We start from the raw sequence: 53,848 nt of genomic DNA on the forward strand, positions 1-53,848 counted from the left end.
CGCGCTGCTCGCGGCCGTCGCGACCTGGACGTACGTCCGCACCCGCAAGGCGGCCCGCGACGCGGCGGTCCCCAGCGCTCCCGGTGCGGCCGGGCTGGCGCGGGCGCTGCCGCTGCTGTCGTTCGGCACGCTCGTCACCGCCGCCGTGGTGCCGCTGGCCGCCGCGCTCTACCTCGCGACCAGCACCACCTGGACCGCGGTGGAGCGGGCCCTGCTGCTCCGCGGACGGTGAGCGGGGCAGACGGGAAGGTGAGCCTTCGGTCCAGTCCGTGAACGGGCTCTTGCGGGCTGGATGAGGCTCGTGGAGGATCAAGCGGCCAGAGGCCATGGAGTCGCCCCTGGCCACCGTCCTGAGACCAGGGAGTTGTGAGGATGAAGCTGCTGCGCGTCGGACCGGTCGGGGCGGAACGCCCGGCCCTCCTCGACCAGAACGGCACCCTCCGCGACCTGTCCGGCCTGGTCCCGGACATCGACGGCACCCTGCTCGCCGACGAGGCGGCACTCGCCCGGATCCGCGAGGCGGCCGCGGCCGAGGGCGCCGACGCGCTGCCGGTGATCAGGGACGGCGGCGTACGGGTCGGCCCGCCGCTGGCCCGCATCGGCAAGATCGTGTGCATCGGGCTGAACTACCACGATCACGCGGCCGAGACCGGCGCCGCCCTTCCGGAGGAGCCCATCCTCTTCATGAAGGCCCCGGACACGGTCATCGGCCCCGATGACACCGTGCTGGTGCCGCGCGGCAGCCTGAAGACCGACTGGGAGGTGGAGCTGGCCATCGTCATCGGCCGCACCGCCCGCTACCTCGACTCCGACGAGGCCGCCCTCGCCGCCGTCGCGGGCTACGCGATCGCGCACGACGTCTCCGAGCGGGAGTTCCAGATCGAGCGCGGCGGCCAGTGGGACAAGGGCAAGAACTGCGAGACGTTCAACCCGCTGGGCCCCTGGCTGGTCACCGCCGACGAGGTCCCCGACCCGCAGGCCCTCGGCCTGCGGCTGTGGGTCAACGGTGAGATCAAGCAGAACGGCACGACGGCCGAGCAGATCTTCGGCGTCGCCCATGTGGTCCGCTATCTGAGCCGGTTCATGACCCTCTACCCGGGCGATGTCATCAACACCGGCACCCCGGCGGGCGTCGCCATGGGCCGCCCCGAGCCCAAGCCGTATCTGCGGGCCGGGGACGTGGTGGAGCTGGAGATCGACGGGCTGGGCCGCCAGCGCCAGGAGTTCAAGGACGCGTGATGCCCGGCGCGGCCCCCGGACGCCACCGGCGCCCGGGGGCCGCGGGGCTCACTTGACCGCCCGCTTCGCCTGCTGGGGCGTGGCGCTCGGCGTCGAGCCGTACGCCTTCAGGAAGCGGTCGCGGAAGCTGTTCATCTTCCACACCGGGGTGTCCGCGCGGGGCATCAGGCCGTCCGCCCAGTTCCAGCTCGAGATCCGCTTCAGCACCTTCGGGTCATGGGCGACGATGGAGACCGGCACGTCCCGGCTCGCGTGGTTGCCGCTGACCCGGGCCAGGGGCTGGTGGTCGCCGAGGAAGACGAGCACGGTGTTCTTGTTGCCGTACTTGATCACGTAGTCGATGAGGGTGTTCACCGAGTACTGGACGGACTTGCCGTACTCCTGCTTCACCTTGGTCGAGTCGGTGAAGACGTCCTCGGGCCGCTTGCCCGCCTTCTCGATGTCCTTGTAGACCGAGCCGTCCCCGACCTTGCTCCACGGGATGGTCTTGGGGATCGGCGCCCACGGCTGGTGGCTGGAGGTCAGGATGTTCAGCGCCATCAGCGGCTTGTCGTGCTTCTTGCCGTGCTCCAGCTGCTCGAACGCCTTCAGCGCGTACTGGTCGGGCATGGTCGACCAGCTGAACTTCGGCCCCTTGTAGCCCAGCTCGCGCGAGTCGTAGACGTGGTCGAGGCCGTAGAACGTGCCCTCCGGCCAGCTCTTCTGCACGCCCGGCATGATGCCGACCGTCCGCCAGGCGCCGGTGCGCTTGAACGCGTGGGTGATGGACAGGTGGTTGCCCGCGGTGACGGTGCGGTAGCGGTTCTGGTTGTCGATCCACAGGCCGGTCAGGAAGGTGGAGTGGCCCAGCCAGCTGTTGCCGCCGTACGTCGCAGAGGTGAGCCAGCCGCTCTTGGCGGCGAATCCGGCCTTGTCCAGCCGCTTGGTCGCCTTCGTGAGCGTCGAGTCGACGCCGGGCGCGATCGCCGGGTCCTCGATCGCGCTGCGGCCGTAGCTCTCGATGAAGGTGAAGATCATGTCCTTGCCGCGCAGCCCGGTCAGCAACTGATCGCCCGGGGTGTCCCCGTACGTGTCGAAGGCGGCCACCTTCTTGAACTCCTGCTCGTCCTTGATGGTCTTCTCCACCCGCTCCGCCCGGTCCTGGACGAGCGCGGAGGTGCTCCTGGACGCCACCGGCAGCCCCGCGACCTGCGCGCCGGCCGACGCGCAGACGACCCAGACGGTCCCGGCCACCAGGGTGGCGCGGGTCGCCACGACGCTGTTGCGGGCCATGACGTCACCGATCCGGAGGACCGCCAGCGCCATGAGGGCGACCACGGCGAGGGCGAGCACCACGATCCCGGCCACGGCGGCCATCGCGGCCGTATGGCCGACCGAGTCCTCCAGGTAGGACTGGGCGTCGTCGAACAGGATCCAGTCGAGGACGACGTTGAACCCGCGGCCCAGGAACTCGTTGAAGCCCATGTCGAGCATGTCGAGGATGGCCAGCGCACCGAGGAACAGCCCCGCCGCCACCGCCACCACTCTCCGGGCCAGGGCCGGCAGGAGGAGCAGCAGACCGGCGCCGAAGATCAGTTCCACCGGGATGCGGGCGAAGTGGTCGACCGTGAGGAGTTCGAGCTTCGTCGGCAGCAGCAGGGCGACGAAGACCAGGGCCACGGACAGGCCGGTCACCGTCCACGACAGGGCGCGCGCGGCGACGGGATACCGGCCGCGCCAGCCGCCACGGCCGGGCGCGACGGCCTGGTCGGGGCCGGGTCCGTCGTCCTCGGTTCCGTCGCCGGGGGTGGCGGCGCCCAGCAGCTCGGACTGCCCGTCGGCCTCGTCCCGGCCCTCGGGGGCTTGGCTCTCGGTGTCCTGGCTCCCGACGCCCTGATCCTTGGAGTCGTCATCGCCCTTGGCTTCGGCGGCGGGCTCGGTGTCGGCCTCGGCCTCGGCCTTGGCATCCGGTGTCCGCTCCGGCGGGCGGTCTTCCGGGGTTTCGCCCTCCTCCGGGGCAGCCTTGTCGGCCTCGTCCTTGTCCGGCAGCTGGCGCATCCCGAAAGTCCTTCCGTGCGTGGCCCGGTGTGACACGGCGGACCAGGCTCGGGGGGTCGAGGGCCGCCGTTATCCGTACGGCCCGGCGGCCGCATGTGTTCAAGGACCAGCAGGTCCGCTGTACGCGTGCACCACGGCGAGGCGTCCGTCCGCGGTGTGCCAGTCGGCGGTCATGGCCCTGACGAAGCGCCACCCGGCGCGCTCGTACAGCCCGATGGCCGCGGTGGCGCCCGAGTCGACCTCCAGCACGGGCCGCAGCCCGTCCGCCACCGCCGCCCGGGCCGCGTGCCCGAGCAGCCCGGCGGCCAGCCCGCGGCGGCGCGCCGCGGTGGTGACGAACAGCCGGGCGACCGCCGCGAGCCCTTCGGCCGGTGCGCCGATGGCGTCCGCGAGGGCGGGACCGGTGCGGGTGAGCATCACATGGCCGAGCACGACGGGTTCTTGTACGGCGGGGTCCTGTACGGCGGGGCCTTCGGCCGTGGTCGCGACCCAGGCGCCGAGCATTCCGTCCGGGGTCAGCCAGCCCTCCGGGTCCTCGGGCCAGTCGACCGGGTAGCGGTCGGCCCGCTGTACGGTCGCGAGCGCGCTGACGCAGGCCGCCAGGTCCTGGCCGGTTCGGGGACGTATCGTCGCTGCGGGCACCGCAGGATCATGGCACGGCGCGGTCGACGGTGCGCAGGGTTATCAGGGCCCCCGCCAGGAAGGCCAGCCCCGCGACGGCCAGCGCCGTACGCAGCCCGGCCAGGGTGCCGGCACCGGCCAGGGCGCCCAGGAGGGCGACGCCGATGACGCCACCGGTCTGGCGGGCCGCGTTGATCACTCCGGAGGCGAGCCCGGCCTGCTCCGCGGGCACGCCGTCGGTGACGGCCGTCGTCGCTGCGGGCATGGTGAACGACATCCCGAAACCGGTGGCCACCAGCGGGAGCACCATCAGCGGATACGGAACATGCGCGGCCGCGGCGGTGAGCCCGGTGAGCGCGAGCAGCCCCGCCCCGCCCGTGACCAGGCCGATCAGCAGCGTGGGCCGCGGGCTGCCGACCCGGGCGGTGAAGCGCCCGGACAGCCAGGAACCGGCCACCGCCATGCCCATCTGCGGCAGCAGCGCCAGCCCGGCGAGCAGCGCGGAGTAGTGCAGGGTCTGCTGGAAGTAGAGGTTGATGACGAACAGTTCGCCGTAGAAGCCGAGATTGATGAGCAGGCCGACCGCCGTGCCCCCGGAGAAGGTGGGCGTACGGAACAGCCCGAGCGGCAGCATCGGCGTGCGGACCGTCCGTTCGACGGCCAGGAACCCGGCCACCGCCAGGACGAACACCAGCGCACTTCCCACCACCAGCGCGTCCACCCCGGAGCGGCCGCCCTCGATCATGGCGAGCGCCAGCGCGGTCAGCGCCGCGACGCCGGTGAGCTGCCCGGCCGGGTCCAGCCCCTTGCCGGTCTGCGCGCGCTGCGCCGGTACGTACCGTGCGGTCAGCGCCATCGCGGCCAGCCCGATGGGCACGTTGACGAAGAACACCCACCGCCAGCCGACCGTGCCGACCAGGACCCCGCCGAGGAGCGGCCCGCCCGCCGCGGCCACCCCGGCGATGCCGCCCCACACCCCGACCGCGCGGGCGCGCGTCGTCCGGTCGGCGTACGCGGCCCGCAGCAGCGCCAGCGAGGCCGGTACCGACAGGGCCGCCCCGGCCCCCTGCGCCACCCGCGCGAGCACCAGCACCGGCACATCGGGGGCCAGCCCGCATCCGAGGGACGACGCGACGAACACCCCGAGCCCGGTCTGGAACACCCGCCGGGCGCCGAAGCGGTCCGCGAGCGCCCCGCCGGACAGCAGCCCGGCCGCCAGCACCAGCAGATAGCCGTCGACCACCCACTGCAGCCCGTTCACGCCCGCCCGCAGATCGCTGCGCAGGGCGGGCAGGGCGACGTTCACGATCGTGCTGTCCAGGATGACCATGAAGTAGCCCGTACACACCGCGACCAGCGCGAACGACAGAACGCGCGCTGGTCCGCGGGTGGTGGATATGCCCGGGTGGCCGGTTTTCGTCGCCATGCACTTCACCGTAGGCGCGAAAAGCTTCGGCACCCGGCGAAGTGATCACGCTGCCCGTTTCAGGCGCCCAGGAACCGTTCCAGGGCGGCCGCCACCAGCGCGTGGTCCTCCGCCTGCGGCAGACCGCTTACGGCGACCGTGCCGACGACGCCCGTGCCCGTCACATGGAGCGGGAAGGCGCCGCCGTGCGCGGCGTAGCGGCCGGGGTCGAGCCGGGAGGACTCCTCGAAGGTCGTGCCCTTCGCCCGGAAGCGGGTGCCGACGAGATACGAGGAGGCCGCGTACCGGTCGACGACCCGGCACTTGCGCTCCAGCCACTCGTCGTTGTCGGCGGAGGTGCCGGGCAGGGCGCGGTGGAAGAGGCGCTGGCCGTTGCGGCGTACGCCGATGGTGACGGCCGCGCCGCGCTCCCGCGCCATGTCGGCGATCAGGCAGCCGAGGCGCCAGGCGTCGTCATGGGACAGGCTCGGGAGGCGCAGCCGGCGCTCCTGCTCCTCCAGGCGGGCGATGAGGTCGGTCAGGTCCGGTGCCGGGGTGCTCACGCGGCGCCCCCGATGTGGACCGTACGGCCCTCAGCCGCCGACACCCGGGCCGCCTCCAGCACCCGCAGCGCCGCAGCCGCCTCGGCCGCGGTGACCGGGGGCGGGGTGCCGTCGCGGAGGGCGGCCGCGATGGCGGCGTAGTACGCGGGGTAGTCGCCGGAGGCGGTGGGGACGGGCCGTCCGCCGCCGGTCAGCGGCGACTCGCCCGCGCCCAGCCGCCCCCACGCGGACTCGGGCTCGGCTCCCCACGCCTCGGCCTCGGAGGGGCGCAGGCCCTCGCGGAGCGCCGCCTCCTGCGGGTCGAGGCCGTATTTCACATAGCCCGCCTCGCGGCCCAGCACCCGGAAGCGCGGGCCGAGCTGGGCAGTGACGGCGCTCATCCACAGCTGTGAGCGGACGCCGTTCGCGTGGTGGATGGCGATGAAGGTGTCGTCGTCCGCTTCCGCCCCGGCGCGGCGTACGTCGACCTCGGCGTAGACGGAGTCGGCCGGGCCGAAGAGGGTGAGCGCCTGGTCGACCAGATGGCTGCCCAGGTCGTACAGCAGCCCGCCGATCTCGGCCGGGTCGCCGGACTCCCGCCAGCCGCCCTTGGGCTGCGGCCGCCACCGCTCGAAGCGCGACTCGAAGCGCAGCACCTCGCCGAGCGAGCCGTCGGCGAGCAGCGAGCGCAGGGTGAGGAAGTCGTTGTCCCAGCGGCGGTTCTGGAAGGCGCTCAGCAGCAGCCCACGGGACTCGGCGAGCGCGGCCAGCTCCTCGGCCTCCGCGGCGGTCCCGGCCAGCGGCTTGTCCACGACGACCGGCAGCCCGGCTTCGAGCGCGGCGCGCGCGAGCGGCACATGGGTGCGGTTGGGGGAGGCGATGACGATCAGGTCCAGCTCATCGGCCCGGGCCCACAGCTCGTCGGCGGACGCGGCGATCCGTACTCCGGGGTGCTCGTCCCGGGCCTGCTTCTGCCGCTCGGGGCTGGAGGTGACGACGGTGTCGAGGGCGAGGCCGTCGGTGGCGGCGATCAGGGGGGCGTGGAAGACGGAGCCCGCGAGGCCGTAGCCGATCAGTCCTGCGCGGAGGGTGCTGTTCTCATCGCTGCTCTTCTCATCCATGCCGCCACTTTGACAACAGCGTTGCCAAAGCGCAAGCGATGACCACAATGGGGGTGTGAACAGCACGATGTCGGGGACGACGGCCGGGCCCGGGGCCAATCTTTCCGCCCTGCGCGGCCACAACGCCGCCCTCGTCCTGCGCCTGCTGCGCGACGCGGGCGAGGAGGGCGTCAGCAGGCTGGAGCTGGCCGACCGTACCGGCCTCACCCCCCAGGCCGTCAGCAAGATCACGGCCCGGCTGCGGGCCGAGCGCCTGGCGGCCGAGGCGGGCCGCCGCGCCTCGACCGGCGGCAAGCCGCGCACCGTGCTCCGCCTGGTCCCGGACGCCCGCCACGCGATCGGCCTGCACCTGGACCGCGACGAGCTGACGGCGGTCCTGGTCGACCTCGCGGGCACGCCGGTGGCCCTCCGTACGGCACGCTTCGACTTCGGCGCCGAGGCGGAACGGGCCCTGACGGCGGCGGCGTCTGAGGTGAAGGCGCTGATCGCCGACGCGGGCGGGGGCGGGCCCGCAGCTGCCGGGCTCCTCGGGGTGGGGGTCGCCGCGCCCGGGCCGCTCGACCACGGCTCCGGTGTCCTGCACCGGGTCACCGGCTTCCCGCAGTGGGACGGGCTCCCGCTGCGCGACGCGCTCGCCCGGCTGCTCGGCCTGCCCGTCGTCCTCGACAAGGACACCAACGCCGCCGCCCTCGGCCTCGCCGCCCGGGCCGCCGTCCCCGTCGATTCGTTCGCGTACCTCCACCTCGGCACCGGTCTCGGTGCCGGGCTCGTGATCGACGGCGGCGTGTACCGGGGCGCGCGGACGGACGCGGGGGAGTTCGGCCACCAAGTCGTCCAGCTCGACGGGCCGCGCTGCGGCTGCGGTAACTACGGCTGCCTCGAAGCCCTGTGCCTGGCCGCCGTCGCCCGCGGCGCACAGGAACAGGCGGCCCGGCTGCTCGGCGTCGGCGCGGCCAACCTCGTACGGCTCCTCGACATCGACCGGGTGCTGCTCGGCGGCCGGATCGCCCTGGCCGCCCCCGAGTCGTACGTACGCGGCGTGGCCGCCGTCCTCGCCGAGGACGCCGCCCGCACCAACCGCCCCACCGTCCCGGTCGACGTCGTACGCGGCGGGACGCGGGCGGTGGTCGAAGGGGCCGCGCAGCTCGTGCTCGCCCCGCTCTTCGCATTGGGCTGATCGAGGGTTTGTTGACGGCCGGTCGGGGTCAATCGGCCGCCCCGCCGGTGTGTCGGCGTGCGGATGCGGAATGTGGCGGAGTGCTCGGGGATACGCCGCTGCCAGCAGAGGTCACCCATGCGCCTGCCCACCGCCCTGTCCTTTCGTGCCGCCTTGCGCGCCGCCGTGCCCGCGGCCGCGCTCGCCCTCGCCCCGGCCCTGTACGGGCTGGAAGCGCACGCCGCCGCGGCCCAACCCGCCCCGGTCTGCGGGGACGAGACCACCTCCGACTTCCCCATCGAGACCCGGCTGCGCGGCGGACCCGACCGCTACGCACGAGGTGCCGGATGGCAGCAGTGGCACCTGGAACTGCGCAACACCACGGACACCGGATGCCGGGCGATCCACCCCGTCGCGGTCCTCGTCGACCAGGGCCACGCGCTGCGGCCCCGTCAGATCCAGTTCGAGTTCCTGGACCCGTACGCGGACGGCGGCACCTGGCGGGAGGTCTCGTTCCAGACGACCGACGAGGACGAGAACATCGGGGTGTTCGAGAAGGACTTCAAGGGATTCACCGTGGAGGCGGGCAAGACGGTCGACGTGACGATACGTTCCCGCTTCACCTCCGACGCCCCCTTGGGCCCGGTCACGGCCAACGCCATCGCCGTACAGCGGCGCGCGGACGACGGGGACTGGGTCGGGCAGTCGAACGACTACGCGTTCCGCATCGATACCGGGGCGGCCCCCAGCGCGGACGGCACGGCGGGGGCGGACAGCGCGCCCGTACCGGATACGCAGCCGAGCGCCGTGCCGGAGCTGGACCCCGAGCCGAGCGCCGAGCCCAGGACGGAGCCGAGCGCCGACCCGACCGGCGAGCCCAGCGCCCCGCCGAGCCCGGCGCGCCGACTGGACCGGAGCCCGGTCGCGGTGCCGCCGAGCCCCGACAGCCCCGACAGCGAGACCAAGACGGATCAGGGCACCCAGGACCCGGCGGATTCCGGCACGGACGAGGACCTGGACGTCGCTACGGATCTGGGTACCGACACGGGCGAGGTGGGCACGGACGAGGCGGGCACGGACGAGGCGGATACGGACGAGGCGGATACGGAGACGGACCCGGGCACCGACACGAGCGCCGAGACCGACACCGACGCCGACAGCGGTACCGACACTGGTACCGACACCGGCACCGACGCCGACAGCGGTACCGACTCCGGCACCGACCTGGGCACCGGCACCGAAACCGACCCCGGCACCGAAACAGGAACCGACCCCGGCACCGGAACAGGAACCGACCCCGGCTACGAAACCGAAGACCCCGGAACGGACCCCGGCACCGAGACAGGAACCGGCACCGACCCCGAGGAGACCGCCCCCGACCAGGGCGACGACCAGCACGAGGAAGACGAGGAGGACGGCGCCCGCCGCCCCGAACACCGGCAGCCCGAGCTGGCCGCGACGGGCCGTGATGTCCGGCTCGCGGGGCTCGGAGTCGTCAGTGTCGGACTGGTGGCCGCAGGCGCCGCCCTCGTCGTGAAGTCCCGGCGCGCCAGGCGCTGAGGACGCGGCCGCTAACCGCCCCGGGGCCCCTCGCCCCGGCGGCGGAGCTCGTCGTCGAGCTTGTCCGAACCGCGCTGGATCGGCTCCGAGTGCTTGCCGCCGGTCCTCTTGTCGGCGGTGTCCGCCCCCTTGCGCGCGGCCTGTCGGCTCTTGTCCGGGTTCTTGCCGATCGCGTCCTTCAGCTTGTCCATGATGCCCATGGCGGTCTCCTAACCGTCGGCTCGCGTTCCCCCTCCCCTCAGGATCGGACAGCTGTGCGGGTCTGTCGCGCTGAGGCCGCGAGGCCCCCGGTTAGGCTGTGGACGTCGCCAGACGGTCAAGCCGAGCGGAGAGCAAGCAGTGGCAGAGCGCAAGCCGATCGAGTCATGGCTTACCGACATGGACGGGGTGCTGATGCACGAGGGCATACCGGTGCCCGGGGCAGACGCCTTCATCAAGCGGCTGCGCGAGTCCGGCAGGCCGTTCCTCGTGCTCACCAACAATTCGATCTACACCCCGCGCGATCTGCACGCCCGTCTGTCCCGCATCGGCCTCGACGTCCCCGTCGACAACATCTGGACGTCGGCGCTGGCCACCGGCCAGTTCCTGGACGAGCAGCGCCCCGGCGGCACCGCGTATGTGATCGGCGAGGCGGGTCTGACCACGGCCCTGCACGACATCGGCTACGTCCTGACCGACGTCGAGCCGGACTACGTCGTGCTCGGCGAGACCCGTACGTACAGCTTCGAGGCGCTGACCAAGGCGATCCGCCTGATCAACGACGGCGCCCGGTTCATCGCGACCAACCCCGACGAGACCGGTCCCTCGGCCGAGGGCGCGCTGCCCGCAACGGGCTCGGTCGCGGCGCTGATCACCAAGGCGACGGGCCAGGAGCCGTACTTCGTCGGCAAGCCGAACCCGCTGATGATGCGCGCCGGGCTGAACGCGATCGGCGCGCACTCCGAGAGCAGCGCGATGATCGGCGACCGGATGGACACGGACGTGCGGGCCGGTCTGGAGGCGGGCATGGAGACGTTCCTCGTGCTCACCGGGGTGACCCAGGCCGACCAGGTCGACCGCTTCCCGTACCGCCCGTCCACCGTCGTGAACTCGATCGCGGACCTCGTGGAACGCGTCGTCTGAGCAGCCGCCTGAGCGGCCGCCTGAGCACCCATCTGAGCACCCATATGGAGCAGGGCCGGGTCCGCAGCGGATGCGGGGCCCGGTCGGGCGCGTGAGCCTCGTGATGTCAGGAGGTTCACGATGCGCATCGCCACCCTCACGCTCTGTACGGCCGCTCTCTGTCTCATCGCCGCAGGTCCTGCGCTCGCCGACCGGCGTCATGACGGCACCGCCACGATCCGGGTCAGCCCGCTGGCCATCGCGCCCGGCAGCGAGGTGGAGGTACGGGCGTTCGGCTGTCAGGGCACGGTGGCGACGGCCACGTCGCCGGTGTTCGTCAGCGACGCCGAGCTGACGCCCGACGGCGACGGGCTGTTCAGCGAGGCGACGATCCGTTCGACGGCGACCCAGGGCGCGCATCGGGTCGCCGTGGACTGTGGCGGCGCGGAACCGGGCGCCGGGAGGGTGTCGGTCGCCGTGGAGCGCCCGCCCTCGCCCGTCGCGCCCGTGCACGCGGGCGGCGGCGGTGCGCCGCGGCCCGCGCCCGGCAGCGAGGACCGGGCGCCACGGGACGACGTCGGCGGCGCGGAGGCGTACGGCCTGGTGCTGTCCGGCGGTACGGCGGTGGTCGTCGCGGGGCTCGCGGTACGGCGGCGTCGGCAGCGGGTGGGTGGCGATGTCTGAGACGCGCTTCGCGGGGGCCGGACGGCTGGCCATGGGCCTGGCCTGGGTGGCGCTGCTGCTCGGGCTGTGGATGTGGGGCCGGGACATCACCGACGGTACGGGCGCCCCGGCGCCGATGACGGGGGACGCGGCCGCGGTCGGCCGTCCCCCGGCCCATCCGCTGCCGGAGGCGCACGCCCCGCTCGCGGCCGCCCGGCCGCAACGGGTCGACATCGCGGCGGCCGGGGTCCACGCCCCGGTCCTCGGCGCGGGCCTGGACCGCAAGGGGGCGGTGAAGCCGCCGCCGTTCAGCCGCGCGGACTCCGTCGCCTGGTACCGGGGCGGGCCCGAGCCGGGCACGGTGGGGGCGGCGCTGCTGGTCGGCCATGTCGACACCCGGTCCAAGCCCGCGGTCTTCCACCGGCTGAGCGACCTCCGGCGCGGCGAGACGGTCCGGGTCGCGCGGTCGGACGGTTCGACGGCGGAGTTCACGGTGGAGGACGTGTCGATGGTGACCGCCAAGCGGTTCGACCCGCGCCGGGTGTACGGGGCGCGCAGCGGGGGCCGGGCGGAGCTGCGGCTGATCACGTGCGGCGGGCGGTTCGACCGGAAGACGCGGACGTACTCGGCGAACGTGGTGGTGTCGGCGTATCTGACGGGCACGAGGCGGCCTCCGAGCCACAGCACGCCCGGGAACGCAGGGAACGCGGGGAACGCGGGGAACGCGGGGTGATGCCCGCCCGTTCAGGTGTCGGGGGACGCGACGGGCGGGAGGCGTAGCTGTATGGGCGGTTGGCTGCCGTACCTGATCTTCGTCGGCGTGCTGGCCGCCGTCATGGGCTTCTTCGCGTGGCTGGCGGTCCTGGCCCGCCGCCGGGGCGTCGCGGGCTCGGCGATCCGCGCGGCCGTGGCGGCACATGACCAGGCGTGGCAGGTGTCGGGCTATCAGTCCCACCTGGAGATCAGGGCACAAGCGGAACGTAAAGCGCCGATCGAGTCCCCCGACCGCCCGTGGCGTCCGGCCGGCCGCGGTCTGGGCTCGCCGCGCCCGGCGGCCCGCGCTCCCCGCCGCGGCCGTCTGCGCCGGGGCCTGCGCCGCCGCTTCCGGCGCGGGAGAGCGTAGAACGCCGTGCGAATCGCGCCGGACGGGCGAAAACCCGCCCCCGGTTGACGATGCGGACCCGGGCGGCCGGAGCCCTGTGCAAGGATGGATTCGACCGGCTTGTCCCACCCGGGGGCCCACTCGTCCTCCCCCGGAGCGTGCACCCAAGGGGGAGTGGATGTACGGCAGTTACACCGGCCGTCGGCACACTGTTGCCCGTCACCACGACCGTAAGCGGAATCTCCGGCGCAACGGCGTGGCGGCCGCCGGAGCGCTGCTGTCGCTCGCGACGCTCACCGGCTGCTTCGGCGCCTCCGAGGGCCCCAAGAAGAACGACCACGCGGCCTTGCCGGTCCATCAGAAGCAGCGCCCCAAGGCCACCGTCCCCTACTGGGTCAATCCCGACGGCAGCGCCGCGCGGCAGGTCGCCGCGTACCGCAAGAAGGGCGCGAAGGACGACGCCCAGCTGGTACAGAAGATCGCCGAGCAGCCGGTCGCGGAGTGGCTGGGGGTGGACGACCCGGAGGGGCAGGCGCGCGGCTTCACCGAGGCCGCCAGGCACGCGGACCGTAACGCGTTACTGGTCTTCTACAACATCCCGCACCGCGACTGCGGCCAGTACTCCAAGGGCGGCGCGGCGGACGGCGCCGCCTACCGGGCGTGGCTGGACAAGGCCGTCCGGGGCATCGGGGACCGCCCGGCCACGGTGATCCTGGAGCCGGACGCGCTGCCGCATGTGGCGGACGGCTGCACGCCGAAGAAGTTCCTCGAGGAGCGGTACGACCTGCTCACCGGCGCCGTCGACAAGCTCAAGGGGCTGCCCCGCACCAAGGTCTACCTGGACGCCGGAAACCCGCACTGGATCAAGGACCCGCGGGCGATCGCCGGGCCGCTCAAGCGCGCCGGGATCGCCAAGGCGGACGGCTTCGCGCTCAATATCTCCAACTACCAGACCACCGTGGAGAACAGGGCCTACGGCAGGAGGCTGTCGGCGATGGTCGGCGGCAAGCCCTTCGTGATCGACACCAGCCGCAACGGCAACGGCCCGGCCCCCGGTAAGGACGACCCGGAGGCCTGGTGCAACCCGAAGGGCCGGGCGCTGGGCGAGCCGCCGACGGTCCACACCGGCGACAAGAGCGTCGACGCCTATCTGTGGATCAAGCGTCCGGGCGAGTCGGACGGCCCCTGCAAGGGCGGCCCCAAGGCGGGCCAGTGGTGGCCGCGGTACGCGCTCGATCTCGCCCGGAACGCCGAATAGCCGCTGATCAGCGCCGGGAGGCGGCCTTGGGCGCCGCGGGCACCTTCACCCACACCGCCTTCGACGGCGTGCCCTGGCCGTCGACCGCGTTCAGCATGTAGTAGCCCGGCGGCACCAGCGACGGGTCCTTCGGCAGGGTCACCGTGATGCCGTCCTTCGTCCGCTTGAAGTCGAGCGCGATCGACCGCTGCTCGACATTGGTCACATGGGTGAAGGAGCTGGGCCGGATCAGCCGCATCTTCTTGACCGCCGAGGCGTGCGCGGTCTTGTACGTGGCCGTCGCGCCCAGCTTGACCGTCCTCGGCCCGCCCTCGTCGGCCAGCTTCGGCCGTGCGTCCCGGTACAGATACGGCGGCGTGTAGAGGTCGATCTGCTGCTGGAACTCGCCCGGCTTGGTGTTCGCCTTGTCGCTGAACAGCGAGTCGGAGCCGAAGGTCATGACCCGCCCGTCCGGCAGCAGCAGCGCACCCGAGTGGTAGTTGCGCCCGACCAGCGGATCGGCGACGCCGCGCGTGCGGTTGGTCTTCGGGTCGTACAGCTCGGCCTTCAGCACATTGGTGTCGCCGCGCCCCCGGTAGTCGCCGGAGCCGTTGGTGGTCAGGATCGTGTCGTCGGGCAGGATGACGCTGCTCGGATAGCGCACCTTCTCGTACAGATCCGGTCCGTCCTTGAACCGCGGCTGATCGTCCTTCAGGTCGACGATCCGGGTCCCGGCGGTGGACCGGGTGGACTCGCCGACCCCGCCGCCGCCCAGCACCATGAACCGCTGGTCCTGCGCCGGCGGCAGCATGACCGACATCGACGTCTCCAGCAGCTTCGGGTCGCTGATGCCCGGCACCACCGTGAACTTGTTGCTCTTCAGATTCCAGATCCCCGGGGTGCGGCCCTTGTCGTCCGGACCGTATCCGGCATTCGACCCGGTGTAGAAGATCCGGCCCTTCTCGGTGAGGAAGAGCGCGGGGTAGGTGGGGAAGAAGCGCTGCTTCTTCAGGCGCTTCCACTTCTTCGTCTTCGGGTTGTAGATCTCGTTCTTGCCCGGCACGACCTGGCCGATTTCATCGAGCCCGGACACGGCCAGCACCCGTCCGTCCTTGAGGGTCGTCATGGTCGGATACCAGCGGGCCTCGTTCATGGGGTCCACGGTGATGTACCGCTCCGACTCCGGGTCGAATTCGTAGGCCTGTTTGATGCCCTGGAAGTCCTTCTTGTCGAACGACAGCTTCTGCGCGATGCCGTAGAAGTTCTGCCGGTCCTTGCCCTTCAGCCCGGCGATCCGGTAATTGTCCTCGGTCCCGGTCTGGTACTTCTTCCCCTTACGGCGCGCCTCGACGTAGACCCGCGCCGTGCTGGCGGTGACGGTGACCTTTCCGGTCTTGGCGTTCGTCTTCTTCTTCGCGCGCGGGACGAGGACCGGGTCCTTGGACTCGAAGGTCTTTCCGTTCTCCTTGCCCGTGAAGCGGGTCCCGGGCGGGAAGGTCTTCGGCTTGTCCGGGTCCTCGTTGTGGACGAACATCAGCCCGCCCGCCTTCTCGACGTCGCCCTTGAGCTTCTCGTACCGCTGTGTACCGCCCGCCACCAGCAGCTTTCCGTCCGGGAGCTGGGTGTGCCCGGAGCAGAAGAGGTCCTGGGGCGTGGGGATGTTCCGGTAGGTGTTCTTCTCGGGGTCCCACAGCACGGTGCGGAAGGACTTGGCGTCGAAGTTCTTGGCGTTGTTCCCGGAACCGGCGACCAGCAGCACCTTTCCGGTGTGCAGCAGGGCGGCGTGGATCGTATTGATCCGATATTCCTCCGGGACGTTCACGACGTCCCAGTGGCCGTTCTCGGCCATGTACTCCGGTTGGTTGATCTTGTAATCGTGATACTGCGCGGAGCTGAATCGGTAGAGCGCCGGTCCGTTCATTCCGGCCAGCACGGTCACGGCCGCCGCACCGATTCCGAAGCGGCGGGTGCGGCGACTCGGTCGGTACTTCACGTCTTATCGTCCCCCAAGAGCGGGCTGCGTTGTCCGTTTCTCCTGGCGGACGGTCCACCGCCAGGCGATGATCGGGGCGGCTGTGATAGCCAGGGCGAGTGATGCCCAAACGGTCATCGCTGGATGACTGTGGCCGAAGTAGAAGGAAGAGGCGAGCGACCCGCCGAAGACCATCAGGAAGAAAAGATGGATCCGGAACGTACCGAAGAGGGTGTCGGGGCTCGACGAGTCGCCCTTGGGGGTGACGACGAAGCGGCTCTTGCGGCGCAGTACGGCATCCATCAGGGAGCGCGCGTAAATCGGTGCGGACATCGCGGACATCACCATTCCGGCCACGCCGCCCGACCCTTCCGGCTCATGCGGGGAAACGTTGTGCCGCCGGTTCCAGACGTAGAGCCCGATCTGCAGCGCGGAGGCGTTGCCGTACAGCATCATCCAAATGGCGGGGTCGATCTGGATGCCGGACGCCCCGAACCCGAGGAACAGCGCGCAGCTGATCCCGGCGAGGATCCAGTTCAGCGCCGACATCGGATAGAAGATCACCATCAGGGTGTAGTTGAAGAGCTTCCCCACCGGCAGCGAGAACGGCGCCTTCCAGAACTGCTTGAGGATCGTCTCGTACGTGCCGCGCGACCAGCGCAGCTGCTGGGTGAAGAAGTCCGTCCAGGCGTTCGGCCCCTCGCCCACCGCGAGCACGTCCGGGGTGTAGACCGAGCCCCACTTCCGCCCGGTGGAAGGGTTGCGGTGCCGGTGCAGCTCGAAGCCGGTGGCCATGTCCTCGGTGATCGAGTCGTACAGCCCGCCGATGCTCTTGATGGCGCTGATCCGCACCGCGTTGTTGGTGCCGACGAACATCGGCGCGCGGTACGCGTTCCCGGCCCGCTGGATCAGCGCGTGGAACAGGAACTGCTGGCTCTCGGCGGCCTTGGTGACCGCCGCGTCGTAATTCCCGTACACCTGCGGACCGACCACGAAGGCGATGTCCGGATCGCGGAAGTAGCCGAGCATCCGTTCCAGATAGTTCGGCAGCGGGACGTGATCGGTGTCGACCGAGGCGAAGAAGTCGTACGCGTCGCCGTGGGCGTCCAGCCAGGCGTTGTAGTTGCCGTGCTTGGTCTTCGCCCGGTACGGGCCCGTGGCCTGGTTCCACTTCTCGACGCCCTTCCGGGTGAAGTGGCGCACGCCCAGGCGCGCGCAGATCTCTCGCACCTCAAGGTCGTCCCCCTCGTCCAGCAGCCAGACGTCCAGCTCCCCCCGGTGCCGTACCCTGACCGCCGCCTGAAGCGTCTTCGTCACCATCTCGATCGGCTCCTTGCCGGGCACGAACGTGGTGATGAAGGCGACCTTGGTGCCGGCCTCGGGCACGACCGGGACCGGATCGCGGGCCACGAGCGTCGCGTGCGCGTTGGACGCGACGTTCATCGTGCGGAACAGCTCGATCAGCCCGATCGAGACCAGCATGACGGTGTCCAGCACCGCCATGGCCGGGCTGGTGCGGGTGCGGTCGGTCCAGTGCGCGGGCTGGATCAGCCACACCAGCAGCCCCAGCGACACCAGCGGCGCCGCCCCCAGCAGCAGCGCGGCGCGGATGCGGTGCGGCTCGTCCGCCAGCAGGCTGCGGTACCGCACGCGGTAGGCGGTTGCTGGGTCGGGCTGGGTCAGCGGGCCCGCGAGCCTGCTGTAGTGCTCGTAGTCGTACTTCGGCAGCGGCCGCCGGTGGTTCTTCGGCGCGGTCGGATGCTGTCGCGGGATGCGTAAGCGGGTCGTGGTGGACGAGTCGTACGAGTGCTGCCGGGCGCCTCTCGGCGTCGACGTCATGAGTTATTCCCCCCGCACGCGGGCTGGCTGCGTGTCGTCACGTATCTCTGGCCGGCACGACCCCCCACGGCCGTACGGGCACGATAGTGGAGGCGATCACTCCGTCGAATGGAATCGAATACGGAATGGTCGCCTTCGGATTGCGAGCACAGTGTGCCGGACCTCTTCCGTCCGGTAACCCCCCGGCGCACGCCAACACCCCGTGCTACTAGGCGTGTTGGTGTGTGGTGCACCCAGATCAGGGTCCCGAAGGCGCCCGCGTGATCACAAGGCGAAAGGCGCCCCTATTCGGACAAAGGCGCGCAATGGGGGGTCGTCGCGGTCGGTCGCGAAAACGGCTTATTCGTGATGCGGCGAACGCAGTCTGTTGCGAATGTTGCAGAAGTGGTCGCGAATCGCCTCTTCGGCGCGTAGGGCGTCGCCGGAGCGCACGGATTCCAGAATCCGCCGGTGCTGGGCCAGGGTCACGTGGGGGTCGGTCGGTACGTCGACCAGGTCCGTACGCACCCGGTGGAACGCGTCCCAGAACGCCTCCAGCACCTCGCTGAGCAGCGTATTGTCCAGGCTCCCGTACAGCGCGGCGTGAAAGGCGCGATCCGTCTCCGCGTGCACGGCCCCTTCGGCCGCCTCCGCCTCCATGCGCCGCACGATGGCGTCCAGCGTCGTGAGGTCGTCCGCCGGTATCCGCCCGGCCAGCCGGGCGATCAGCCCCGTCTCCACGGCCTCCCGCAGCTCCAGCAACTGCAGCAGGCTGTCCTCGCCCCGGTAGTGACCGGCGACGGTGCGGAAGATCAGCCCTTCGATCATGGGCGCCATCGACATGGGCCCCACGTACGTCCCGAAGCCGTGCCGGATCTCCACGATCCCCATGGCCTGGAGCGCCTTCAGCGCCTCGCGCACGGAGTTACGGCTGACTCCGAGTAGCTCCATCAGCTCCGTCTCGGTGGGCAACGGGGCCCCGGAGGGGAGCCGCCGGTCGACGATGAGCCGTTTGATGCGCTCCTGGATGTCGCCCGCCATCCCGCCCCGCGCCTGCGCCGCCACCGCCACCTCCGATTTCGGTCAGCTTAGCGGCAGCGGCGCCGGGTGTTCCCTCAGAGCTGCGCGGTGAATGCGGCCCAGGCGGTGTGGGAAACCGTCAGCCGGCCGAGCTGGGTGTCCTTGGAGTCGCGGACGTGGACGGCGTCGGGCTGTACGGCCACCTCGACGCAGTTGTCGCCGGAGCTTCCGCTGTAGCTGCTCTTGAACCATTCGAGTTCAGGGGTCGTCATAGGGCTCCTCGCATCTGCTTCAGCAGGCTCATCGTGGCTTCGTGACCGAGCGCCTGCGAGCGCAGCTTGCCATAGCGTTGGAGCATCGCGCTCACGTCCTTCGGGTTGGTGATGAGCACGCTGGACTGCTGGCCCTCGGAGTATCCCAGCCACTCGTGATGAGCAGTCTCCGCGAGATACATGAGACCGTCGATACCCGCGTGGGTCTCCCGACGTAGCGGCATCACCTGGATCTCCACGTTCCGGCGGTCCATCTGCTCCAGCAGATGTTCCAGGAGGCACCGGGTCACATCGGAACCGCCCATGTTCCTCTCCAATAGGGCCTGTTCGATCACGAAGCTGAACGCCGTGTTCGGCCTCTCGGTCAGGAGACGCTGGCGTTCCAGGCGGGCGGCCACCTGCTTCTCGATCTGCTCTTCGGAGAGCGGCGGCAGTCTCTGCTCGAAGGCGGTCCTGATGTACGGCTCCGGCTGGAGCAGTCCGGGGATCGCCCGGCACTCGTAGGTGTACAGCGACACGGCCTCTTCCTCGATGCCCGCCCACGGGCGGAACCAGGCGGCCAATCCGGCCTTCCGGATCAGGCTGCGGTAAGCCGCCCCGAGGACCCGCGCGGCCAGCGCACCCAACACCTCTTCCGTCCGCGGGACGAGTTCCTTCGGGGGGAAGCGCCTGCCCTGCTCGATCTTGGCGACGTACGTCACCGAGTACCGCACGCGCGGCGCGAACTGCTCCTGCGTCAACCCCCCTTCGTCCCGCAGTGCCTTAAGCACCGCGCCAAAGGTCTTGAGGCTGTCCGAGACTTCGGGTTCGCTGTTGTCTGCTCCCATATGGCTATCGTCACGCGCGGTGACCGCCCCAGTCCAGCGAGTCAACTGGTACAGCGGAAACTGGGTGGGTGTCATACCTGGCCGGAGCCCCGCCCGCGCCGCAACGCTTCCGCCCATGACCGCACCACAGGGCCAAGTCCCCGTCACCGTACGTACGTTCGCACAGCGATTCTCCGCCACCCGACGAGGGGCTCGGCTCGCCCGGCTGCTGGCCGTACATCAGCTCACCGACTGGGGGCTCACCCCCGGTACCGGCGCACACGACGCCACCGTCCTCGTCGTCGCCGAGCTGGCGGCCAACGCCGTCCTCCACGGCCGCGTCCCGGGACGGGACTTCGCCCTGCTGCTGCGGTACGACCACGAGACGGGCCGCCTGGAGATCGAGGTGTCGGACACCCATGACCGTCAGCCCACCCCCAAGACCCCCACCTCCGACGACGAACAGGGCCGTGGCCTGCTCCTGGTCGAGGAACTGGCCGACCGCTGGGGTGTCAAGGAGCGCCGGGGCCCGGGCAAGACCGTCTGGGCGCACGTACTGGCAGCCCCGAGGTGACGGGGCGGGCGCGTCCGCTCGTGCTAGCGGGGATCGGTGGCGCGCTCATAATCCCGTCGCAGGGCGGCTGGGACCAGGCGGAGGCGGTCGTTGGGAAGCGGGTGACCGTTGGCGGCGGCCCAGGCGTGGACGGCGTCGAAGTCGGGGGCCGGGGCGCCTTTGACCGCGTACGCGGGAAGGCGGTCCTCGGTGAAGACGGTCCGCGGCAAGGAGAGGGCGAAGCGTTCCTCGACGACGGCCAGAGCCCGGCGGTCACGGGCGACGTAATCCACGGACTCGTCCTCGTCCTCGTCCGAGTCCGCCGGGTAGGTGTCCCCGTCGGGGTTGAGGATGCCGGCGGCGACGAGGTCGGGCAGCAGCAGGTCGGGCTCCTTGCCCCATCGGATGCTCTCCTCGCCCAAGCCGAAGCCGCAGACCTCCTGGCCGTCGCGAGCGTAGAAGAAGATGGTGGGCGGGTGTACCGGGTTGTGCGAGTAGTGGACGGCTTCCACGCCGTCGCGGGAGACCTCCGCCAGGCGATGAAGCCCGGTGGGGTCGCCGTATTCGATGGCGAACGACCATCCCGCGTGCTCGCCGACCCGGGCTATCGCGTCACCGCTCGTGAGCGGCCGGTAGAAGTCCAGGTCCAGGTCGGGCACCTCGGCGTCGGTGATCGGCTCGGTCACCGCCCCATGCGGAGCACCCATCCGTAACGCCAACTCCTCCGGGTCGATCCCGCGCGCGAAGACCACATCCACCATCCAGGCCGTACCCGTGTTCCCGCCCGTCAGCCACTGAATACCGTCACCCATGACGCCCTCCCCAGACCGCAATCCGTGTGTTCGTGCCGAGCCTAGAAGGCGCCACCGACACACCAGGCCGACGGCGTCCGGCCAAGCCCGTCTGGGCGCACGTCAGCTCACGGCGCGGCTAGACAGCGCCGTGGCTCGCCTGCCGCTGCGCGCGGAGCATCCGCTCCCGGAACGCCACCGCGCGGTCGTCCCGGTATTCGGCGATGAGCCCTATGGCCTCGTCCCAGTGCGCGACGGCTTGTGACGGATGGTCCTCTTGGGTCGCCCGGGCGAGCCCATCCAGCGCGACGGCCGCGTGCCACGTCTCCCCGAGCGCGTGGTGCGCCTCCACCGCCATCCGGTGAAACGGCTCGGCGTCCGCCGGTCTCCCCATCGCCTGGTACGTCTCGCCCACCCCGTGCCACCCCATCGCCTCCCGCGAGGTGTCCCCCAGCCTTCGGTGCAATGCCGCCGACCGCTGCCCCGCTTCCAACGCCTCCCCGAACCTCCCCAGGGCACGCAGGGCATCGGCCTGAGCGAGCAGCCAATAGCCTTCGACGGTGGTGTTGCGCAGTTCGAGTGCGATGTCGACGGCCTCGTCCGCCGCGCGCAGCGCCTCCAGCGGTTCGCCACGGTCGAGGTGGACGGCGCTGAGGATGCGCAGCGCGTTGCCGATGCTGCGCTTGTTTCCGGCCTCACGATGGAACGCGAGCGCCCGCCGCGCGTCGTGGGCTGCTTCATCGAGACGCCCGGCCTGGAGGCGGGACGTAGCCAGGTTCGAGAGGGCCACATAGGAGTCGAGATTCTCCTTCTCCGCGACACGCACCGCCGCCACGACGTTGGCCTGTTCCCGCTCCGCCCAGTCCACCGCCTGGTCATAGTCGGAGAACTCCGGGACATCGGTGTTCGGAGGCGGCTGGTCGAGTCCGAGACGCTTGTGATTGGGCCATAGCAACTCCTGCGCCGCGTCGGCGGCGTACACGTACCAGTCGAGGAGGCGGCGGAGAGCGGCCAGTCGGGCGGGTGGCGGCTCGTCGATTTTGGCCTGCTCGGCGGCGTAGGCGCGGAGCAGATCGTGGAACTCGCAGCGATCAGGGGCGGTCTGCTCCAGCAAATGGGCGCCGACGAGGACGTCGAGCAACTGTCGCGTACGACGAACGGGCAGCGCCGACAGGGCCCTGGCCGCTCCCAGCCCGAAGTCCGGCCCGGGGTGCAGCCCGAGAAGCCGGAACAGGCGTGCCGCGTCGGAAGAGAGCGCCCGATAGGACCAGGCGAAGACCGTCCGCACTGCGTCCGCCTCCGCTTCATCACCCGTGCTCAGCGCGTCCCAGAGAGCGGACTCGTCCCGGAGGTCTTCGATCAGCTCATCGATCCCCATGTGGGGGTGAGTGGCCGCCCGCTCGGCGGCGATCCGCAGGGCGAGCGGCAACCGGGCGCACAGCTGGGCGAGTTCGGCAAGCTTCCGGCTGTCGTCCGCCGGTCGGTATCCGGCGGTCACCGCGCGCAGCAGCGCGACCGCCTCCGTCTCCGGGAGTGTTCCAAGGGTGATCCGCTCGGCCCCGTCACGTATGGACAGCCCGGACAGTCGGCCGCGGCTGGTCACGACGACCAGGCAGCGGGAGTTGCCCGGCAGCAGCGGCCGGACCTGCGCGACGGTGGCCGCGTTGTCGAGCAGCACGAGCATCCGGCGGCCGGACAGCATCGAGCGGTAGAGGGCCGCTGCCGCCTCCTGGTCGGCCGGGATCGCCGCGGCGGGTGTGCCGAGCGCGGTCAGGAAGCGGTGCAGCGCCTCGTGCGCGGCGACCGGCTCGCCGGGATCGTAGCCGCGCAGGTTGACGTACAGCTGCCCGTCGGGGAACCAGCTCTTGGCCTGGTGCGCCCAGCGCAGCGCGAGCGATGTCTTGCCCGCGCCGGCGGTACCGGCGATGACGCAGACGGAGACGATGAGCGGATCGTTGGCTCCGTCACCCGGGAGGATCGCGTCAAGCCGCTCAAGCGCGTCTGTGCGGTCCACGAAGTTCCTGATGTCTCCGGGTAGCTGACGGGGTGGACCTGCGGGGGAGCGGGCGGTGGGGTCCGCCGATCGGTCGCGGGCGTGGAAATGGATGCCGCCGCTGACATCGCGCGCCCTGCACGACGTCATGTGCCGTGCCGGACAGCTCCGAGTGCGTGCCGGGGTTCTCCTCCCGGTCGGTTCCGCCGTCGATCGCCTACCCCCGCATCAGTTCGTGCGGAGGGAAGGAGTCCGTGTGGCGCTCCACATACGCGACGACGTCCTCGCCCCCGGCGTACAGGTCGGAAATGAAGGTCCCCCATGGGCCGACCAGTTCCGGATCGCTGTGCCGCACGGCGCCGTCCGGCGCCCCCTCGTCGGTGTAGACCACCTCGTACAGCACCCGCGTCCCCAGCACCACGACCTCCGGCAGGATCGCCCGCTGCTCGAACTCCCGCACGTGGTTGGCCTGAACGACACGGATCGGTTTGCCGCACTCGGCCTGCACCCGCAGAGAGAGCAGCTCCCAGCGCACGTACGGGGTGAAGGGCTGCTCCACGACCCGGACCCGGTGGAAGGCGCTACCGCGTTCGCGGTCCTTCCGGACACTCTCCAGGAATCGGGGACGCCTCTTTTCGAACTGACGCATCACCTCGGCCCAGTCACCGCGGCGCAGGGCGTCCCGCCCGGGGTGGTTCTGCTCCTCGAAGTGCTGCTGACGCTCAAGCTTCCAGGAATCCTGGCCGAGCGTGCGGGCCCTGACCTCCGCGAAATCGCGGTGGTATTCCTCCAGATCGAGCCGTGCGCCGAGTGTGCGGTCGAGTGTCGGAGCGGGGCTAGGCATCCGGGATGTCCTGTTTCGCGGCGGACAGCATGATGCCGGGAATCACTACGAGGCGCTCGTCGTGGCCGATCCGGACACCGGAGGGCAGATGGTCGGTGTAGGCGGTCGTCAGGTCCCGTCCGATCACGGCGATGTCGCCGTTTTCCAGTTGCCAGATGTCAGGGCAGTCCTCGTCATCGTCCGACTTGTGTAACTCCTGCGCGGTCTTGCCCAGCCGCCGGGCGAATAACGCGGACGGATCGGCTTCCCAGGCACGGTTCATCACTGCCTCCACTTGACCTGGCCACGGGCGCGGTCGTCACCCAGTGTAGTGGCGCCGGTACGCGGAACAAGGGTGTCGAGGAGCGCCGGGGCACTGGGCAAGACCGTCTGGACGCACGTCAGCTCACGGTGTGAGGAGCCGGGCCTCCGTCCGTAAGTGCCGCGGCCGTGGCGCGCGCGAACGCTTCCGGGTTGTCCAGCATGATGTTGTGCCCGCAGTCGGGGATCGCGACGACGGACACCCCGGCTTCGGTGAGGGCGTCGGTGCCCGGAAGCGGACCGTCGGCCTCGGGCAGGAGGTAGGTGCGGGGGATCTTCAGGTCCAGCAGCAGCTCACGCATGGTCGGAACGGTGCCACCGGTGAGATGGGTCGCGCTGCGATGCAGGGCCTCCCGCCCGGCCAGGCGCATCGTGGACCACCAGTGGGGGCCGACCCGGTCGCGGACCTCTCGCCAGCCGTCCGCCAGGAACTCCTGCTCGGAATAGGCGGCGATGCCGCTGCTGCCGCCCGAGGAAGGTATGCGCGGGATCGGGTCGAGGTTGGCGTCGACCAGTACCAGCCGGGAGACCAGATGGGGGTGCCGGGCTGCCAGGACGATGGCCACCGAGCCGCCCATGCTGTGCGCGATCAGCTCCGCGTTGGTGACCCCCGCGCAGGTCAGGGCGGTGGCGAGCGCGTCGGCGTGGGACTCCAGGGTGTAGTCGAAGTTCGTCGGCCGATCGCTGATGCCGTGGCCCAGGAGGTCGATCAGGAGGGAACGGTGACCGGCGAGCAGGGGATGGACCGCGGTGGGGGTGAAGTAGGCGGGTGACGTGGCGCCCAGCCCGTGCACGTAGACGCGTGGCGGTTCCTGCCCCGGCAGCTCGACCCAACGGATCTGGTCGCCCTCGGGCGTCACGGCGGCGTTGCGCACAGTCTGCTCCCCTGCAGGTCGGTGGAGGGACGAGCGTAGCCACCCGCGCCCGCGTGGACGGCCTACCTCGGTGTCCCGGTCAGCCGGGCGACGTGAAGGCAGCTTTCGATGAAGTCCCGGGCCGCGCCCGGTGTGACGGTGTCGGCTTGGTGCACGGCCCGGTTGCGGAGGGTGCGCAGCCGGTTGACGACCACGACGATGTCGGGCGGCAGGTCGTTCGGCAGCGTGGTGAGCAGCGCGTTCCACGCCGTGATGATGGCTCCGACGGGGGACGCGTCGGCTATGGTCCGGGCTTCCTGGAGCTGTTCGTGCCAGTGCGGTGGTGCCTCGAACGCGGCCGCCCGCGGTTGTGGGGGGAGGGGCCACGGGTCCTCGAGCGGCGGGGGCGGCGGCCCCTGCGGGAACCCTGGCGGCGGTGCCTGTGGCTGGGGTTGTGGCGCTGCCGGTGCGGGTGCCGGTGCGGGTGCGGGTGCCGGTGCCGGGGGCTCCTCGCGTGCGGAGGGGCCGAGCCCTTCCTCCACAGGCTCCCCGGCCGCCCCGGCGTACGGCGGCCAGGGCTGGGGACGTGGCGCAGGCACGCCTTGGGCGTAGGGCCCCATCGGCGCGTCGGCGATGGCGGCCTCTTCCGCCCGGGCCAGTACGTCCCGTACCTGCGCCTCGAACTCGATCGCGCCCGCCGGCGTCTCCAGGCGGGTCATCCGCGAAAACGCCTCGCGGATGTGGCTGCGCAAGCCCCAGACCAGACCCACCGTCACCAAGGGCCAGACCAGGGCCTCTATGTACTTCAGGACGAGTTCGGCGATCTCCACCCAGGCATGATCGCAGGTTCCATGTCCTGCGTGCCGATGACGGAGAGGAGTTCGAGCTGGGAGGCGCCCTCGGTGCCGGGTGGGGCGGTGAACCACAGGAGGCGCTGGCAGCCGTCCTCGCTGAACAGGCTGTGGCAGTCCACTTCGATGACGCCGAGCGCGGGGTGGACGATGCGTTTGTGGTCGGTCCGCCGGAGGGCGACGTCGTGGGTGGCCCAGAGAGCCGCGAACTCCTCGCTGCGGCGCCGTAGTTCGGCCACCAGCCGGGTCACCGTGGTGTCACCGCCGCGCCGGGCGGCGACGGCCTGGAGGTCGGCGACGAAGACCCGGGAGTGGTGGGGGTGGTCCTCGGCCGGGTAGACGGCGCGGGCGCCGGGGTCGGTGAACCAGCGGTGGACCAGACTCGCCGCCGGGCCGCGCACCGCCGGGGCCGGGCCGACGAGCGCGGCGGCCAGTGGGTTCTGGACGAGGGTTTCGTGCAGGTCGGTGATGACCTGGGCGGGGGTGGTGGTGAGCCGGTCCAGCAGGCCGAGCAGGGCGGGCTGGACGTGCGCGGCCGGTCCGTGGGCGGCGGGGGGAACGCGGCGGTCGGCGAGGTGGAACAAGTGGTCGCGCGCGTCGCCGTTCAACCGCAGCGCCCGGGCGAGGGCGGCCAGCACCTGGGTCGAGGGCTGGGCACCGCGTCCGCGTTCCAGCTCCGTGTAGTAGTCCGCGGAGAGCCCGGCCAGCTGGGCGACCTCCTCGCGCCGCAGGCCGGGCACCCGGCGCCGCGGGCCGGTGGGCAGCCCGACATCGGCCGGGCGGATCCGGTCGCGCCGGGACTTCAGGAATGCGGCGAGCTCCGAGTGGTTCACACCGCTCATCGTCGCGCGTACCGGTGGGCTGAGCCAGGGGACGGCAACCCCTGGGTGGGGACAGCCCTGGCTGGCGCGGGATCACCGGCCCAGGCTGGAGACGCGAGCCGGTGCTGCCGATGGAGACGTCAGCGCCCGGCGCCACGATCCGCGCGTCGCCGCACCCGATCCGCCTTCTCAGGAGCGTCCATGTCACCCGAAACCACCGCGAAGAGCCGCGTCGCCATCGTCACCGGAGGCTCACGTGGCATCGGCCGCGCGACGGTGAGTCGGCTGGCCGCCGACGGATGCGCCGTCGTCGTCGGCTACGCGGGCAACCGCGATGCGGCCGAGGCCGCCGTCGAGGAGATCACCGCGGCGGGTGGCCGGGCGGTCGCGGTGCGGGCGGACGTCGCCGACGAGCAGCAGATGGCCGCGCTGTTCGCCACGGCCGAGTCCGAGTTCGGCGGCGTCGACGTCGTCGTACACGCGGCCGGGCGGATGCACCTGGCGCCGCTCGCCGAGTTGGACCTGGCGGAGCTGGACGCGGTCCACCGCACCAACATCCGCGGGACCTTCGTGGTCGCCCAGCAGGCCGCCCGGACGATGCGCGACGGCGGCGCCGTCGTCACCTTCTCCACGTCCGTGGTGGGCCTGGCCTTCCCCGGTTACGGCGCCTACAGCGCGAGCAAGGGCGCGGTCGAGGCTCTGACGCTGATCCTCGCGCGCGAGATGCGCGGCCGGAACATCACCGTCAACGCCGTCGCGCCCGGCCCCACCGCCACCGACCTGTTCATGGAGGGCAAGGAAGAGGAAACCATCGCCCGCCTGGCCGCGCAGCCACCGCTGGAACGCCTCGGCACTCCCGCGGACATCGCCGAGGTGGTGGCCTTCCTGGCCTCGCCGGCCGGCCACTGGGTCAACGGCCAGATCATCCGGGCCAACGGCGGCATCGTCTGACCGCCGGCAGCTGTCCCTAACTCACATCAGAAGGAGAACCACCATGCCTTTCGCCAACTTCAAGGTCCCCGCCGGAACCCTCGACGAGAAGCAGAAGGAGAAGATCATCACGCGCACGACCGAGCTGTACGCCGAGATCTACGGCGAACGGGCCCGGGCCAACACCGTGGTCCTGGTCGAGGAGGTCACCGACGGCGGCTGGGGCTTCGGCGGCAACGTCCTGACCCTCGCCAAGCTCCAGCAGACACCCGAGGGCTGACGGCCCTCCCACGCCCACTGCTTGGTGGCCCTCCAGGGGCGGGTGCGTCAACTGGGCGGCGCGTCGGGGGAATTCGGGCCGTCGCGCACCACCGTGCGCCCGTGACTCGGTCTTGGTCTCCGTCGGGGGATGCGGGAGATTCGTCCGGGCGGTCAATTCAGACGCTCGCGCATCTTTCATCCAGGAGGGGAACATGTCACCCATTCGCACCTTTGTTGCCGCGGTCATCATCGCCGGTGTTCTCGCGGGAGCCGGTACGGGCGCCGCGCTGGCCGCGCCGGCGGCCAGCCATTTCGATGACGGCAGCTTCGAAACGCCCCGGGTGGCGGCCAGCACGTTCGTGAACGTGGGAACGGGAGGGACCATCGGGCCGTGGAAGGTCACCGGGGGGAACGTCGACCTGATCGGGGCCGGGTTCTGGCAGGCGGCCGAGGGTGACCAGTCCGTCGACCTCAACGGGGGCAACGCGGGCACGGTGAGCCAGACCTTCACCACGGTGCCGGGCAAGAGGTACACGGTGACGTATTCGCTCGCCGGTAACCCGGCCGGCGGTCCGGCCGTGAGGACCGGAAAGGTCCTGGTCGACGGCCAGAACTTCCAGGACTTCACCTTCGACGTCACCGGCAAGACGACCACGAACATGGGCTATGTGACCCACGAGGTGTCCTTCGTGGCCACCGGCGCCACCACGACGCTGGCCTTCGCCAGCACGGTGTCCGGCGCCTACGGTCCGGTCATCGACGACGTGTCGGTCCGCCACTGCGAGCCGTGCCCCTCCTGCGGCTGATCGCCATCCGCGGCTGTACGAACGCCCCGGCGCCCTGCGCGCGCCGGGGCGTTCGTGCGCTTCGCACCGCCGGAAAATCACCGGCACCGCCGCTGACACCCATGAGAAGATCCGTCGCATCGTGGGGTGGGCCGGGCCGTGGAGGGCGATGATGTACGCGATATCCCTGGGGGACGACGGCGCGGAGCTGCGTCCGCTCGAACCGTGGCAGGCCGAGGAGTTCCTGGCACACATGGAGCGGGGACGGGAGCTCATCGGACAGCACGTCGGGCTGGCCGACGTCGTCACGGACCTGGCGTCGAGCCGGACGTTCCTCGAGGCGTACGCGAAGAAGACCGCGACGGACACCGGGCGGATCTACGGCATCTGGGTGGACGCCAAGCTGGTCGGCGGGGTCCTGTTCCGGACGATGGACATCGCGCAGGGGACGGCCGAGGCGGGCTGCTGGCTGGAGCCGTCGGCGGTGGGCCGGGGGCTGGTGACCAGGGCCTGCCGCGTGATCATCGACTGGGCGGTCGAGGAGCGGGGCATCCACCGCGTGGAGTGGCACGTCTCGGCGGCGAACGACCCCAGCATCGCCGTCGCCCGGCGGCTCGGGATGACGAAGGACGGCGTGCTGCGGGAGAGCTTCCTGTACCGGGGGAAGCGGGCGGACATGGAGATCTGGTCGGTGCTCGCCCCGGAGTGGCGGGCGGCCCGGCGGGCGGCCTGACCGTCGGCAGCGCCGGAGTCCGCGTCGTCGCGCAGGGGGAGCGGTCGTCGCGCAGGGGGGGGAGCACCCGCCGCGAAAACACGACTGGGGTTTCCCGGACGAGCCAGGAAACCCCAGGTCAGTGGCGTAAAGCCAGGTGCGCCGCCAGGGACTCGAACCCCGGACCCGCTGATTAAGAGTCAGCTGCTCTAACCAACTGAGCTAGCGGCGCCTGCTGACGACGGAATCCTACCGGACCTCGGAGCGTGGTCCGAACCAGCCTGTTGGCTTGGTATGGACATGACCAGACAGCCTGGCTACGCTCCCCTTGGTCTAGACCGCATCGCACGGCTCGCAGAAGCACTCCCCACGTCTTCAGGAGCGAAGCATGCGCAAGAAGATCCGCGCCGCCGTCGTCGGCATCGGGCTCGCGGCGGTCACCGTCCTCGCGACCGGCGGCAGTGCCACCAGTCACGGCTACACCGACTCACCGATCAGCCGGCAGAAGCTGTGCGCCGCCGGGACCGTCGCCAACTGTGGCGAGATCCAGTACGAGCCGCAGAGCGTGGAAGGGCCCAAGGGGTTCCCGTCGGGCGGGCCCGCGGACGGGACGATCTGCGCGGGCGGCAACAGCCGGTTCGCCCAGCTCGACGATCCGCGCGGTGGGGCGTGGCCCGCGACCAGGCTGACCGCCGGGAAGAGCTACACCTTCAACTGGCGGTTCACGGCCTCGCACGCCACCACGGACTTCAAGTACTACATCACCAAGAACGGCTGGAATCCGAGCACCAAGGTGACCCGCTCCAGCCTCCAGTCCCAGCCCTTCCTGACCGTGCCGTACAACGGGCAGCGGCCGCCGTCCACGCTCTCGCACTCGGGGACGATCCCGAGCGGGATGACCGGGCGGCATGTGATCCTCGCCGTCTGGACCATCGCGGACACCGGGAACGCGTTCTACGCGTGCTCGGACGTGCAGTTCTGACGGCACGCGCCGCTACGGACAGGGCCGCCCGGCCGTGAGGCCGGGCGGCCGTTCCATCGGCTTACGTCACGCGTCGAACGTGCCCGCCTTCGCACCCCGCAGGAAGGCGGCGAGCGTCGCCGGGGCCGTGGTCAGGACCACGCCCGGGTCGTCGCTCTCCCGGATCAGGAGCCGTCCGCCGCTGGCGGCGATCTCCACGCACTGGCCCTCGCCCACGGAGTACGAGGACTTGCGCCAGCGCGGACGGTGCCGGCTCCCGGCGAACGGTGCAGAGGTACATGAGGTGTTCATGTGTGGGGCCCTCTTTCTCATACGAGATCTGCGATGAGGCCCTTCGTCGCATCCGGTGACAGCGCGCTGTCGGCGATGCGGCCGAAGGCGTCGACGAAAACGTTGACGTCGTCGACTCCTTCGACGTACGTGGGGCCCCGCAGGTTCTCCTGGGAGACCACATCCGGCATCGGACCGGGGAAGCCCACGAGTGTGAACGCGCCGGCGTCCCCCGGGTTGGGCGCCGCGTCGATCGGCATCACCTGGAGCGTCACCGTCGGCCAGTCCGCGACGTCCAGCAGCCGGCGCAGCTGCTCGGCCATGATGGCCGGGCGGTCGGCGAACCGGCGGCGCAGCGCCGTCTCGTGGATGACGGCCCACAGCTTGAGCGGGGTTTCCGGGCGGGTGAGCACGGCCTGGCGGGCGAGCCGCACCTCGGCCAGGGCGCTCACCTCGGCCGCGCTGCGGGCCCGGGCGTTCGCGGCGATCGTCTCGCGCGCGTATTCGGACGTCTGGAGCAGCCCGGGGATGACCAGCGGGGCGTAGTCGCGGACGGAGTCGGCGTCCGACTCCAGCGATATGTAGTCGGCGTAGGCGGGCGCGACGACGCCGCGGTACGTCTGCCACCAGCCGCGCTTGCCCGCGTCCTTGGCCAGCCCCTCCAGTGCGATCCGGATGTCGCGGTCGGTGACCTCGTACGCCCGCAGCAGGATCTCGACCTCGGTGGTGCGGATGGTCGCGTTGGCGTTCTCGATGCGCGAGAGCTTGGGTGCGGTCCAGTGGCGGGCACCCGGGGAACCGTTCGCGGTCGCGTTGAGCGCTTCGGCGGCCGCGTCCAGTGTCATCCCCGCTTCGGTGCGCAGCTTCCGCAGAGTCGACCCCAGACGCCTGCGCCGTACGGTGGGCACTGGCTGGTAGGACATGCCGTCAGTCTGGCCTATCGCCAACTGAGGCGACCAGGCGGCATATGCCAGTCTCGAGTCAATGGGTCGAAACATTGCGAGTGACACTCCCGATGGGCCAGGATCGCTCTTGCGAGACGGCGGCAGTGCGCTGCGCATTGGAGGGGCCCCGGACCATATGGCAGACAACATCCCGCAGCGGTACGAGCTTCGCCTCCGTGTCCACCCGCAGGAACTCGCCGAGGTGCGCCGCGCCGTCGGTGCCCGGCTGCGTCTGTGGGGGCGCGATGCGCTGATCACGCCCGCGGCGATGTGCGTCACCGAACTGCTGTCCAACGTCCACAAGCACGCGGCCTCGCCCGACTGCGTACTGACGCTCGAGAACCGCCCGTACGGGATATGCGCCGCCGTCTCCGACTCCGAGCCCGCACTGCCGGTGGTCAAGGAGCCGGACTTCCTCTCGGAGTGCGGGCGCGGGATGTTCCTGCTCAGCAAGACCGCCGATGAGTGGGGTACGGATCTTCACGGCGACGGCAAGACCGTCTGGTTCACGCTGCGTGCCGAAACGGTGGATCCGTGACCGTCGGCGCCGCTAGCGTGGAGTCGACGGAGCGACAGGGGAGGGCCCATGGATCCGGTGACAACGGGTGCGCTGGTCGCGGCGGTCAACTCGGCGGTGTCGGGTGCCGGGGGCGAGGCGGGGCGGCGGGCCATGGAATCGCTCGGCGCGCTGGTCCGCCGGGTGTGGCGGCGCGGTGACGCCGAGCCGGTGGGCGAGCCCGAGCCGGTCGCCATTCCGTACGACGACGAGGAGAGGCTGCGCCGGCTGGCCGATCTGCTGGTCGAACGGTCCGGGCAGGACCCGGAGTTCGGGCGCGATCTGGCCGCCTGGCTGCGGGAGTTCGGCCGGCCCGCCGAGCGGGAGGCGGGTTCGGTGCACAACACCTTCTCCGGGACTGCCTCGGGCCCGGTCATCCAGGGCCGTGACATCCACGGTCCGATCAGCTTCGGCCCGCAGTGAGCCGGGTCCGTTCGGGGACAGTGGCAGCAACCGGACACGGTTGCCTTCATTTGTGGCAGAGCGTTGCCGGGCGCGACTGATCGTGTTCGGATGGCCGCCTCGCGAGCTGACGGTTCGTAACTTGATGACAAATCGGGCCGCTTGACGGGCGGTCGGGCGTCGTATCGCGCCCTGACGCGCCGGACTTGGTCTATTCTTTACTTCACGCCCCGCGTTGACGTCGTCGCTGTGCGCGAATTACTGTCATCAGTGATTTCGCACCATGCTGCGCCTCCGCTATTGAGGCACGGGAATTCCAAGAGCCAGGCTGGTATTCGCACACCTGGGTAACTGTCGCCCTGCAGGGGAAGTCATGGTTGGTCTTGTGACGATGTCCGAGCCTTCTCCTGAGCATGAGGCGGACTCCTCGGCCCCCGCCCTGGCCGGTGACTATGTCGAGCGTGCCCTGCTGGCCGCCCGCGATCTGATCGAATCCACGGTGACCCGGCACCGGCGGGAGCTGGCCCAGGACTCGTGGGCGGGGAAGGCCCTCGGGCAGGTGCCGCTCGCCGAGGTCGTCGACATGCTCGTGGACGGGGCCGAGCGGACCGTGAGCGTCGTCCTGTCGGGCGGCGAGGAGCAGTCGGAGGTCGTCTGCGCGGCGCTGGCCCGGCCCGCCCGCGGTGGCCGGGGGCGCCGCGCGGTGCGGCTGCTGTGTCTGCCGCGGGCGCTGGACGCGGCCCGGGTGCGGGCGCTGGCGCGCACCGACCCGCGCTGCGAAGTCCGCGTGTGTGACGGTGAGTTACCGGAGGCGCTGTTCATCGACGGCCAGATCGTCTACGTACGGAACGAACCGCCGGACCCGGCGCGGGGCGGCGGGCGGCAGGCGTCGCTCGTCGAGGACCCCGCCGCGGTGCAGGCCCTGGAGCTGATGTTCGCGGGGACCTGGGGGAACGCCGTGGCGCTCGAGGACTATCCGCGGCTGGGCGGGCGGCTGTGCCCCACGTCCACGCGGCGCATCCTGGAATGCCTGCGCACCGGCCACACCGATGAGGTGGCGGCGCGCGACATGCAGGTGTCCCTGCGGACCTACCGCCGGTATGTCGCGGAGGCCATGCGGGAGCTGGGGGCCGGGTCCCGCTTCCAGGCGGGAGCGCGGGCGGTGGAACTGGGGCTGCTGCCGGACCGCTGAGACCGCCTCGATCCCTGGCCTGCACAGCTGCATAGCCCATGACCACACAGCTCATGACACTCGAGACCTTGACCACGTCGCGAGGCAGGAATGACGACATGAAGGAACCCGGTGATCCGGGGGACGTTCTGGAGCGGACGTTACGGGAGGTGCGCGCCCTCATCGAGGCCACCGTCGTCGAACATCGGGCCCGCAGAACGAGAACGGGGCAGTTCACCCAGGTCGGAATGACCGACGGGGCGTTCCTGGCCGCCGCCGAACAGGTGATCACCACGGCCCGGGGGCGGGTGGACGCCGTGTTCCCGGAGTCGCCCGGCCGGATGGCGGCGGCGCACGCGGCGCTGACCGCCCTGCTGCTGCACCTGGACGACGACGCGGTGGTGGTGCGGGTGCTGCGCGGCCGCGCCTCGGGTTCCGGACCGGGCGGTGGACCGGGCGGTGGCGGCGCACTGGCGGGGCCCGCGCCCGTACCCACGCCCATCCCGGGGCCCGCGCCCGTGCCCGTCCCCGTACCGGCGCCCGCCTCCCCCGGATCCGCGCCGCAGCCCGAGGCGGGGGCGGACGCACCCGCGCCCGCCCCTCGCCCCGCGCAGGTCCGGATCGCCCCGGTGCCCCTGCCCACGGCCGTGATCGCCGACGGCCGGACCGCGCTGGTGTGCACGGAGTCGGCGAACGGGCGGCACACCTCGGTCATCGAGGACCAGGTGGTGGTCGGCTCGCTCCACGGCATGTTCCGCTCCATCTGGGCGGGCGCCACCCCGGCCCCGCGCCCGCTCGACTTCGGCAACCGCGCCCGTACGGAGATGGTGCGGCGGGTGCTGGCGCGGCTGCGGGACGGGGTGACCGACGAGGCGGCCGCCCGCGATCTGGCGATTTCCGTGCGTACGTACCGCCGCTATGTCACCGGGATCCTGGAACTGCTGGACGCCAACTCTCGCTTCCAGGCCGGGGCGCGCGCCTCCGAGCTGGGCATTCTCGGGGAACGCTGAGGGCGGGGAGGGAAGTCCGGCACCGGAATTGTTTCGTTTTCCCATCGACATTGTGAACCGGTGTGCGCTGGGGATAGGTTGCACGCGGGCGTGCCGCGTCTGGCAACAGCCGGTAATACAAGGGGATTTGGGGATGGGCGAGGGGTACGGGAGAGGCGCGGCGGCCACGGCGGTCGCGCGCGGCGGACGTCGCACGGGGGTCATGTTCCGGGGAGTGCTTCCGCCACTCGTATTCGGGTTGGGGTTGCTTCTCGTCTGGGACATCGTGACCCGTACCGGAGCGGTGGCGGAGTTCTATCTTCCGGGGCCGGTCGACCTGGCCCGGCATTTCATCGATGAGTTACTGCACGATTCACTCGTCGACTACACGTGGGAAACCGTACGAGAGGCGCTGGCCGGAAGCGGTATGGGAATCGCAGTGGCATTGCCGCTCGGCTATCTCATCGCCCGCAGCGACCTCGCGGCCGCCGCACTCCAGCCGTATATCGCCGCTTCGCAGGCGGTGCCCGCGGTGGCGCTGGCCCCGCTGCTCGCGCTGTGGCTCGGCTACGGACTGCTGCCGATCGCCGTGCTGTGCGCGCTGCTGGTCTTCTTCCCCATCCTCGTCAACACCGTGCTGGGGCTGCGCGCCCTGGACCCCGAGGTGCTGGGCGCCGCCCGCGTGGACGGTGTGGGGTGGTCGGGCATGCTCTGGTACATCGAGCTTCCGCTCGCCCTGCCCAGCATCCTCGCCGGGGTGCGCAACGGGCTCACGCTCTCCATCACCGGCGCGGTGGTCGGGGAGTTCGTCATGGGCGGCGAGGGCCTGGGGCAGCTGCTGTCGGTGCAGCGCCAGGCGGCCGACACCGTCGGCCTGTTCTCCACACTCGTCATGCTCGCCCTGCTCGCCGCCGGTCTGTACGGGGTGGTCCGGCTGGTCGAGCGGTTCGCGCAGCGTGACTGACCGGTCCTGTTCGATGCACGAGTCGATTCGCGAGGAGAAGTACGTGCGTTCAGTGCAGATGTCCATGAGGACCGCCCTCGGACAGCGGGTTCTGGGGGCGGCTCTCGTGTCGGTGGTGGCCGCGGCCACCCTGACCTCATGCGCCGAGGAGCCGAAGGACGCGGAGGGCAAGGGCGGCAAGAACATCACCGTCGGGCTGACCTACACCCCGAACATCCAGTTCTCGCCCTTCTATGTGGCCGCCGAGAAGGGCTACTACAAGGACGCCGGGCTCAAGGTGACATTACGTCACCACGGCGCGGCCGAAGATCTCTTCGGGGCGCTGAAGTCCGGCAAGGAGGACGTCGTCTACGCGGGCGGCGACGAGATGCTCCAGGCGCGCGCCTCCGACAATCTGCCGGTCGTGGACATCGCGACCTTCTACCAGAAATACCCCGTGGGCCTGATCGTGCCCAAGGACTCCGGCATCAGGAAACCGGCCGACCTCAAGGGCCGGAAGATCGGCACTCCGGGGCCCTTCGGCGAGACCTATTTCGGTCTGCTCGCCCTTCTCAAGGAGGGCGGACTTTCCCCGAAGCAGGCCAAGATCCAGAACATCGGATTCACCCAGCAGGCGGCCCTGACCGGAAACAAGGTCGAGGGCGTCATGGGCTATCTGAACAACGACGCCATTTCCTTCGAGGAGGCCGGTAAAGAGGTCCGGGCGATTACGCTCGACTCCGGGGACAAGGGCGATCCGCTGGTCGGGGTCGGTCTGGGCGCCAAGAAAGAGGTGCTGGACAAGCGCGGCGACGACATGAAGAAGTTCGTCGCCGCCACGCTGCGCGGGCTGCGCTACGCGATGGACGACCCGGACGGCACCATCAAGCTCAGCGAGAAATACGTGCCCGGGCTGCGCGGCGAAAAGCAGCGGAAGAACGCGATGGCGGTCCTCAAGGCCACGATGCCGATGATGAAGACCGAGCGGGGCGAGGTCGGCGTCAACGACCCGCAGACCTGGGCCCGGATGGCCGACTTCATGTACGACCAGGGGCTGCTGGAGAAGACGGTCACCCCGGAGGACGCGTACGACAACGGCTACCTGCCGAAGTCCTAGCCGCTCGGGGGAGGGACGGCCGCCGCGCGCCGGTGCAGTGCGGCGGCCACCGCGCACGCGACCCCGGCGCCGGCCGCGAGCGCGGTCCAGCCGCCCGTCGCCGAGAAGTGGGCGACCACGAACAGCCCGAGCGGCGGCCCGGTCGCCGTGCCCAGGTTCCAGGCCAGCGAGGCGAGCGCGCTCGCCCGCCCCACGGCCGCCTCGCCGGACCAGCGCAGCAGCAGCGGATAGAAGGCCGAGGAGTACGTCAGCTCGCCCGCCGCGAAGACCACCGCGAAGGCCAGCAGCAGCCCGTGACGGAGGACCGGCGCCGTCCCGTCCCCGGCCAGCGCAGCCCCGAGCCCGCAGCCGAACGCCGCCACCCACAGCACCGGCCCGGCGGCCAGGCTCACGGTCTCCGGCAGCCCCTCCAGCCAGCGGCTCATCAGCGGCTGGAGGGCGATCAGGGCGAAGGAGTTGGCCGCCACGACGGTGCTCACCCAGCCCAGGGTGACGGCCATGTCGTCGTGCAGGAGCAGCGGGACCGTGGCCTCGATCTGGGTGAAGCCGACGATCGCAAAGAGGGCCTGGGCGAGGATGAGCAGCGCCATGGGCCGGGCGCGCAGCAGGTCGCGGTAGGTGGCGTTCTCGGCGGGCTCCTCCGCTTGTGCGGGCCGCTCGGTGTCGTGGGGGCGTACGTACCGGATCGCCGCGACGAGGGGGAGCGCGGCCAGGGCGTTGGCCAGGTACAGCAGGCGCAGGGTGCCGGTCGGGGTGTGCGCCCCGTGCAGCGCGAGCCCGGCGGCCACCGAACCCACCCCGATGCCGACGTTGTTGACGATGTGCCGGACGGAGAACGCGGTGCGGCGCCCGCTCTCCGGGACGGCCGCGTCCACGATGCCCACGATCGACGCGTAGAACAACCCGAAGCCCACGCCCACGCACGCGCCCGAGGCGAGGACCAGGGAGGTGGTGTCGGCCGGGGCCAGCATCCCGTACCCGGCGGCGAGCGCCGCCGCGCCCAGCACTCCCACCCGGTGCGGCCCGTGCCGGTCGGCCAGCGGGCCGCCGACGAGGGCCGCGGCGAAGCTGGCCGCGGCCATCGCGACGAAGTACCCGCCCGCGGCCCGGGCGCCGAGGCCGAGCAGTTCTTGGATGTAGATCGCGGTGAACGGGAAGCACAGGCCGTTGCCGAGAGTGGAGAGCAGGAGGGCGCCCATGAGCAGGGTGAAGCGGTGCCCCAGCGGCTGCTTGCTGGTCACGCGGTGAGCGCGGCGCGCAGCGCGAGCAGCTTCTCGACCGTCCCCAGGTCGTACGGGGCGGGCAGCGACAGCACGAGGTGCACCGCCCCGGCCTCCGCGAACCCCTCGGCCAGCGGCAGCTGGTCCGGGTTGACCATGACCGTACGGGCCACCTGCCCGGGGTCGCGGCCGACTTGCTCGCACCACTCGTCCAGGGCCCGGTTCAGCTCCCGGAACTCGGCGACCGGGTCGGTGGCGGCCCAGCCGTACCAGTTCCACCAGTCCGCTTCGCGGGCCACCAGCTCCAGGGTGCGCCGCCGCCCGGCGCCCCCGATGAGCAGCGGAAGCGGTCCCGCGGGGCCGGGGTTGAGCTTGGCCAGCCGCTCCTTGACGGCGCTGATGGAGGCGGCGAACGCGTCCATGCGCCCGGCCGGGCCGGGGAACGGTATGCCGTACTCGGTGTGCTCGGCCTCGAACCAGCCCGCCCCCAGCCCCAGCACCAGCCGCCCGCCGCTGAGCTGGTCCACGGTGCGGGCCATGTCGGCGAGGAGGTGCGGATTGCGGAAGGCGGTGCAGGTGACGAGGGGGCCGATGGTGGCGTGCCGGGTCTCGACCGCCATCGCGGACAGCAGCGACCAGCACTCGTAGTGGGTGCCGTCGGGGTCGCCGGTGTGCGGGAGGAAGTGGTCCCAGGTCCACAGCGAGTCGACGCCGAGCGCGTCGGCCTGCCGCCAGGCGGCGCGGAGTTCCTGGATGCCGGTGTGCTGGGGGTGAAGCTGTACGCCGATGCGCAACGCTGGTCCTTTCGGTGGTCGTGTGTTCCCCACCCCGCCCCTTCCCGAACCGTGGGCTCCGCCCCTGGACCCCGGCGCCCGCAGCGCACTGCGGGCCGCACGCGGGCCCCGCCCCGGCCCCCGGTTCGCCGGCGGCCGGGGGGCACGGCCCCTGCCGGGCGGCCGGATCGTGCCTCCTGCCGGGGGCCGAGGTCTGCCTTCGTTTAGGTGGGGCCGCCCTCCTCCGGGCGGCGGGACCGCATATCCGGTGTTGCGGGACGTGGTGGGGTGGACGGTGTGGGGCGTGGTCTGCGGGCCACCGCGGGGTTCGGGTCACCGTGGTCCACGGGGCCGCCGTCGCGTACGGACGGCCGTGGCCCGCGGGCGATCGCGGGGCCTACGGGGTGACGATCACGCGGTAGACCGGGGTTTCCGACGCCTGCTGCAGGGCCTTCTCCACCTCGTCCAAGCCGTACCGCGCCGTCACCAGGCCCTCCAGGCGGGGCGACAGCGCGCCGCCGCGGAGGAGTTCGGCGGCCGTGCGCCAGTCGTCCGGTTCGTGGCTGAAGGAGCCCGTCACGGTCAGCTGGCGGCGGTGGACCTCGTAGCCCGGCAGGTCGGCGGGCGGGCCGTCCGGGGCGCCGCCGAAGAGGACGATCGTGCCGCCGTCCGCCACGGCGGTGAGCGCGGCGGCGATGCACTCGGCGCTGGCGATGGTGACGAACACGACGTCGGCGGCGGGCAGTTGGCCGACGTCCTCGGGGCGTACGGCCGCGTCGGCGCCCGCCGCCGCGGCCGCCGTGCGCCGCTCCTCGTCGCGCTCCACCACCGCGACCCCGCGCGCCCCCAGTTCGCGGGCCACGGCCAGGTGCAGATGGCCCATGTAGCCGGCGCCGATGACGGTCACCCGGTCACCGGCGCGGAAGCCGCCGCGGCGCAGGGAGTGGACGACGCAGGCGAGGGGTTCGCCCATGGCGGCGACCGCGGGGTCGGTGTCGCCGACGGACCAGACCCGGGAGGCGGGGAGCACGATGTGGTCGGCCAGCCCGGCGCCCATGGCGATCGCCCCGTCCGCCTCGCGCACCCGGCCCTGGAGGGCGACGCAGATGGCGGACTGGCCGCGGCGGCAGGCGCGGCAGGCGCCGCAGCGGGGGAGGCCGTCGAGGGTGACGAGGGAACCGACGGCGGGCATGTCCTCGAGGCCGGCGGCGGTGGCGCCGATGTGTTCGACCCACCCGGAGATCTCGTGTCCGGCGGCGGCCGGATAGACGGTCATGCGCCCGGCGTACAGGTTGGCCTCCATGGTGCAGATGCCGCATGCCGCGATGCGCACCAGCACTTCCGAGTCCCCGACGTCGGGCACGGGTATCCGTCGTAACTCGACCTCGCCTGCGGCGGTGATGACCGCTGTACGCATGGGAACAGCCCTCCGGAATACGGACGTTGTGCCGGGAGGCTATGCCCGTACCCCCGGGGAGGCAAGGAAAGGATCACCGGGGGTGATCAGCCGGTGCCCTCGGTGTGGGCCGCCCGCCGGAAGGTCCACCAGATGATGACCGCGCCGGCCGCCGCGACGATCGCACCGACCACGGCGGCGATGTGCATGGCGTGGACGAACCCCTGGTCGGCGAAGTCGGACAGCCGCGGCATGCTCAGTCGCCCGGCGATCAGCCGGGTCGCCTCGGGGGACTCCTCGGCGGCATCGGCGGCGCCCGGCGGCAGATCGTCCAGCTTGGGGGTGATCTCGCCGCGGTAGACACCGGCCAGGACGGAGCCGAGGACGGCGACCCCGAGGACGCCGCCGATCTGCCGCATCGCGTTGTTGACGGCGGATCCGGCGCCGGTGCGGTCGGCGGGCAGGACGGCCATGATGGCCTCGGTGGTGGGGGCGACGGCGGCGCCCATGCCGAGCCCCTGGAGGATGAGGAAGACCCAGAACAGGCCCAGCCCGCTGTGCTCGTCGAGGAAGACGTACGCGAAGAAGCCGGCCGTGGCGATGACCATGGCGACGGCGACGACGCGGCGCACCCCGTACGCCCGGACCAGCTTCGCCGAGAGCGGCGCGCCCAGCAGCACGCCGATCGCGACGGGGGCGATGGACAGCCCGCACTCCAGCGGGGTCTGCCGGTGGACGCCCTGGAGATAGAAGCTGGTGTAGTACATCGAGCCGTTGAGGCCGAAGAAGGTCAGCATGACGGCCACGCTCGCGCCGGTGAACCGGCTGTTGCGGAAGAGCCGGACGTCGAAGCTGGGGTTGGCGACCCGCAGTTCGACCAGGACGAACACCAGGACGAGGATCGCGCCGACGGCGAACGCGCCGAGAATGGCCGGATCGTTCCAGTCGTTGCGGTGGCCGCCCTCGATGACGGCCCAGACGATGGCGAACAGCCCGACGGTGGACAGCACCACGCCCAGCGGGTCGAACTTCTGCCGCACCTTGGCGGCCGCCCCGGGCAGGAAGAGCAGTGAACCGGCCACGCACAGGACGACGATCGGCACGTTGACGAGGAAGACCGACCCCCACCAGAAGTGGTCGAGCAGCGCTCCGCTGAGCATCGGCCCGGTAGCGATGGCGATACCGCTGGAGCCGGACCAGATGGCGATGGCGGTCGCGCGGTGCCGTTCGTCGAAGACCTGGGCGATCAGCGCGAGCGTGGCGGGCATGATCAGGGCGCTGCCGATGCCCATCGCCCCGCGGGCGACGATGAGTTCGGTGGCCGAGCCCGCGTAGGCGGCCCAGGCGGAGGCCCCGCCGAAGACGAGCATGCCGGTGAGCAGCAGATTGCGGTGGCCGTAGCGGTCGGCGAGCACTCCGCCGGTGAAGAGGAGGACCGCGAAGACCAGCGTGTAGGAGCTGATGCTCCACTGCAGCTGGTTGGGGCTGGCGCCGAGCCCCTCGTCCGGATCGGCGAGTGTCTTGAGCGCGACGTTGAGAACGGTGTTGTCGAGCCATACCGCGAGTTGGGAGAAGACCAGCACCGCGAGGGCGAGCCATTGACGACCGGTGGGCGACTGCGGGGCGCCCGCCGGTGCCGTGTCGGTGATCGCGGTGTTCTGTGCAGCCATGGGGGCGGCGCCTTTCGGGGACCACTGAAGGTGGGGGGTCCGCGCTCGTACGGCAAGGGACGGCTTGCTGGCTCAAGGCTTGCTGGCTCAGGGCTTGCTGGCTCAAGGCTTGCTGGCTCAGGGCTTGCTGGCTCAAGAGGAAGTTACCAATCTGCCGAGCCGGGGCGCAGCCCCTCGACCCCGTTGGAGGGTCTTCCCGCGCGGGAGAGCGATGGTATTTACCCGGCTGACGGTCCGTTGAGCCATGATGTTCCTTGCCGTTTCGGCAGATGGCTCGTTACTGTGCCTCGATCGGGGAACGGGGGGTGTCCTTTGAGCCATTTTGGAATTCAACCAAATGACCGTACGCCTATTGAGGGTATCGACGGTATTGACGGCGCGGCGGGCACAAGGAGAGCGGTTCGTATGGAGCCGGAAGCCAGGTCGGACAACCTGGAAGAAGCCCTCGGCCAGGCGTTACGGCTGATCGAGTCCGCGGTGACCCACCACCGCCGCAGCGTGCTCGCCTCGGCGACGGCGGACCTTCCGGTGGACGGGGAGGTGGTGGCCGGATGGGTGGCCCGGCTGGTGCTGCGCGCCGAGCGTGACGTGATCTGGAGCCTGCCGGAGGTCACCGGCGAGGATCATGCGCGGCTGGTCGCCCAGGCGCTCGCACAGTTGTCCGGCAAGGGAGTGCGGATCCGGATGCTGTGCCCGCCGCGGGTGATCCGCGGGGCGGGGTGGCAGCGCACGGTCGGCACGGTGCCGCGTCTTGAGGTGCGGGTGTGCGGCTCCGTGCGGCAGGAGCTGGTGGCGGTGGACGGCGCGGCGGTGATCGCGCCCGAGGGCTCCCCGGGCGACCCGGGCGGCTCCCGCGCCTCGATGATCCAGAACTCGACGGTGGCCGCGATGCTGCACCGGCTGATGTGCGGGATGTGGGACACCGCGCAGCGCCCGATGCGGCCGCTGTCGTTCGAGGGCGGGGCGCGCGGCCGGGTGCTGCGCGAGGTGCTGACGCTGATGGCCGAGGGCTACAAGGACGACGCGGCCGCCCGGAAGCTGGGGCTCTCGGTGCGGACGTACCGGCGCTACGTGGCCGACATCATGCGGGACCTGAATGTGGAGTCGCGCTTCCAGGCCGGGGTGCGGGCCGTGCGCGCGGGGCTCATGGAGGCGGAGCGCGACTAGTCGACTGCTGTGACGGGTAGTCGGGTTCCGGCTGATTTGCGCGGTCTGTGGGTATCCCCGTGGCAGCTTGCTGCCGATTGGGCATCCTGACGTTCCGGTAACCGGCTGCGCAGTGCAGCTTTATGACAGCGGGGGTTGTCGTCCGGTTGGGTTCACGGGCGGTGTGACAGGTAGTGGACTCGGGGCTTGTCGGCCCCGGAACCGGCGCATAGCGTCATCGGGAGTCGTCGCTTTGCCCATGCCGAAAATGGAGGTGCGCGGTAATGGCCGCCATCGTCGAAGAGCGTCGGGAAACCATCAAGGAAATCGTCACGGATATCCTTGAGATTGACCCGGACGAGGTCACCGAGACCAGCCTCTTCAAAGAAGAGCATGACGCTGATTCGCTGCGTGCCATTGAAATACTTGCGGCGCTCGAAAAAACGTTCAATGTCGTCATCGACCAGTCCGAGCTGGGCCGGATGGTGAACCTCAGGGGCGTCTACGAGGTTGTTTCCGACGCGGCCGGCTGGTGACTGGACCCTCGGCCAACTCCTCGGAAGGCAGGGCGATATGCGTGGTGAGTCGGGTCGCAGGGTCGTCGTCACCGGCCTCGGGGCGGTGTCCGGCATCGGCGTCGGCACCGCGGAATTCCTCGCCGGACTGCGCGCCGGGAAGAGCGCGGCACGGCCGGTCACCGCGTTCGACACCGAGGGTTTCGAGCATGCGATGGCATGTGAGGTCCCGGACTTCGAACCCGGGCGGTGGATCCACAATCTGGACGTGGAGAACCTGGGCAGGGCGAGCCAGTTCTCGGTGGCGGCGGCCCGCATGGCGGTGGCCGACGCCGGTATCGCGGAGGACGCGCTGCGCGCCCTCCCGTCGCTGATCTCCATCGGCACCACCGACGGCGAGTCGGGCGATCTGGACCAGCTCGTCGAGACGGAGGTCGACCTCGGGCCCGAGCGGATGGACCCCACCGTCGCCCGCCGGGTGCCCGCCGGGCGGCTTTCGGCCGTCATCGCGGCGGAGTTCCGCTTGAGCCGGACCGAGGCGGTCACCCTCCCCACGGCCTGCGCGGCGGGCAACTACGCCATCGGCTACGGCTACGACGCCATTCGCGGCGGCGACGTGGAGATCGCCCTGTGCGGCGGCGCCGACGCCCTGTGCCGCAAGACCTTCACCGGCTTCTACCGGCTGGGCACCATAGCGCCCGAGCGCTGCCAGCCGTTCGACAAGGACCGCAAGGGCATCCTCACCGGCGAGGGCGCGGGCGTCCTCGTCCTGGAGAGCCTGGAGTCGGCGCTGGCCCGCGGCGCCCGCATCTACGCCGAGGTCCTCGGCTACGGCCTCAACTGCGACGCGGACCACCCCGTCGCCCCCAACCAGGACAGCGTGGCCCGCTGCATGCGGCTCGCCCTCGACGACGCCCGGATCAAGCCGGAGGAGGTCGACTTCATCTCCGCGCACGGCACCGGCACCCGGGCCAACGACATCACCGAGGCCCGCGCCATCCGCCAGGTCTTCGGCGACGCCGCCCCGCCGCGCACCGTGTCCATCAAGTCGATGATCGGCCACTCCATGGGCGCCGCCGGGGCGCTCGCCTCCATCGCCTGCGCGCTGGCCCTCACCGAGGGGTTCATCCCGCCGACCATCAACCACGTCGAGACCGACCCGGAGTGCGGTCTCGACGTCGTACCGAACGAGGCGGTGGACGCCGAGCTGAGGGTCGTACAGAACAACGGGCTCGCCTTCGGCGGCAACAACGCCGTCGTGATCTTCGGCAAGCGCGGCACGGACTGGAATTAGAACCATGAGTCAGCTGGTGACCGGCGCGGGCGCCGTGGTGAGCGTGGGCGAGGGCGTCGACGAGGTCTTCGCGGCCCTGTGCGCGGGCACCAGCGGACTCGGTGAACTGCGCGGCTTCGACCCCGGCCGCTACCGGGGGCGGCACGCGTACGAGATCGACGACCGGCCCGGACCGGGCGCCGATGTGCCCGGCCGGGCCACCGCCTGGCTGCTGCGCGCCGTCGGGGAGGCGGCGCGGCAGGCCGGGCTCGGCGAGGACTTGAGCGGGGTGCCGGTCCTCGTCGGCACCGGGCTGCGCGAGCTGCGCTCGGCGGAGCTGGCCTGGCGCGACGGCACCCCGTTCGACACCGGGGCGCGGCTGCACTTCGGCACCGCGCTGCGCGAGCGGTTCGGCGCGGTGCGCACCCACACCTTCGCGGGGGCGTGCTCGGCCTCGCTGTACGCGCTGGCGCTCGGCAGCGACCTGCTGGCCGCCGGCGCCGAGGACACCGTGATCGTGGCCGGGGTCGACACCCTCACCGAGAGCATGTACGGGCTGCTGGACCGGGTGAACGCCGAACCGCCGGACCGGGTGCGGCCGTTCGACCGGGAGCGCCGCGGGGTGCTGATGGGTGACGGCGCCGCAGCGGTGGTGCTGCGCCGGGAGGAGTCCGGCGCGCGCTCCGGCGTGCTGGGCAGACTTCGCGCCGTCAGCATGAACTGCGACGCGAGCCATGTCACCGCGCCCGACGCGCGGGGCATCGTGCGGGCGGTGCACGAGGCCCAGCAGCGGGCGGGGGTCACCCCCGGCGACATCGACCTGGTGCTGCTGCACGGCACCGGTACGCAGCTCAACGACAGCGCCGAGGCGGCCGCCATCGCCGAGGTCTTCGGCCCGGACGTCACGACGCCGCGGATGACCGCGATCAAGTCCATGACCGGCCACACCTCGGGCAGTTCGGGGCTGGTCAGCCTGATCGTGGCGCTGAAGTCGCTGACCTCGGGCCGGATTCCGCCGACCCTCGGCCTCACCGACCCGCTGCCCGAGGCGAAGGGCTTCCGCTTCGTCCGGGAGTCCTGCGGCGGGGAGCCCCTGCGGTTCGCCCAGATCGACGCGTTCGGGTTCGGCGGGGTCAACGCCGTCGCCATAGTGGAGAGGGCCGACCGGTGACCGAGCTGCGCGCGCCCGGCGCCGTCGTCGTCTCCGGGGTCGGGCTGGCCCTGCCCGGCGCGGACACTCCGGACGCGCTGCTGCGCGGCGCGCGCGCCCCCGGGCACGCCCCCGAACCGTTCGACACCGGTGCCCGCATCGGCCGCCGCGGGCACCGCTACAAGGACCGGGCGACCCAACTCGCGCTGTGCGCCGCGCTCGACGCGTTACGCGACGCCGCCCTCGTCCCCGCCGACGGCGCCGACACCCCCGAGGATCTGACCGTGCCGGGCGACACCGTCGGCGTGGTGGCCAGCTCCAACCTGGGCAACCTCGACACCGCCTGCCTCACCGCCGCCGCGATCGCCGAGGGTTCGGCCCGCTCCCTGAGCCCCATGAGCCTGCCCAACGCCTCCAGCAATGTGATCGCCTCCTGGGTCGCGATCCGGCACGGGCTGCGCGGCCCCAATCTGATGCTGTGCAACGGGCCGACGTCCGGTCTCGACGCCGTCCACTGGGCCGCGACGCTCGTGGCCGCCGGCCGCGTCCGCCGCGCCCTGGTGGTCGGCGCCGAAACCCACAACGCCGTCGTGGCGGACCTGCTCGCCCGGCCCGTCGACGACCTGCTGGACGGCGCGGCCGCCCTCGTCGTCGAGGGCGCGCGCTGGGCGGAGGAGCGCGGGGCGCGCGCCCTCGCCGTCCTGGGGCCGTACGAGCGCCGGGCGGGGCTCGCGGGCTGCGTCCGGGCGCTGCTGCCGGAGGGCGGCGACGGACCGGGCGTCTGGTTCACCCCGGAGCGCTACCAGGAGCCGGCAGCCGACGTACCGGTGCGTCCCTCCGTACCGCGGCACGACGTCACCACCGCCGTCGGCCGCGCCTCCGGCGCGCTCGGCGTCCTCCAGTGCGCCGCCGCGGTCGGCTGGCTCGGCACGGCGGGGGCCGAAGCCGGGGCGGGCGAGGCGCTGATCACCAGCGGCGACGACACGGCGGACGCCGTGGCCGGGCTGCTGCTGCGCGGGCCGGGCGAGCGGCGGACGCCAGAGGTTTCAGCGATGTCAGAGATTTCAGCCCTGGAGTGCACCTGATGAGAGCCGCCGCCCCGCCGACGTCGACGAAGGCCCTGTTGGCCGACACCACCACGGTGCGGCTGCGGCCGCGGTACGAGGGCTCCAACATCTGCACCTGGATCGGCTTCAAGCACGTCAACTATCTGATCGAGGAGGCGGTGCTGGTCCACTTCGCCCGCAGCGGGGCGCCCGCCCGCCGGCTGTACGAGGAGCACGGCCTCGGGCTGGACATCGTGGCGCTGGACAGCCGCATCCTGCACGCCTTCCACCTGGACGACGAGGCCGAGGCCGAGGTGGTGCCGCGGACCTCCGACGGCGATACGGCGCTCGACTTCCGGGTGACCCTGCGGATCGTCCGCGACGGCTCCGTGCTCAAGGCCGTCACCGCCAAGGTCCGGGTCTCGCTGCGCGCCGACACCTATCTGACGGGGGCCGCCGAACCGCCCGGCGAGTTCGGCCGGTTCACGGTGGACCGGCTGGGCGAGGGCGCGCCCCCCGAGCCGCGCCCGGCGGTGCCGGACGGCGACGAGCGGGCCGTACTGGCGGCGCTCACGGAGGGCCGTAACGCCCACGCCTGGAAGTGGAACATCACCTACCCCTACTGCCACTTCACCGAGCGGCTGCAGATGTCCGGCTATCTGCGGCTGATGGAGGAGGCCAAGGACCGGTTCGTGAAGTCCCGCGGCATCTCCATCAAGACGCTGCTGGACGAGCGCGGATGGATACCGGTCGTGCCGCGCTCCTGGATACGGATCACCGACGAGGCGCTGATGGAGGAGGACCTGTACACCGTCTACACGGTGGAGGAGATCTTCAAGGACCTCACCTACACCGCCCGCATGGACTGCTACGCGGTCCGCGACGGCGCGCTCACCCTCACCGCCACCGGCGGCATCGTGCACGGCTACGCGCTGATCGAGAACCGCCGCGACTGGCATCTGGTCCCCTTCGACCAGCGGGTGCTGGACGCGCTGGCCGGAAAGCCGAGCGGCACCTGATGGACGACGTGCTGGTCACCGGGGTGGGGGCGCTGTCGCCGCTGGGCACGGGCGCGGGCGCCTTCTGGCGCGGTATGCACACCGCGCGCACCGCCCCGTCCCGGGTGCCCGACCCCCTCGCCCACATGGACCATCCGCGGATGTATCTGGTGCCCGGGGCCGACGTGCCGGAGGGGCCCGCGGAGTGGGAGGGGCTGCCGCTGGGGCGCGGTTCGCGGTTCGCGATCGAGGCGGCCCGGGAGGCGGCACGGGACGCGGGGCTCGCGGAGCCGGGCAGCGCCGACCCGCGCCGGGTGGCCGTCGCGATCAGCAGCGGCATGGGCGACACGGAGCTGCACGAGGCGTGGTGGACGGGCGAGGCCCCGGGCACGGGCCGCTGGGCGCCCGTCTTCCCGGTCGCCTCGGCGGTCGGCGGCCTGCTCGGCGCGCGCGGCCCCAACATGTGTGTCAGCAACGCCTGCTCGGCCAGCGGTTACGCGCTGTCCGTCGCCGCCGACCTGATCCGCTCGGGCGAGGCGGACGTGGTGTTCGCGGGCGGCGCCGAGGCGTACTCCCGGGTCGCGCTCGCCTGCTTCAACCGGCTGGGCGCCATCGACCCCGAGCGCTGCCGCCCGTTCGCCGCCGACCGGCGCGGCACGGTCTTCGGCGAGGGCGCCGCCGTCCTGGTCCTGGAGTCCGCCGCGCACGCCCGCGCGCGGGGCGCCGGGCCCGGCTACGCCCGCCTCGCGGGCAGCGGCTGGAGCTGCGACGCCCACCACGCGACCGCGCCCGAGCCCGGCGGCGGGCAGATCGAGCGCGCGCTGCGCGAGGCGCTGCGCGAGGCGGGGGAGGGCGAGGTCGGGTTCGTGGTGCCGCACGGCACCGGCACCGACCTCAACGACGTGGTGGAGAGCCGGGTGCTCACCACCGTCCTGGGCGCGGCAGCGCCCCCGCTGTACAGCCTGAAGGCGCTCATCGGCCACACCGGCGGCGCGGCGGGCGCGTTCGCCGCGCTGGCCGCCGCCCTGATGCTGCACCACCGCACGCTGCCGCCGAACGTGCCCGTCGGGGCGGCCGATCCGGAGTGCGCGGTGCCGCTGCCGTCGGACAGCACCCCGCTGAACGGCGGCTACGGGCTGGTCAACGCCTACGCCTTCGGCGGCAACAACATCTCCCTCGTCTTCGCGGAGGCCCGCTGATGGATCTCCTGGTCACGGGCGTGGGCGAGGTGGACGCGGACGGCTTCGACTTCCGCGACGAGCTGGGCCGCCGCGGCTACAAGTACCTGCCCAGCGCCTCCCAGTACGTGCTGGCCGCCGCCAAGCGCGCCCTCGCCGACGCGGGCGAGGACGCGCTGACGGCGGCCGGACCCGAGCGCCGCGGCGCTGCGGTGGGCACCAACAGCGCGGCCGTCTCCCTGCACCACGCGATGGACCGTACGGTCGTCGGGGCGGGCGGCGCCGGGGCGCTGAGCCCGGTCACCGCGCCCTACTTCTCCATCAACCTCTTCGGCAGCAGGCTGGCCACCGAACACGACCTCAAGGGGTTCAACCTCACCGTCACCACCCCCCGCGTCGCGGCCCTGGAGGCGCTGCAGACCGGCGTCCGTGCCGTCGCCGCCGGGCGCGCCTCCCGGCTGCTGGCCGGGGCGACGGAGGAGGCGCTGCCGGAGGGCGAGCCGGGCGCGGACACCTCGGAGGCCGGTGCCGTCGCGCTGCTGCTGGAGCCCGCGGCGGCCGTCGCGGAGCGCGGCGGCCGGGCGTACGGGCGCGTCGGTGTCGTCACGTTCTTCCTGCCGCCCGGCCCCGCCGCCCCGGCCGACGGCGCCGGGGCGGCCGCGGAGGCGCTGCGGGACGCGCTCGCCGCCCTCGGCCACCGGCCGGGCGCCCCGCTGACCGTCACCGCCGTCCTGGACGGCTCCCCGGTGGGCGAGGCGGTCGGCGAGGCGGTCGCGGAAGCACTGGGCGACGGCATCGAACGCGTCCCGGCGGGCGCGGGCTGCCTGGCGCCGCTGGCACGCGTCGCCGCCGCCCTGCGGCATCCAACGGAGCACGCACACGCCGTCGTCACCGCGGCGGCCGAGGGGAACACCGCCGTCTGCCTGGTCACCCCGGGCGGGTCCGGCGGCGCCGAAGCGAGCAGCCGATGACCGGACTACGGAGGGCGAGCGGTCGATGATCACCTCACTCGAAGGATCCTGGTGCCTGGTCCTGGGCGCCTCCAGCGGCATGGGCCTGGCCATCGCCCACGAGCTGGCCCGCGCGGGCGTCGGCATCCTGGGCGTCCACTTCGACACCACCGAGGGACAGGAGAAGGCGGCGGTCGCCCAGGAGGAGATGCGCGCGCACGGCGTCGAGGCGCACTTCTTCAACGCCAACGCCGCCTCCGCCCGCACCCGCGAGGAGCTGCTGCCGAGGTTCGAGCAGCTGACCGGCGGCAAGGGCATCCGCGTCCTGGTCCACTCCCTCGCGTTCGGCACCCTGCTGCCGTACGTCACCCCCGACGGCGAGGGCAGCGTCACCTCCCGCCAGATGAACATGACGCTCGACGTGATGGCGCACTCCCTCGTCTACTGGACCCAGGACCTGTTCACCGCGGGCCTGCTGCGCCGGGGCTCCAAGGTGTACGCGATGACCTCCGCCGGAGGCACCCGCGTCATGCCCCACTACGGAGCCGTCTCCGCCGCCAAGGCCGCCCTGGAGTCCCACGTACGCCAACTCGCCCTGGAACTCGCCCCCTCGGGCATCGCCGTCAACGCGCTGCGCGCCGGGGTCACCCCCACCCCGTCCATGGAGCGCATCCCCGACAGCGAACAGCTCGCCGCGTACGCCCGCGACCTCAACCCGCACCGGCGGCTCACCCGCCCGGAGGACGTCGCCGAGGCCGTCTCCCTGCTGTCCCGCACCGACTCCTCCTGGATCACCGGCAATGTGATCGGCGTGGACGGCGGTGAACTGCTCACATGACGGACCATCTGCTGATCGAGAGCGGCGGCCCGCAGACCGGGCCCGCGTGCGAGCGCTTCGTCGGCGACGCGGCACGGCTGGCCGGGGACGGCCACCGGGTGGTGCTGTTCCTCGTCGAGAACGGGGTCACCGCCGCCCTCCCCGGCGCCGCGCCCGGCATCGAGACGTTCCTGCGCGACGGCGGCGAGGTGTGGGTGGACACCTTCTCGGCCGCCCAACGGGCCCTGCCCGCCGCCGACCTGGCCCCCGACGTCCGCATGGTGGAGATGGACGACGTGGCCGCCAAGCTGCTCGAACCCCAGGTGCGGGCGGTGTGGCACTGATGGCCCGGCCCATACCCGCCACCGATGTGCTGCTCAACCTCTTCGGCGCGCCCCACCAGAGCGACCTGGTCACCTCGGCGCTCCGGCTGGCCACCGCGCTGCTCGACCGCGGCGCCCGGGTGCAGATCTGGACCTGCGGCGACGCCACCGGCCTGACCAGCGCGGCCCTCGGCGACACCAAACCGCGCGACCTCACCGACCTGGAGCGCCGCCACCCGTCCACCGCGCTGATCGTGCGCGATCTGCTCGCCGACCACCCCGACCGGCTCTACTGGTACGTCTGCCGCTTCTGCGCCGACGACCGGGGCGCGGCCGACCAGATCCCCCAGGTCAGCAAGCGGTCCCCGTTCCTGTTCGCCGAACACGTCAAGGCGGCGGACAAGAGCCTGGTCATGGGGGTGTGCTGAGCCATGGCGGGCGAGGTCGTACAAGAACGTGCGCGCTGGCTCCTGATCATGGAGAAGGCGTATCGCGGGTCGGTCGAGACCCAGTTCGCGGACGCCCTCTACGTCGTCCCCGATCTGCACCGGCAGAGCGGCGGGGGCTGCCATCTGGCGCTGCGCGGACCGGCCGTCGGCTACGCCCTGCGCGCCGACCCCCAGCCGCCGCTGCGCCTCGGCGGGCGCACCCTGGACACCCTGCCCGATCCGCGCGCGTCCGTCACGAAGGTGCTCGACGCCGGGGTGACCGTGCTGGTCGAGCGGCCCGACCTGACCGCGCTGGGGCGCACCGCCGCCGACCGGCTGCTGCCCGGGGTCCAGGTGATCGAGGCGCACGGGCTCGCCGCGCGATGGCCCTCCTACGAACAGGTGTGGTTCCTGTGAGCACCCCGTCCGGCCCCCGGGCCACAACCGAAGGAGTATCCGCACCCATGGTCAACGCTCCCGTCGCGGTCAGCCCGGTCATCTCCGCCTGGACCGCCGTATCGCCCCTGGGGCTGCGGGCCGCGGACTTCAGCAGCGGGCTGCGGTCCGGCCGCGGCACCGGCAAGCCGCTGGACCCCGAGGAGTGGTCGGTGCCGTTCCGCGAGGCGTGCCTCGTCCCGGACTTCCACATCCGGGAGATCCTCGGCCGCAAGAACACCCGCTCCATGGACCGGGTCACCGGCCTCGCCGTCACCGCGATCCGTCATCTGCTGTCCGGCGAGAGCGCAGGCGGGCGCGGCGGCGCACGAGAGGGCTCACGGGACGGCGGACGCAACGGCGAACGCGGCACGGCCGGCGGCGACGGGGCCGGACGGCTGCCGGGCGTCGGCGAGCACACCGGCATCGCGCTCGGCACCAGCACCGGAAGCGCCCAGTCCATCATGGACTTCACCCGCGACTCGCTCGTCGGCGCCAAGCCCTTCTTCGTGGACCCGGCCCGCTTCCCCAACACGGTCATGAACTGCGCGGCCGGGCAGTCCGCCATCTGGCACGGACTCAAGGGCCCCAACACCACCATCGCGGGCGGCCGCGCCGCCGGGCTGCTCACCCTGCGGTACGCGCTGCGGCTCCAGCGCGCGGGCCGCGCCCGCACCGTGCTGTGCGGGGCGGTCGAGGAGTTCACCTCCGCCCGCGCCTGGCTGGAGTGGCACACCCGCGCCGACGACGACGCGACGGCCGTGCTCGGCGAGGGCGCCGCGGTCTGGCTGCTGGAGACCGCCGACGAGGCCCGCGAACACGGCCGCGGCGGGCTCGCCGACGTCGCGGGCGTGGAGTTCGGCTTCGCCGCGGACCCGGCGGCGGCCCGTACGGCGCTCGCCGACGCCGTACGGCGGCTGCTGGACCGTACCGGCACCGCACCCGGCGACGTACGGGCCCTCGCCGACGCCCAGGCGCCCGGCGCCGAGGGCGAGGCCGAGCGCGCCGCCCTCGCCGACGTCCTCGGCGGGCACCGGCCGCTGCGGGTGGCGACGGCCGACGCGATCGGCGACACCTGCGCCGCCTCGGCGGCCTTCCAGATCGCGGCCGTCCTCGCGCTCGCCGAGCGCGGCGAGATCGCCCCCGGCAGCCCGGCCCTGGTCACCACGATCGACCGGGACGGCGTGGTCGGCGCGGCCCTGCTGCGGACCCGGTGAGGCGGCCATGAGCACGAGGAGCGCGTATGACGGGCAGTGAGATGCCCGCGCCGGGCGTGCGCACGGCGCTGGTCTTCCCCGGCCAGGGCGCCCAGCAGGCGGGCATGGGCCGGGCGTGGCGGGACACCGCGTCCTGGCCGCTGGCGGACGAGATCTCCGAGCACACCGGCGTCGACGTCGGGGAGCTGCTGCTGACGGCCGACGACGACACGCTGCGCCGCACCGACCTGGCCCAGCTCGCCGTCTTCGCGTACCAGGTGATCGTCCACCGCGAGGCGGCCACCGCCGGGCTGCTGGGCGAGGTGGCCGGGTGCGCCGGGCACAGCCTCGGCGAGTACACCGCCCTGTACGCGGCCGGGGCGCTGCCGCTCGCCGGCGCGGCTCGGCTGGTCGCCGCCCGGGGCCGCGCCATGCGCCGCTGCGCCGAGCGCTCGCCCGGCACCATGGCGGCCGTCGTACGGCTCGGCCTCGCCGCCGTGGAGGCGCTGACCGGCCGGGTGCGGGCGGAGGGCCCGGAGGTCTGGGTCTCAGGCGTCAACGCGCCCGGCAACCTCGTCGTCTCCGGCACCGCC

59 protein-coding genes and 1 tRNA gene (2 of these 60 running past the window's edge) are annotated in these 53,848 nt (G+C 71.8%); 35 read left to right on the top strand and 25 right to left on the bottom strand.

Going from position 1 to position 53,848, the window contains the following annotated elements; translation table 11 throughout:
• Positions 1 to 232, top strand: partial view of a membrane protein insertase YidC gene (locus ACFZCY_RS32190; RefSeq protein WP_391181138.1) — the 3' end only. 455 nt of this gene lie to the left of the window's left edge; 232 of the gene's 687 nt are visible here — the last part of the coding sequence; its start codon lies beyond the left edge, outside the window; it ends in the stop codon at positions 230 to 232.
• A gap of 140 nt (positions 233 to 372) precedes the next feature.
• Positions 373 to 1,239: a fumarylacetoacetate hydrolase family protein gene (locus ACFZCY_RS32195; protein ID WP_391181141.1), complete on the top strand. Its 867-nt coding sequence runs from the start codon at positions 373 to 375 to the stop codon at positions 1,237 to 1,239.
• 48 nt (positions 1,240 to 1,287) lie between these two features.
• Here ACFZCY_RS32195 and ACFZCY_RS32200 read toward each other — a convergent pair whose 3' ends face one another.
• From ACFZCY_RS32200 to ACFZCY_RS32220, 5 genes are all read right to left on the bottom strand, one after another.
• A complete protein-coding gene (locus ACFZCY_RS32200) occupies positions 1,288 to 3,276 on the bottom strand; it encodes a sulfatase-like hydrolase/transferase (protein ID WP_391181143.1) in 1,989 nt (662 codons plus the stop codon).
• A gap of 99 nt (positions 3,277 to 3,375) precedes the next feature.
• The gene (locus ACFZCY_RS32205) at positions 3,376 to 3,918 is read right to left on the bottom strand and encodes a GNAT family N-acetyltransferase (protein ID WP_391181146.1); all 543 of its coding nucleotides are present in this window, start codon (positions 3,916 to 3,918) and stop codon (positions 3,376 to 3,378) included.
• A 7-nt stretch (positions 3,919 to 3,925) separates the two neighbouring features.
• Positions 3,926 to 5,323, bottom strand: a complete 1,398-nt coding sequence (locus tag ACFZCY_RS32210) for a DHA2 family efflux MFS transporter permease subunit (protein ID WP_391181150.1) — start codon at positions 5,321 to 5,323, stop codon at positions 3,926 to 3,928.
• A gap of 59 nt (positions 5,324 to 5,382) precedes the next feature.
• Positions 5,383 to 5,865 carry a heme-degrading domain-containing protein gene (locus ACFZCY_RS32215; protein ID WP_391181153.1) on the bottom strand — a complete coding sequence of 161 codons (483 nt, stop codon included), beginning with the start codon at positions 5,863 to 5,865 and terminating at the stop codon, positions 5,383 to 5,385.
• Positions 5,862 to 6,965: a Gfo/Idh/MocA family oxidoreductase gene (locus tag ACFZCY_RS32220; protein WP_391181156.1), complete on the bottom strand. Its 1,104-nt coding sequence runs from the start codon at positions 6,963 to 6,965 to the stop codon at positions 5,862 to 5,864. Before ACFZCY_RS32220 ends, ACFZCY_RS32215 begins: the two co-directional genes overlap by 4 nt.
• A 67-nt stretch (positions 6,966 to 7,032) precedes the next feature.
• Between ACFZCY_RS32220 and ACFZCY_RS32225 the strand changes: the two genes are divergently transcribed.
• Positions 7,033 to 8,142, top strand: coding sequence for an ROK family protein (locus tag ACFZCY_RS32225; RefSeq protein ID WP_391181327.1), 1,110 nt, complete (start codon positions 7,033 to 7,035; stop codon positions 8,140 to 8,142).
• A 117-nt stretch (positions 8,143 to 8,259) separates the two neighbouring features.
• On the top strand, positions 8,260 to 9,681 hold the full coding sequence (locus ACFZCY_RS32230) for a hypothetical protein (protein WP_391181159.1): 1,422 nt from the start codon (positions 8,260 to 8,262) through the stop codon (positions 9,679 to 9,681).
• A gap of 11 nt (positions 9,682 to 9,692) precedes the next feature.
• On the opposite strand, the gene ACFZCY_RS32235 is transcribed toward ACFZCY_RS32230, so the two are convergent.
• Positions 9,693 to 9,881, bottom strand: a complete 189-nt coding sequence (locus ACFZCY_RS32235) for an Rv0909 family putative TA system antitoxin (RefSeq protein WP_391181161.1) — start codon at positions 9,879 to 9,881, stop codon at positions 9,693 to 9,695.
• A 139-nt stretch (positions 9,882 to 10,020) separates the two neighbouring features.
• Here ACFZCY_RS32235 and ACFZCY_RS32240 point away from each other — a divergent pair, with 139 nt between their 5' ends.
• The 5 genes from ACFZCY_RS32240 (at position 10,021) to ACFZCY_RS32260 (ending at position 13,805) form a co-directional block, all read left to right on the top strand.
• On the top strand, positions 10,021 to 10,803 hold the full coding sequence (locus ACFZCY_RS32240) for an HAD-IIA family hydrolase (RefSeq protein WP_055555290.1): 783 nt from the start codon (positions 10,021 to 10,023) through the stop codon (positions 10,801 to 10,803).
• A 120-nt stretch (positions 10,804 to 10,923) separates the two neighbouring features.
• Positions 10,924 to 11,466, top strand: a complete 543-nt coding sequence (locus tag ACFZCY_RS32245; protein WP_391181164.1) for a hypothetical protein — start codon at positions 10,924 to 10,926, stop codon at positions 11,464 to 11,466.
• Complete coding sequence (locus tag ACFZCY_RS32250) at positions 11,459 to 12,178, top strand: class F sortase (protein WP_391181167.1); 720 nt, start codon at positions 11,459 to 11,461, stop codon at positions 12,176 to 12,178. The genes ACFZCY_RS32245 and ACFZCY_RS32250 overlap by 8 nt, the downstream gene beginning before the upstream one ends.
• A gap of 51 nt (positions 12,179 to 12,229) precedes the next feature.
• Complete coding sequence (locus ACFZCY_RS32255) at positions 12,230 to 12,568, top strand: hypothetical protein (protein ID WP_391181170.1); 339 nt, start codon at positions 12,230 to 12,232, stop codon at positions 12,566 to 12,568.
• Positions 12,569 to 12,725: 157 nt separating this feature from the next.
• Positions 12,726 to 13,805 (top strand): glycoside hydrolase family 6 protein, encoded by a 1,080-nt coding sequence (locus tag ACFZCY_RS32260; RefSeq protein ID WP_391181173.1) that lies wholly within the window; start codon positions 12,726 to 12,728, stop codon positions 13,803 to 13,805.
• A gap of 7 nt (positions 13,806 to 13,812) precedes the next feature.
• Here ACFZCY_RS32260 and ACFZCY_RS32265 read toward each other — a convergent pair whose 3' ends face one another.
• The 5 genes from ACFZCY_RS32265 to ACFZCY_RS32285 all read right to left on the bottom strand — a co-directional run bounded on the left by ACFZCY_RS32265 (position 13,813) and on the right by ACFZCY_RS32285 (position 19,693).
• Positions 13,813 to 15,777 (bottom strand): galactose oxidase-like domain-containing protein, encoded by a 1,965-nt coding sequence (locus ACFZCY_RS32265; protein WP_391181176.1) that lies wholly within the window; start codon positions 15,775 to 15,777, stop codon positions 13,813 to 13,815.
• Positions 15,778 to 15,780: 3 nt separating this feature from the next.
• Positions 15,781 to 17,595: a glycosyltransferase family 2 protein gene (locus ACFZCY_RS32270; RefSeq protein WP_391181180.1), complete on the bottom strand. Its 1,815-nt coding sequence runs from the start codon at positions 17,593 to 17,595 to the stop codon at positions 15,781 to 15,783.
• 339 nt (positions 17,596 to 17,934) lie between these two features.
• Entirely contained in the window at positions 17,935 to 18,615 is a 681-nt protein-coding gene (locus ACFZCY_RS32275; protein WP_391181330.1) for an FCD domain-containing protein, read from the bottom strand.
• A gap of 74 nt (positions 18,616 to 18,689) precedes the next feature.
• Positions 18,690 to 18,866 (bottom strand): DUF397 domain-containing protein, encoded by a 177-nt coding sequence (locus ACFZCY_RS32280; protein ID WP_391181183.1) that lies wholly within the window; start codon positions 18,864 to 18,866, stop codon positions 18,690 to 18,692.
• Positions 18,863 to 19,693, bottom strand: coding sequence for a Scr1 family TA system antitoxin-like transcriptional regulator (locus ACFZCY_RS32285; RefSeq protein ID WP_391181185.1), 831 nt, complete (start codon positions 19,691 to 19,693; stop codon positions 18,863 to 18,865). Before ACFZCY_RS32285 ends, ACFZCY_RS32280 begins: the two co-directional genes overlap by 4 nt.
• 115 nt (positions 19,694 to 19,808) lie before the next feature.
• Here ACFZCY_RS32285 and ACFZCY_RS32290 point away from each other — a divergent pair, with 115 nt between their 5' ends.
• Positions 19,809 to 20,246, top strand: a complete 438-nt coding sequence (locus ACFZCY_RS32290) for an ATP-binding protein (RefSeq protein ID WP_391181188.1) — start codon at positions 19,809 to 19,811, stop codon at positions 20,244 to 20,246.
• 23 nt (positions 20,247 to 20,269) lie between these two features.
• On the opposite strand, the gene ACFZCY_RS32295 is transcribed toward ACFZCY_RS32290, so the two are convergent.
• The 7 genes from ACFZCY_RS32295 to ACFZCY_RS32325 form a co-directional block, all read right to left on the bottom strand.
• A complete protein-coding gene (locus ACFZCY_RS32295) occupies positions 20,270 to 21,037 on the bottom strand; it encodes a DUF6461 domain-containing protein (protein ID WP_391181191.1) in 768 nt (255 codons plus the stop codon).
• A 118-nt stretch (positions 21,038 to 21,155) separates the two neighbouring features.
• Positions 21,156 to 23,030 (bottom strand): tetratricopeptide repeat protein, encoded by a 1,875-nt coding sequence (locus ACFZCY_RS32300; RefSeq protein ID WP_391181193.1) that lies wholly within the window; start codon positions 23,028 to 23,030, stop codon positions 21,156 to 21,158.
• Between the two features lie 196 nt (positions 23,031 to 23,226).
• A complete protein-coding gene (locus ACFZCY_RS32305; protein WP_391181196.1) occupies positions 23,227 to 23,853 on the bottom strand; it encodes a DUF6879 family protein in 627 nt (208 codons plus the stop codon).
• Entirely contained in the window at positions 23,846 to 24,115 is a 270-nt protein-coding gene (locus ACFZCY_RS32310; RefSeq protein ID WP_391181198.1) for a hypothetical protein, read from the bottom strand. The genes ACFZCY_RS32305 and ACFZCY_RS32310 overlap by 8 nt, the downstream gene beginning before the upstream one ends.
• A 118-nt stretch (positions 24,116 to 24,233) precedes the next feature.
• Positions 24,234 to 25,028: an alpha/beta fold hydrolase gene (locus tag ACFZCY_RS32315; RefSeq protein WP_391181199.1), complete on the bottom strand. Its 795-nt coding sequence runs from the start codon at positions 25,026 to 25,028 to the stop codon at positions 24,234 to 24,236.
• A 62-nt stretch (positions 25,029 to 25,090) separates the two neighbouring features.
• Entirely contained in the window at positions 25,091 to 25,837 is a 747-nt protein-coding gene (locus ACFZCY_RS32320; protein ID WP_391181202.1) for a hypothetical protein, read from the bottom strand.
• A complete protein-coding gene (locus ACFZCY_RS32325) occupies positions 25,813 to 26,691 on the bottom strand; it encodes a helix-turn-helix domain-containing protein (RefSeq protein WP_391181204.1) in 879 nt (292 codons plus the stop codon). The genes ACFZCY_RS32320 and ACFZCY_RS32325 overlap by 25 nt, the downstream gene beginning before the upstream one ends.
• A gap of 189 nt (positions 26,692 to 26,880) precedes the next feature.
• Between ACFZCY_RS32325 and ACFZCY_RS32330 the strand changes: the two genes are divergently transcribed.
• The 4 genes from ACFZCY_RS32330 to ACFZCY_RS32345 all read left to right on the top strand — a co-directional run bounded on the left by ACFZCY_RS32330 (position 26,881) and on the right by ACFZCY_RS32345 (position 29,388).
• On the top strand, positions 26,881 to 27,630 hold the full coding sequence (locus ACFZCY_RS32330) for an SDR family oxidoreductase (protein WP_391181207.1): 750 nt from the start codon (positions 26,881 to 26,883) through the stop codon (positions 27,628 to 27,630).
• A 43-nt stretch (positions 27,631 to 27,673) separates the two neighbouring features.
• A complete protein-coding gene (locus ACFZCY_RS32335; RefSeq protein ID WP_391181210.1) occupies positions 27,674 to 27,889 on the top strand; it encodes a tautomerase family protein in 216 nt (71 codons plus the stop codon).
• A gap of 193 nt (positions 27,890 to 28,082) precedes the next feature.
• Positions 28,083 to 28,676, top strand: coding sequence for a choice-of-anchor C family protein (locus ACFZCY_RS32340; RefSeq protein ID WP_391181213.1), 594 nt, complete (start codon positions 28,083 to 28,085; stop codon positions 28,674 to 28,676).
• Positions 28,677 to 28,827: 151 nt separating this feature from the next.
• Positions 28,828 to 29,388 (top strand): GNAT family N-acetyltransferase, encoded by a 561-nt coding sequence (locus ACFZCY_RS32345; RefSeq protein WP_391181216.1) that lies wholly within the window; start codon positions 28,828 to 28,830, stop codon positions 29,386 to 29,388.
• A 137-nt stretch (positions 29,389 to 29,525) separates the two neighbouring features.
• On the opposite strand, the gene ACFZCY_RS32350 is transcribed toward ACFZCY_RS32345, so the two are convergent.
• A tRNA-Lys gene (locus ACFZCY_RS32350) sits at positions 29,526 to 29,599 on the bottom strand.
• 156 nt (positions 29,600 to 29,755) lie between these two features.
• Between ACFZCY_RS32350 and ACFZCY_RS32355 the strand changes: the two genes are divergently transcribed.
• Positions 29,756 to 30,349 (top strand): lytic polysaccharide monooxygenase, encoded by a 594-nt coding sequence (locus ACFZCY_RS32355; protein ID WP_391181218.1) that lies wholly within the window; start codon positions 29,756 to 29,758, stop codon positions 30,347 to 30,349.
• Positions 30,350 to 30,415: 66 nt separating this feature from the next.
• Here the strand turns inward: ACFZCY_RS32355 and ACFZCY_RS32360 are convergent, their stop codons facing one another.
• Positions 30,416 to 30,640 (bottom strand): DUF397 domain-containing protein, encoded by a 225-nt coding sequence (locus tag ACFZCY_RS32360; RefSeq protein WP_391181222.1) that lies wholly within the window; start codon positions 30,638 to 30,640, stop codon positions 30,416 to 30,418.
• A gap of 17 nt (positions 30,641 to 30,657) precedes the next feature.
• Entirely contained in the window at positions 30,658 to 31,542 is an 885-nt protein-coding gene (locus ACFZCY_RS32365) for a Scr1 family TA system antitoxin-like transcriptional regulator (RefSeq protein WP_391181225.1), read from the bottom strand.
• A 157-nt stretch (positions 31,543 to 31,699) separates the two neighbouring features.
• On the opposite strand from ACFZCY_RS32365, the gene ACFZCY_RS32370 reads away from it, so the two are divergent.
• The 6 genes from ACFZCY_RS32370 to ACFZCY_RS32395 all read left to right on the top strand — a co-directional run bounded on the left by ACFZCY_RS32370 (position 31,700) and on the right by ACFZCY_RS32395 (position 36,741).
• Positions 31,700 to 32,101: an ATP-binding protein gene (locus tag ACFZCY_RS32370; protein ID WP_391181227.1), complete on the top strand. Its 402-nt coding sequence runs from the start codon at positions 31,700 to 31,702 to the stop codon at positions 32,099 to 32,101.
• Between the two features lie 48 nt (positions 32,102 to 32,149).
• Positions 32,150 to 32,542: a hypothetical protein gene (locus tag ACFZCY_RS32375; RefSeq protein WP_391181229.1), complete on the top strand. Its 393-nt coding sequence runs from the start codon at positions 32,150 to 32,152 to the stop codon at positions 32,540 to 32,542.
• A gap of 370 nt (positions 32,543 to 32,912) precedes the next feature.
• Positions 32,913 to 33,713, top strand: a complete 801-nt coding sequence (locus ACFZCY_RS32380; protein ID WP_391181333.1) for a hypothetical protein — start codon at positions 32,913 to 32,915, stop codon at positions 33,711 to 33,713.
• Positions 33,714 to 33,811: 98 nt separating this feature from the next.
• Positions 33,812 to 34,702 (top strand): helix-turn-helix transcriptional regulator, encoded by an 891-nt coding sequence (locus ACFZCY_RS32385; protein WP_391181231.1) that lies wholly within the window; start codon positions 33,812 to 33,814, stop codon positions 34,700 to 34,702.
• A 406-nt stretch (positions 34,703 to 35,108) separates the two neighbouring features.
• Positions 35,109 to 35,645: an ABC transporter permease subunit gene (locus ACFZCY_RS32390; protein ID WP_391181335.1), complete on the top strand. Its 537-nt coding sequence runs from the start codon at positions 35,109 to 35,111 to the stop codon at positions 35,643 to 35,645.
• A 43-nt stretch (positions 35,646 to 35,688) separates the two neighbouring features.
• Positions 35,689 to 36,741, top strand: coding sequence for an ABC transporter substrate-binding protein (locus tag ACFZCY_RS32395; protein ID WP_391181234.1), 1,053 nt, complete (start codon positions 35,689 to 35,691; stop codon positions 36,739 to 36,741).
• On the opposite strand, the gene ACFZCY_RS32400 is transcribed toward ACFZCY_RS32395, so the two are convergent.
• From ACFZCY_RS32400 to ACFZCY_RS32415, 4 genes are all read right to left on the bottom strand, one after another.
• Positions 36,738 to 37,982: an MFS transporter gene (locus tag ACFZCY_RS32400; RefSeq protein WP_391181236.1), complete on the bottom strand. Its 1,245-nt coding sequence runs from the start codon at positions 37,980 to 37,982 to the stop codon at positions 36,738 to 36,740. The genes ACFZCY_RS32395 and ACFZCY_RS32400 overlap by 4 nt on opposite strands.
• Positions 37,979 to 38,755 (bottom strand): LLM class F420-dependent oxidoreductase, encoded by a 777-nt coding sequence (locus ACFZCY_RS32405; protein WP_391181238.1) that lies wholly within the window; start codon positions 38,753 to 38,755, stop codon positions 37,979 to 37,981. The genes ACFZCY_RS32400 and ACFZCY_RS32405 overlap by 4 nt, the downstream gene beginning before the upstream one ends.
• Before the next feature lie 376 nt (positions 38,756 to 39,131).
• Positions 39,132 to 40,151 carry a zinc-binding dehydrogenase gene (locus ACFZCY_RS32410; protein ID WP_391181241.1) on the bottom strand — a complete coding sequence of 340 codons (1,020 nt, stop codon included), beginning with the start codon at positions 40,149 to 40,151 and terminating at the stop codon, positions 39,132 to 39,134.
• A gap of 86 nt (positions 40,152 to 40,237) precedes the next feature.
• Positions 40,238 to 41,800, bottom strand: a complete 1,563-nt coding sequence (locus tag ACFZCY_RS32415; RefSeq protein WP_391181244.1) for a DHA2 family efflux MFS transporter permease subunit — start codon at positions 41,798 to 41,800, stop codon at positions 40,238 to 40,240.
• Positions 41,801 to 42,205: 405 nt separating this feature from the next.
• Between ACFZCY_RS32415 and ACFZCY_RS32420 the strand changes: the two genes are divergently transcribed.
• The 14 genes from ACFZCY_RS32420 to ACFZCY_RS32485 form a co-directional block, all read left to right on the top strand.
• Positions 42,206 to 42,967, top strand: coding sequence for a LuxR C-terminal-related transcriptional regulator (locus ACFZCY_RS32420; RefSeq protein ID WP_391181246.1), 762 nt, complete (start codon positions 42,206 to 42,208; stop codon positions 42,965 to 42,967).
• 263 nt (positions 42,968 to 43,230) lie between these two features.
• On the top strand, positions 43,231 to 43,482 hold the full coding sequence (locus tag ACFZCY_RS32425; protein ID WP_391181248.1) for a phosphopantetheine-binding protein: 252 nt from the start codon (positions 43,231 to 43,233) through the stop codon (positions 43,480 to 43,482).
• A gap of 37 nt (positions 43,483 to 43,519) precedes the next feature.
• Entirely contained in the window at positions 43,520 to 44,755 is a 1,236-nt protein-coding gene (locus tag ACFZCY_RS32430) for a beta-ketoacyl synthase N-terminal-like domain-containing protein (protein WP_391181251.1), read from the top strand.
• Positions 44,756 to 44,759: 4 nt separating this feature from the next.
• Positions 44,760 to 45,905, top strand: a complete 1,146-nt coding sequence (locus ACFZCY_RS32435; protein WP_391181253.1) for a beta-ketoacyl synthase N-terminal-like domain-containing protein — start codon at positions 44,760 to 44,762, stop codon at positions 45,903 to 45,905.
• Complete coding sequence (locus ACFZCY_RS32440; RefSeq protein ID WP_391181256.1) at positions 45,902 to 46,969, top strand: beta-ketoacyl synthase N-terminal-like domain-containing protein; 1,068 nt, start codon at positions 45,902 to 45,904, stop codon at positions 46,967 to 46,969. The genes ACFZCY_RS32435 and ACFZCY_RS32440 overlap by 4 nt, the downstream gene beginning before the upstream one ends.
• Positions 46,969 to 47,949, top strand: a complete 981-nt coding sequence (locus ACFZCY_RS32445; RefSeq protein ID WP_391181259.1) for a hypothetical protein — start codon at positions 46,969 to 46,971, stop codon at positions 47,947 to 47,949. Before ACFZCY_RS32440 ends, ACFZCY_RS32445 begins: the two co-directional genes overlap by 1 nt.
• On the top strand, positions 47,949 to 49,127 hold the full coding sequence (locus tag ACFZCY_RS32450) for a beta-ketoacyl synthase N-terminal-like domain-containing protein (RefSeq protein ID WP_391181262.1): 1,179 nt from the start codon (positions 47,949 to 47,951) through the stop codon (positions 49,125 to 49,127). The genes ACFZCY_RS32445 and ACFZCY_RS32450 overlap by 1 nt, the downstream gene beginning before the upstream one ends.
• Positions 49,127 to 50,077: a beta-ketoacyl synthase N-terminal-like domain-containing protein gene (locus ACFZCY_RS32455; RefSeq protein ID WP_391181265.1), complete on the top strand. Its 951-nt coding sequence runs from the start codon at positions 49,127 to 49,129 to the stop codon at positions 50,075 to 50,077. The genes ACFZCY_RS32450 and ACFZCY_RS32455 overlap by 1 nt, the downstream gene beginning before the upstream one ends.
• Before the next feature lie 25 nt (positions 50,078 to 50,102).
• Entirely contained in the window at positions 50,103 to 50,894 is a 792-nt protein-coding gene (locus tag ACFZCY_RS32460) for an SDR family oxidoreductase (protein ID WP_391181268.1), read from the top strand.
• Positions 50,891 to 51,217 carry a hypothetical protein gene (locus ACFZCY_RS32465; RefSeq protein WP_391181270.1) on the top strand — a complete coding sequence of 109 codons (327 nt, stop codon included), beginning with the start codon at positions 50,891 to 50,893 and terminating at the stop codon, positions 51,215 to 51,217. Before ACFZCY_RS32460 ends, ACFZCY_RS32465 begins: the two co-directional genes overlap by 4 nt.
• Positions 51,217 to 51,624, top strand: coding sequence for a hypothetical protein (locus ACFZCY_RS32470; protein ID WP_391181273.1), 408 nt, complete (start codon positions 51,217 to 51,219; stop codon positions 51,622 to 51,624). Before ACFZCY_RS32465 ends, ACFZCY_RS32470 begins: the two co-directional genes overlap by 1 nt.
• A gap of 3 nt (positions 51,625 to 51,627) precedes the next feature.
• Complete coding sequence (locus ACFZCY_RS32475; RefSeq protein WP_391181276.1) at positions 51,628 to 52,041, top strand: hypothetical protein; 414 nt, start codon at positions 51,628 to 51,630, stop codon at positions 52,039 to 52,041.
• A gap of 47 nt (positions 52,042 to 52,088) precedes the next feature.
• Positions 52,089 to 53,276 (top strand): beta-ketoacyl synthase N-terminal-like domain-containing protein, encoded by a 1,188-nt coding sequence (locus ACFZCY_RS32480; protein WP_391181278.1) that lies wholly within the window; start codon positions 52,089 to 52,091, stop codon positions 53,274 to 53,276.
• 26 nt (positions 53,277 to 53,302) lie between these two features.
• Positions 53,303 to 53,848, top strand: partial view of an acyltransferase domain-containing protein gene (locus ACFZCY_RS32485; protein ID WP_391181282.1) — the 5' portion only. 420 nt of this gene lie beyond the right edge of the window; 546 of the gene's 966 nt are visible here — the first part of the coding sequence; it begins with the start codon at positions 53,303 to 53,305; its stop codon lies beyond the right edge, outside the window.

The organism is Streptomyces sp. NPDC007983 (genome assembly GCF_042958345.1).
GTDB lineage: Bacteria > Actinomycetota > Actinomycetes > Streptomycetales > Streptomycetaceae > Streptomyces.

Coding starts and splice junctions, on each gene's coding strand:
- ACFZCY_RS32195 (WP_391181141.1), top strand. CDS start 373: ATGAAGCTGCTGCGCGTCGGACCGGTCGGGGCGGAACGCCCGGCCCTC.
- ACFZCY_RS32200 (WP_391181143.1), bottom strand. CDS start 3,276: ATGCGCCAGCTGCCGGACAAGGACGAGGCCGACAAGGCTGCCCCGGAG.
- ACFZCY_RS32210 (WP_391181150.1), bottom strand. CDS start 5,323: ATGGCGACGAAAACCGGCCACCCGGGCATATCCACCACCCGCGGACCA.
- ACFZCY_RS32220 (WP_391181156.1), bottom strand. CDS start 6,965: ATGGATGAGAAGAGCAGCGATGAGAACAGCACCCTCCGCGCAGGACTG.
- ACFZCY_RS32225 (WP_391181327.1), top strand. CDS start 7,033: ATGTCGGGGACGACGGCCGGGCCCGGGGCCAATCTTTCCGCCCTGCGC.
- ACFZCY_RS32230 (WP_391181159.1), top strand. CDS start 8,260: ATGCGCCTGCCCACCGCCCTGTCCTTTCGTGCCGCCTTGCGCGCCGCC.
- ACFZCY_RS32235 (WP_391181161.1), bottom strand. CDS start 9,881: ATGGGCATCATGGACAAGCTGAAGGACGCGATCGGCAAGAACCCGGAC.
- ACFZCY_RS32245 (WP_391181164.1), top strand. CDS start 10,924: ATGCGCATCGCCACCCTCACGCTCTGTACGGCCGCTCTCTGTCTCATC.
- ACFZCY_RS32250 (WP_391181167.1), top strand. CDS start 11,459: ATGTCTGAGACGCGCTTCGCGGGGGCCGGACGGCTGGCCATGGGCCTG.
- ACFZCY_RS32255 (WP_391181170.1), top strand. CDS start 12,230: ATGGGCGGTTGGCTGCCGTACCTGATCTTCGTCGGCGTGCTGGCCGCC.
- ACFZCY_RS32260 (WP_391181173.1), top strand. CDS start 12,726: ATGTACGGCAGTTACACCGGCCGTCGGCACACTGTTGCCCGTCACCAC.
- ACFZCY_RS32270 (WP_391181180.1), bottom strand. CDS start 17,595: ATGACGTCGACGCCGAGAGGCGCCCGGCAGCACTCGTACGACTCGTCC.
- ACFZCY_RS32275 (WP_391181330.1), bottom strand. CDS start 18,615: ATGGCGGGCGACATCCAGGAGCGCATCAAACGGCTCATCGTCGACCGG.
- ACFZCY_RS32280 (WP_391181183.1), bottom strand. CDS start 18,866: ATGACGACCCCTGAACTCGAATGGTTCAAGAGCAGCTACAGCGGAAGC.
- ACFZCY_RS32285 (WP_391181185.1), bottom strand. CDS start 19,693: ATGGGAGCAGACAACAGCGAACCCGAAGTCTCGGACAGCCTCAAGACC.
- ACFZCY_RS32290 (WP_391181188.1), top strand. CDS start 19,809: ATGACCGCACCACAGGGCCAAGTCCCCGTCACCGTACGTACGTTCGCA.
- ACFZCY_RS32295 (WP_391181191.1), bottom strand. CDS start 21,037: ATGGGTGACGGTATTCAGTGGCTGACGGGCGGGAACACGGGTACGGCC.
- ACFZCY_RS32305 (WP_391181196.1), bottom strand. CDS start 23,853: ATGCCTAGCCCCGCTCCGACACTCGACCGCACACTCGGCGCACGGCTC.
- ACFZCY_RS32310 (WP_391181198.1), bottom strand. CDS start 24,115: ATGAACCGTGCCTGGGAAGCCGATCCGTCCGCGTTATTCGCCCGGCGG.
- ACFZCY_RS32330 (WP_391181207.1), top strand. CDS start 26,881: ATGTCACCCGAAACCACCGCGAAGAGCCGCGTCGCCATCGTCACCGGA.
- ACFZCY_RS32335 (WP_391181210.1), top strand. CDS start 27,674: ATGCCTTTCGCCAACTTCAAGGTCCCCGCCGGAACCCTCGACGAGAAG.
- ACFZCY_RS32340 (WP_391181213.1), top strand. CDS start 28,083: ATGTCACCCATTCGCACCTTTGTTGCCGCGGTCATCATCGCCGGTGTT.
- ACFZCY_RS32345 (WP_391181216.1), top strand. CDS start 28,828: ATGTACGCGATATCCCTGGGGGACGACGGCGCGGAGCTGCGTCCGCTC.
- ACFZCY_RS32355 (WP_391181218.1), top strand. CDS start 29,756: ATGCGCAAGAAGATCCGCGCCGCCGTCGTCGGCATCGGGCTCGCGGCG.
- ACFZCY_RS32360 (WP_391181222.1), bottom strand. CDS start 30,640: ATGAACACCTCATGTACCTCTGCACCGTTCGCCGGGAGCCGGCACCGT.
- ACFZCY_RS32365 (WP_391181225.1), bottom strand. CDS start 31,542: ATGTCCTACCAGCCAGTGCCCACCGTACGGCGCAGGCGTCTGGGGTCG.
- ACFZCY_RS32370 (WP_391181227.1), top strand. CDS start 31,700: ATGGCAGACAACATCCCGCAGCGGTACGAGCTTCGCCTCCGTGTCCAC.
- ACFZCY_RS32375 (WP_391181229.1), top strand. CDS start 32,150: ATGGATCCGGTGACAACGGGTGCGCTGGTCGCGGCGGTCAACTCGGCG.
- ACFZCY_RS32380 (WP_391181333.1), top strand. CDS start 32,913: ATGTCCGAGCCTTCTCCTGAGCATGAGGCGGACTCCTCGGCCCCCGCC.
- ACFZCY_RS32385 (WP_391181231.1), top strand. CDS start 33,812: ATGAAGGAACCCGGTGATCCGGGGGACGTTCTGGAGCGGACGTTACGG.
- ACFZCY_RS32390 (WP_391181335.1), top strand. CDS start 35,109: ATGGGAATCGCAGTGGCATTGCCGCTCGGCTATCTCATCGCCCGCAGC.
- ACFZCY_RS32410 (WP_391181241.1), bottom strand. CDS start 40,151: ATGCGTACAGCGGTCATCACCGCCGCAGGCGAGGTCGAGTTACGACGG.
- ACFZCY_RS32415 (WP_391181244.1), bottom strand. CDS start 41,800: ATGGCTGCACAGAACACCGCGATCACCGACACGGCACCGGCGGGCGCC.
- ACFZCY_RS32420 (WP_391181246.1), top strand. CDS start 42,206: ATGGAGCCGGAAGCCAGGTCGGACAACCTGGAAGAAGCCCTCGGCCAG.
- ACFZCY_RS32425 (WP_391181248.1), top strand. CDS start 43,231: ATGGCCGCCATCGTCGAAGAGCGTCGGGAAACCATCAAGGAAATCGTC.
- ACFZCY_RS32430 (WP_391181251.1), top strand. CDS start 43,520: ATGCGTGGTGAGTCGGGTCGCAGGGTCGTCGTCACCGGCCTCGGGGCG.
- ACFZCY_RS32435 (WP_391181253.1), top strand. CDS start 44,760: ATGAGTCAGCTGGTGACCGGCGCGGGCGCCGTGGTGAGCGTGGGCGAG.
- ACFZCY_RS32445 (WP_391181259.1), top strand. CDS start 46,969: ATGAGAGCCGCCGCCCCGCCGACGTCGACGAAGGCCCTGTTGGCCGAC.
- ACFZCY_RS32450 (WP_391181262.1), top strand. CDS start 47,949: ATGGACGACGTGCTGGTCACCGGGGTGGGGGCGCTGTCGCCGCTGGGC.
- ACFZCY_RS32455 (WP_391181265.1), top strand. CDS start 49,127: ATGGATCTCCTGGTCACGGGCGTGGGCGAGGTGGACGCGGACGGCTTC.
- ACFZCY_RS32460 (WP_391181268.1), top strand. CDS start 50,103: ATGATCACCTCACTCGAAGGATCCTGGTGCCTGGTCCTGGGCGCCTCC.
- ACFZCY_RS32465 (WP_391181270.1), top strand. CDS start 50,891: ATGACGGACCATCTGCTGATCGAGAGCGGCGGCCCGCAGACCGGGCCC.
- ACFZCY_RS32470 (WP_391181273.1), top strand. CDS start 51,217: ATGGCCCGGCCCATACCCGCCACCGATGTGCTGCTCAACCTCTTCGGC.
- ACFZCY_RS32475 (WP_391181276.1), top strand. CDS start 51,628: ATGGCGGGCGAGGTCGTACAAGAACGTGCGCGCTGGCTCCTGATCATG.
- ACFZCY_RS32480 (WP_391181278.1), top strand. CDS start 52,089: ATGGTCAACGCTCCCGTCGCGGTCAGCCCGGTCATCTCCGCCTGGACC.